This is a genomic window from Moraxella caprae DSM 19149 (assembly GCF_000426885.1).
Lineage (GTDB): Bacteria > Pseudomonadota > Gammaproteobacteria > Pseudomonadales > Moraxellaceae > Moraxella > Moraxella caprae.
This window is the reverse complement of sequence record NZ_AUGF01000018.1, coordinates 1-52,456: the sequence shown is the minus strand read 5'-3', so window position 1 is coordinate 52,456 and position 52,456 is coordinate 1. Positions and strand designations below refer to the sequence as shown.

General features: G+C 46.0%; 53 protein-coding genes, 1 tRNA gene and 3 pseudogenes. 19 read left to right on the top strand and 38 right to left on the bottom strand.

The window, feature by feature from the left end:
• From K941_RS0106805 to ccoS, 8 genes and pseudogenes are all read right to left on the bottom strand, one after another.
• On the bottom strand, nt 1-208 hold a 208-nt coding region (locus tag K941_RS0106805), incomplete at its 3' end, for a hypothetical protein (protein ID WP_029103025.1).
• A 215-nt stretch (nt 209-423) separates the two neighbouring features.
• A pseudogene (locus K941_RS15015) lies at nt 424-1,906 on the bottom strand (YifB family Mg chelatase-like AAA ATPase).
• 3 nt (nt 1,907-1,909) lie between these two features.
• Nucleotides 1,910-2,266, bottom strand: a complete 357-nt coding sequence (locus K941_RS0106795; protein ID WP_029103024.1) for a 5-carboxymethyl-2-hydroxymuconate Delta-isomerase — start codon at nt 2,264-2,266, stop codon at nt 1,910-1,912.
• 16 nt (nt 2,267-2,282) lie between these two features.
• A complete protein-coding gene (rapA, locus tag K941_RS0106790; protein ID WP_029103023.1) occupies nt 2,283-5,129 on the bottom strand; it encodes an RNA polymerase-associated protein RapA in 2,847 nt (948 codons plus the stop codon).
• Nucleotides 5,130-5,394: 265 nt separating this feature from the next.
• Nucleotides 5,395-5,982 (bottom strand): Uma2 family endonuclease, encoded by a 588-nt coding sequence (locus K941_RS0106785; protein WP_115341039.1) that lies wholly within the window; start codon nt 5,980-5,982, stop codon nt 5,395-5,397.
• An 81-nt stretch (nt 5,983-6,063) separates the two neighbouring features.
• Nucleotides 6,064-6,951 carry a LysR family transcriptional regulator gene (locus tag K941_RS0106780; RefSeq protein ID WP_029103021.1) on the bottom strand — a complete coding sequence of 296 codons (888 nt, stop codon included), beginning with the start codon at nt 6,949-6,951 and terminating at the stop codon, nt 6,064-6,066.
• 227 nt (nt 6,952-7,178) lie between these two features.
• The gene (locus tag K941_RS0106775; protein WP_029103020.1) at nt 7,179-8,015 is read right to left on the bottom strand and encodes a sulfite exporter TauE/SafE family protein; all 837 of its coding nucleotides are present in this window, start codon (nt 8,013-8,015) and stop codon (nt 7,179-7,181) included.
• The gene (gene ccoS, locus K941_RS15010) at nt 8,012-8,224 is read right to left on the bottom strand and encodes a cbb3-type cytochrome oxidase assembly protein CcoS (RefSeq protein WP_036387736.1); all 213 of its coding nucleotides are present in this window, start codon (nt 8,222-8,224) and stop codon (nt 8,012-8,014) included. Before ccoS ends, K941_RS0106775 begins: the two co-directional genes overlap by 4 nt.
• A gap of 531 nt (nt 8,225-8,755) precedes the next feature.
• Here ccoS and K941_RS15005 point away from each other — a divergent pair.
• The 5 genes and pseudogenes from K941_RS15005 (at nt 8,756) to mscL (ending at nt 15,192) form a co-directional block, all read left to right on the top strand.
• Entirely contained in the window at nt 8,756-10,186 is a 1,431-nt protein-coding gene (locus K941_RS15005) for a C13 family peptidase (RefSeq protein WP_036387734.1), read from the top strand.
• 26 nt (nt 10,187-10,212) lie between these two features.
• Nucleotides 10,213-10,947, top strand: a complete 735-nt coding sequence (locus tag K941_RS0106755; protein WP_029103019.1) for a pyridoxine 5'-phosphate synthase — start codon at nt 10,213-10,215, stop codon at nt 10,945-10,947.
• Nucleotides 10,948-11,196: 249 nt separating this feature from the next.
• The gene (locus K941_RS0106750; RefSeq protein ID WP_029103018.1) at nt 11,197-12,444 is read left to right on the top strand and encodes an OmpA family protein; all 1,248 of its coding nucleotides are present in this window, start codon (nt 11,197-11,199) and stop codon (nt 12,442-12,444) included.
• A 161-nt stretch (nt 12,445-12,605) separates the two neighbouring features.
• On the top strand, nt 12,606-14,453 hold the full coding sequence (gene typA / locus K941_RS0106745; RefSeq protein ID WP_029103017.1) for a translational GTPase TypA: 1,848 nt from the start codon (nt 12,606-12,608) through the stop codon (nt 14,451-14,453).
• A gap of 312 nt (nt 14,454-14,765) precedes the next feature.
• Nucleotides 14,766-15,192: pseudogene (gene mscL, locus K941_RS15000) on the top strand (large conductance mechanosensitive channel protein MscL).
• Between the two features lie 158 nt (nt 15,193-15,350).
• Here the strand turns inward: mscL and rlmD are convergent.
• Nucleotides 15,351-16,772 (bottom strand): 23S rRNA (uracil(1939)-C(5))-methyltransferase RlmD, encoded by a 1,422-nt coding sequence (rlmD, locus tag K941_RS14995; protein WP_051225932.1) that lies wholly within the window; start codon nt 16,770-16,772, stop codon nt 15,351-15,353.
• Nucleotides 16,773-17,003: 231 nt separating this feature from the next.
• Between rlmD and K941_RS17080 the strand changes: the two genes are divergently transcribed.
• From K941_RS17080 to K941_RS0106715, 3 genes are all read left to right on the top strand, one after another.
• Complete coding sequence (locus tag K941_RS17080; protein ID WP_156892308.1) at nt 17,004-17,153, top strand: hypothetical protein; 150 nt, start codon at nt 17,004-17,006, stop codon at nt 17,151-17,153.
• On the top strand, nt 17,150-17,701 hold the full coding sequence (locus K941_RS0106720) for a hypothetical protein (protein WP_029103016.1): 552 nt from the start codon (nt 17,150-17,152) through the stop codon (nt 17,699-17,701). The genes K941_RS17080 and K941_RS0106720 overlap by 4 nt, the downstream gene beginning before the upstream one ends.
• A gap of 36 nt (nt 17,702-17,737) precedes the next feature.
• A tRNA-Leu gene (locus K941_RS0106715) sits at nt 17,738-17,822 on the top strand.
• 538 nt (nt 17,823-18,360) lie between these two features.
• Here K941_RS0106715 and nqrF read toward each other — a convergent pair.
• The 8 genes from nqrF to K941_RS0106670 all read right to left on the bottom strand — a co-directional run bounded on the left by nqrF (nt 18,361) and on the right by K941_RS0106670 (nt 26,175).
• Nucleotides 18,361-19,593 (bottom strand): NADH:ubiquinone reductase (Na(+)-transporting) subunit F, encoded by a 1,233-nt coding sequence (gene nqrF / locus K941_RS0106705; protein ID WP_029103014.1) that lies wholly within the window; start codon nt 19,591-19,593, stop codon nt 18,361-18,363.
• Between the two features lie 9 nt (nt 19,594-19,602).
• Nucleotides 19,603-20,211, bottom strand: coding sequence for an NADH:ubiquinone reductase (Na(+)-transporting) subunit E (gene nqrE / locus K941_RS0106700; RefSeq protein ID WP_029103013.1), 609 nt, complete (start codon nt 20,209-20,211; stop codon nt 19,603-19,605).
• On the bottom strand, nt 20,211-20,870 hold the full coding sequence (locus tag K941_RS0106695) for an NADH:ubiquinone reductase (Na(+)-transporting) subunit D (protein WP_029103012.1): 660 nt from the start codon (nt 20,868-20,870) through the stop codon (nt 20,211-20,213). The genes nqrE and K941_RS0106695 overlap by 1 nt, the downstream gene beginning before the upstream one ends.
• A 2-nt stretch (nt 20,871-20,872) precedes the next feature.
• On the bottom strand, nt 20,873-21,679 hold the full coding sequence (locus K941_RS0106690) for a Na(+)-translocating NADH-quinone reductase subunit C (protein ID WP_029103011.1): 807 nt from the start codon (nt 21,677-21,679) through the stop codon (nt 20,873-20,875).
• Nucleotides 21,663-22,913: an NADH:ubiquinone reductase (Na(+)-transporting) subunit B gene (locus tag K941_RS0106685; protein ID WP_029103010.1), complete on the bottom strand. Its 1,251-nt coding sequence runs from the start codon at nt 22,911-22,913 to the stop codon at nt 21,663-21,665. Before K941_RS0106685 ends, K941_RS0106690 begins: the two co-directional genes overlap by 17 nt.
• 3 nt (nt 22,914-22,916) lie before the next feature.
• The gene (locus K941_RS0106680) at nt 22,917-24,257 is read right to left on the bottom strand and encodes a Na(+)-translocating NADH-quinone reductase subunit A (RefSeq protein ID WP_029103009.1); all 1,341 of its coding nucleotides are present in this window, start codon (nt 24,255-24,257) and stop codon (nt 22,917-22,919) included.
• A gap of 422 nt (nt 24,258-24,679) precedes the next feature.
• Nucleotides 24,680-25,126 carry a hypothetical protein gene (locus tag K941_RS0106675; RefSeq protein ID WP_029103008.1) on the bottom strand — a complete coding sequence of 149 codons (447 nt, stop codon included), beginning with the start codon at nt 25,124-25,126 and terminating at the stop codon, nt 24,680-24,682.
• An 83-nt stretch (nt 25,127-25,209) separates the two neighbouring features.
• Nucleotides 25,210-26,175, bottom strand: coding sequence for a DUF3025 domain-containing protein (locus K941_RS0106670; protein WP_228130379.1), 966 nt, complete (start codon nt 26,173-26,175; stop codon nt 25,210-25,212).
• A gap of 86 nt (nt 26,176-26,261) precedes the next feature.
• On the opposite strand from K941_RS0106670, the gene K941_RS0106665 reads away from it, so the two are divergent.
• Nucleotides 26,262-26,609 carry an outer membrane protein assembly factor BamE gene (locus K941_RS0106665; RefSeq protein WP_112742774.1) on the top strand — a complete coding sequence of 116 codons (348 nt, stop codon included), beginning with the start codon at nt 26,262-26,264 and terminating at the stop codon, nt 26,607-26,609.
• 276 nt (nt 26,610-26,885) lie between these two features.
• On the opposite strand, the gene K941_RS14990 is transcribed toward K941_RS0106665, so the two are convergent.
• The 4 genes from K941_RS14990 to K941_RS0106645 all read right to left on the bottom strand — a co-directional run bounded on the left by K941_RS14990 (nt 26,886) and on the right by K941_RS0106645 (nt 29,725).
• Nucleotides 26,886-27,233 (bottom strand): RnfH family protein, encoded by a 348-nt coding sequence (locus tag K941_RS14990; RefSeq protein WP_051225931.1) that lies wholly within the window; start codon nt 27,231-27,233, stop codon nt 26,886-26,888.
• A complete protein-coding gene (locus K941_RS0106655) occupies nt 27,221-28,366 on the bottom strand; it encodes a hypothetical protein (RefSeq protein ID WP_228130377.1) in 1,146 nt (381 codons plus the stop codon). Before K941_RS0106655 ends, K941_RS14990 begins: the two co-directional genes overlap by 13 nt.
• 73 nt (nt 28,367-28,439) lie before the next feature.
• Nucleotides 28,440-29,132, bottom strand: a complete 693-nt coding sequence (locus K941_RS0106650) for a c-type cytochrome (RefSeq protein WP_029103004.1) — start codon at nt 29,130-29,132, stop codon at nt 28,440-28,442.
• Between the two features lie 296 nt (nt 29,133-29,428).
• Nucleotides 29,429-29,725, bottom strand: coding sequence for a c-type cytochrome (locus tag K941_RS0106645; protein ID WP_029103003.1), 297 nt, complete (start codon nt 29,723-29,725; stop codon nt 29,429-29,431).
• Nucleotides 29,726-29,931: 206 nt separating this feature from the next.
• On the opposite strand from K941_RS0106645, the gene yihA reads away from it, so the two are divergent.
• Together yihA and rsmI are read left to right on the top strand one after the other, a co-directional pair.
• Nucleotides 29,932-30,621 carry a ribosome biogenesis GTP-binding protein YihA/YsxC gene (gene yihA / locus K941_RS14985; protein ID WP_084137698.1) on the top strand — a complete coding sequence of 230 codons (690 nt, stop codon included), beginning with the start codon at nt 29,932-29,934 and terminating at the stop codon, nt 30,619-30,621.
• A 95-nt stretch (nt 30,622-30,716) separates the two neighbouring features.
• A complete protein-coding gene (rsmI, locus tag K941_RS0106630; RefSeq protein WP_029103002.1) occupies nt 30,717-31,547 on the top strand; it encodes a 16S rRNA (cytidine(1402)-2'-O)-methyltransferase in 831 nt (276 codons plus the stop codon).
• A 48-nt stretch (nt 31,548-31,595) separates the two neighbouring features.
• Here rsmI and K941_RS17970 read toward each other — a convergent pair.
• A pseudogene (locus tag K941_RS17970) lies at nt 31,596-32,075 on the bottom strand (DUF711 family protein); the annotation flags it as partial.
• 82 nt (nt 32,076-32,157) lie between these two features.
• Entirely contained in the window at nt 32,158-32,961 is an 804-nt protein-coding gene (locus tag K941_RS17965; RefSeq protein ID WP_167539589.1) for a DUF711 family protein, read from the bottom strand.
• A 152-nt stretch (nt 32,962-33,113) separates the two neighbouring features.
• Between K941_RS17965 and K941_RS0106620 the strand changes: the two genes are divergently transcribed.
• Nucleotides 33,114-33,560 carry a GatB/YqeY domain-containing protein gene (locus K941_RS0106620; protein ID WP_029103001.1) on the top strand — a complete coding sequence of 149 codons (447 nt, stop codon included), beginning with the start codon at nt 33,114-33,116 and terminating at the stop codon, nt 33,558-33,560.
• A complete protein-coding gene (locus K941_RS0106615) occupies nt 33,557-34,585 on the top strand; it encodes a threonine aldolase family protein (protein WP_036387729.1) in 1,029 nt (342 codons plus the stop codon). Before K941_RS0106620 ends, K941_RS0106615 begins: the two co-directional genes overlap by 4 nt.
• 126 nt (nt 34,586-34,711) lie before the next feature.
• On the opposite strand, the gene K941_RS14970 is transcribed toward K941_RS0106615, so the two are convergent.
• From K941_RS14970 to K941_RS17075, 3 genes are read right to left on the bottom strand one after another with little or no spacing between them, the layout of a single operon-like run.
• The gene (locus K941_RS14970) at nt 34,712-36,277 is read right to left on the bottom strand and encodes a M48 family metalloprotease (RefSeq protein ID WP_051225929.1); all 1,566 of its coding nucleotides are present in this window, start codon (nt 36,275-36,277) and stop codon (nt 34,712-34,714) included.
• Between the two features lie 32 nt (nt 36,278-36,309).
• A complete protein-coding gene (locus tag K941_RS0106605; protein ID WP_029102999.1) occupies nt 36,310-36,624 on the bottom strand; it encodes a hypothetical protein in 315 nt (104 codons plus the stop codon).
• On the bottom strand, nt 36,621-36,779 hold the full coding sequence (locus K941_RS17075; RefSeq protein ID WP_156892307.1) for a hypothetical protein: 159 nt from the start codon (nt 36,777-36,779) through the stop codon (nt 36,621-36,623). The genes K941_RS0106605 and K941_RS17075 overlap by 4 nt, the downstream gene beginning before the upstream one ends.
• Nucleotides 36,780-36,947: 168 nt before the next feature.
• Between K941_RS17075 and K941_RS0106595 the strand changes: the two genes are divergently transcribed.
• Nucleotides 36,948-38,450, top strand: coding sequence for a YihY family inner membrane protein (locus tag K941_RS0106595; protein ID WP_029102998.1), 1,503 nt, complete (start codon nt 36,948-36,950; stop codon nt 38,448-38,450).
• 22 nt (nt 38,451-38,472) lie between these two features.
• Here K941_RS0106595 and K941_RS0106590 read toward each other — a convergent pair whose 3' ends face one another.
• The 6 genes from K941_RS0106590 to trhP are packed head-to-tail and all read right to left on the bottom strand — an operon-like array spanning nt 38,473 to nt 41,712.
• A complete protein-coding gene (locus K941_RS0106590; RefSeq protein ID WP_029102997.1) occupies nt 38,473-38,730 on the bottom strand; it encodes a YfhL family 4Fe-4S dicluster ferredoxin in 258 nt (85 codons plus the stop codon).
• A complete protein-coding gene (locus tag K941_RS0106585; protein WP_029102996.1) occupies nt 38,730-39,050 on the bottom strand; it encodes a DUF4298 domain-containing protein in 321 nt (106 codons plus the stop codon). Before K941_RS0106585 ends, K941_RS0106590 begins: the two co-directional genes overlap by 1 nt.
• A 57-nt stretch (nt 39,051-39,107) precedes the next feature.
• Nucleotides 39,108-39,512, bottom strand: a complete 405-nt coding sequence (locus tag K941_RS16365; RefSeq protein ID WP_019519409.1) for an FKBP-type peptidyl-prolyl cis-trans isomerase — start codon at nt 39,510-39,512, stop codon at nt 39,108-39,110.
• Nucleotides 39,513-39,528: 16 nt separating this feature from the next.
• Nucleotides 39,529-39,957, bottom strand: a complete 429-nt coding sequence (locus K941_RS0106575; protein ID WP_029102995.1) for a type II toxin-antitoxin system VapC family toxin — start codon at nt 39,955-39,957, stop codon at nt 39,529-39,531.
• 9 nt (nt 39,958-39,966) lie between these two features.
• Nucleotides 39,967-40,275 carry a hypothetical protein gene (locus K941_RS0106570; protein WP_029102994.1) on the bottom strand — a complete coding sequence of 103 codons (309 nt, stop codon included), beginning with the start codon at nt 40,273-40,275 and terminating at the stop codon, nt 39,967-39,969.
• Between the two features lie 21 nt (nt 40,276-40,296).
• Nucleotides 40,297-41,712, bottom strand: a complete 1,416-nt coding sequence (trhP, locus tag K941_RS0106565) for a prephenate-dependent tRNA uridine(34) hydroxylase TrhP (RefSeq protein ID WP_029102993.1) — start codon at nt 41,710-41,712, stop codon at nt 40,297-40,299.
• A 332-nt stretch (nt 41,713-42,044) separates the two neighbouring features.
• Here trhP and K941_RS0106555 point away from each other — a divergent pair, with 332 nt between their 5' ends.
• On the top strand, nt 42,045-43,043 hold the full coding sequence (locus K941_RS0106555) for a homoserine kinase (RefSeq protein WP_029102991.1): 999 nt from the start codon (nt 42,045-42,047) through the stop codon (nt 43,041-43,043).
• A 330-nt stretch (nt 43,044-43,373) separates the two neighbouring features.
• Here the strand turns inward: K941_RS0106555 and K941_RS0106550 are convergent, their stop codons facing one another.
• Nucleotides 43,374-44,453 (bottom strand): zinc-dependent alcohol dehydrogenase family protein, encoded by a 1,080-nt coding sequence (locus tag K941_RS0106550; RefSeq protein ID WP_029102990.1) that lies wholly within the window; start codon nt 44,451-44,453, stop codon nt 43,374-43,376.
• Nucleotides 44,454-44,893: 440 nt separating this feature from the next.
• Nucleotides 44,894-45,541 carry a UPF0149 family protein gene (locus tag K941_RS0106545; RefSeq protein WP_029102989.1) on the bottom strand — a complete coding sequence of 216 codons (648 nt, stop codon included), beginning with the start codon at nt 45,539-45,541 and terminating at the stop codon, nt 44,894-44,896.
• A 147-nt stretch (nt 45,542-45,688) separates the two neighbouring features.
• On the opposite strand from K941_RS0106545, the gene K941_RS0106540 reads away from it, so the two are divergent.
• Together K941_RS0106540 and K941_RS16800 are read left to right on the top strand one after the other, a co-directional pair.
• A complete protein-coding gene (locus K941_RS0106540) occupies nt 45,689-46,054 on the top strand; it encodes a hypothetical protein (RefSeq protein WP_029102988.1) in 366 nt (121 codons plus the stop codon).
• Between the two features lie 20 nt (nt 46,055-46,074).
• Entirely contained in the window at nt 46,075-46,671 is a 597-nt protein-coding gene (locus tag K941_RS16800; RefSeq protein ID WP_084137694.1) for a cell division protein ZapA, read from the top strand.
• 88 nt (nt 46,672-46,759) lie between these two features.
• Here K941_RS16800 and K941_RS0106530 read toward each other — a convergent pair whose 3' ends face one another.
• Entirely contained in the window at nt 46,760-47,464 is a 705-nt protein-coding gene (locus K941_RS0106530; RefSeq protein WP_029102987.1) for a YggS family pyridoxal phosphate-dependent enzyme, read from the bottom strand.
• A gap of 165 nt (nt 47,465-47,629) precedes the next feature.
• Between K941_RS0106530 and K941_RS0106525 the strand changes: the two genes are divergently transcribed.
• Together K941_RS0106525 and K941_RS0106520 are read left to right on the top strand one after the other, a co-directional pair.
• Nucleotides 47,630-48,676, top strand: a complete 1,047-nt coding sequence (locus tag K941_RS0106525) for a type IV pilus twitching motility protein PilT (RefSeq protein WP_029102986.1) — start codon at nt 47,630-47,632, stop codon at nt 48,674-48,676.
• A 9-nt stretch (nt 48,677-48,685) separates the two neighbouring features.
• Entirely contained in the window at nt 48,686-49,810 is a 1,125-nt protein-coding gene (locus K941_RS0106520; RefSeq protein WP_029102985.1) for a PilT/PilU family type 4a pilus ATPase, read from the top strand.
• 50 nt (nt 49,811-49,860) lie between these two features.
• Here the strand turns inward: K941_RS0106520 and fur are convergent, their stop codons facing one another.
• The 3 genes from fur to K941_RS0106505 form a co-directional block, all read right to left on the bottom strand.
• Nucleotides 49,861-50,307 carry a ferric iron uptake transcriptional regulator gene (gene fur, locus K941_RS0106515; protein WP_029102984.1) on the bottom strand — a complete coding sequence of 149 codons (447 nt, stop codon included), beginning with the start codon at nt 50,305-50,307 and terminating at the stop codon, nt 49,861-49,863.
• 208 nt (nt 50,308-50,515) lie between these two features.
• Entirely contained in the window at nt 50,516-51,403 is an 888-nt protein-coding gene (locus K941_RS0106510) for a class II glutamine amidotransferase (protein ID WP_029102983.1), read from the bottom strand.
• Nucleotide 51,404: 1 nt separating this feature from the next.
• Nucleotides 51,405-52,091, bottom strand: a complete 687-nt coding sequence (locus K941_RS0106505; RefSeq protein WP_029102982.1) for a hypothetical protein — start codon at nt 52,089-52,091, stop codon at nt 51,405-51,407.
• Nucleotides 52,092-52,456 lie beyond the last annotated feature (365 nt).

Sequence of the window (52,456 nt, the reverse complement as noted above, 5' to 3'; positions counted from 1 at the left end):
TGGTGGCCATCTCTTTTGTTTGCAGATTTTCCGCATCACCAAAAGCAAAAGATAGGTCAACTTGTGGGGTTGTGGTGGAAACAGTTGTTTGGGGTAATACAATTGTTTGTGTATCCACACTCGGTGTGGTATAATGAGAAGTCGTCTCTGCAAATGCAGGAGCGATGGCTACGGTAGCACTTAGTGCTAGGATTGAGAGTTTTTTCATATGTTTTCCTTATTAACGTTGTGAAAAAACCATCAGTCTATACTGATAGCCGATGACCACACTAAGGTGATGATGGTGAGAGATTATCATCTCGGTGTTGGTTATCATTTATGATAGTAACAAATACAATTGTACCTGTCAAGTACAATGATTGATTTTATCAATTATTTTTCTTCATTAACTCCATAACTATCAGTTATATCATAACATCACACCTACCGATAACTCACCGCTTCTGCCAAATGAGCCACGCCCACCGTTTCCGCTCCTGCTAGGTCGGCAATAGTACGAGCCACTCTTAATACCCGATGATAGCTACGAGCGGAGAGATTGGGCGGTGGCGAGTAGCTGTTTTTCTGCCGTGCCAAGCGGTATGTAGGTATCAATCTCGCTTGGGGTCAGTTCGCTGTTGGCTTTGCCTTGACGGTCTAGGGCAATTTGGCGAGCCTTTGCCACACGTTCACGCACGGTGGCGGACGACTCACCAGCAGGGGCATTTTGTAGGTCGTCTATCGGCATGGCAGGGACGTGGATATGCAGGTCAATGCGGTCAAGCAGGGGGCCTGAGATTTTGTCCTGATAACGGCGGATTTGCTCAGGCGTACAGCGACAACGGTTAGACGGGTCGCCATGATAGCCACATGGACATGGATTCATCGCCCCGATGAGCTGAAAATTGGCAGGATAATCCACCTGTGAGTTGGCACGGCTTATCGTGATGGTTTTGGATTCTAACGGCTGACGCATGACTTCGAGCGTTTTGCGGTCAAATTCGGGCAATTCATCAAGAAAAAGCACGCCCTGATGAGCAAGGCTAATCTCCCCCGGTTTGGGGCGTGAACCCCCACCCGACAACGCCACCGCACTCATCGTATGATGACAAGAGCGAAATGGTCGCACACCAAACTCATAAGGCACGCCTGCCACCGAATAGATGCTCGCCACTTCTAGGGCTTCATCGTCAGTCAAGGGCGGTAAAATGCTCGGCAGTCGGCTTGCCATTAAGGTTTTGCCTGAACCGGGCGAGCCTTTAAACAGCATAGAATGCCCACCTGTGGCACAAATCTCCAATGCTCTACGGGCGTGGTGTTGCCCTTTGACATCGGACAAATCAAGCGGATAAGTCGCCACTGTTTTGGCGGTCGGTATGGCGGTTGGGGTTAGCCTATCGTCCGACTTACCGCCATTGATAGCATTTAGATGGCGACACACTTGGGCGAGATTCTGCGCCCCCAGCACACAAATGTCCGCCACTTGTACCGCCTCGGACGCATTGGCACTTGGTAGCATTAGCGTCCGCCCACCGCCTTTTAGGGTGCGAGCCACCGACAGCGAGCCTGTTACCCCACGCAAATCGCCATTTAGGGCAAGCTCACCGACAAATTCAAAATGATCCAGCACCGTCTCATCAATCTGCCCACTTGCCGTCAAAATCCCAATGGCAATCGGCAAATCAAGCCTAGCTCCGTCTTTTGGCAAATCGGCAGGGGCAAGGTTAATCGTGATACGGCGATTGGGAAAATCAAAACCACTGTTGATGATGGCGGAGCGGACACGGTCTTTACTTTCACGGACAGACGCTTCGGGCAAGCCGACCATGGTCAGAGCGGGCAAGCCTTGGGAGATATGAACTTCCACCGTAACAGGCGGTGCGGTCAGACCGATGACAGAGCGGGTGTGGATTTGGGCAAAAGACATGGCTTAAACAATCGCCTTTTGATAAACGTTGGATAATTCGGTGAGATTGATCGCATATTGCACGTTTTGGTAAGTCTTACCAATCTCGCTTTGTAAGACGCTCATCACACGCCCGACCAAATCCGCCTTTATCTCATCACTGCGACCTGCCATAATCGCCAAATGTGCCACCACAAAATGCTCGCCATCATCAAATGCCAGTCCGATAAGGCTGTCTGTGGCATGATATACACGACTTTTGATGTCTTTGGACTGGGCAAATTGACCGCTTTCAAATAAGGCGGTATTTAGCTTTAATAACAAATCGGCTTCATCGGCGATTTTTAGGTTTTTGGATAATTCTAGGGTAAGATGGGGCATAAAACTTCCTTTTGGATTAATCAGGTTTGACACAAATCAGCACACGAATGCTGTCAGGCACGAGCGATAGATTTGCCAATGCCGACAGTCCCTGCTCTTTCATCTCAATGAGAGTCTTTATTTCATCATCTCGCACGTTGGGATTGATGGCTTGTAGGCGTTGCAGTCGTCCTATCTCTTTATCCAGATGGTCGGCAAATTGGCTTTGGGCGGACGCACTGATGGCGGACAGCTCATCGGTTGCCTTGGTTTTGGCTAGGGCGGTGATGTTGCCGATGACTTCATGTCTTGCCTTGATGACTTGACGGGCTTTGGCTTTGTCCAGTCTGTCAATGATGGGTAGAAGTTTATCGGGGGTTGCCACTTTGGTTAGGTCATTGCCATTTTCGGCAAGTAGCACACGGATGATTTGCCCTGACAGATAGGCAGATAGGTTTAGATGCTTAGGGGCGATGGCTTCGACTCGAAAGTGGTTTTCGATGAGCATGAGACCCTGTGGCATGGCGGATGACTTTAACAGCACCACGCTGGTGTTGCCAAACGTGCCTGACTTGATGGACTCTAACACGCCCGTCATGAGTGGGTGTTCTAGGGTCATGTATGCCATGTCTTCACGGGTCAGGGCTTGGGTGCGGTCAAAAGTTAGGGTCATACCGTCTTCGTCAAGGGGCAGTCCCGAGATGTCCTGCACTTCGGTGCTGTCAATGGGATGAATGACCCACGAATCATCACGGCTAATGCTATAATCGATGTTGAGTGCGTCCAGATAGCGGTCAAGAAATACTGGCAGTATCTGCGTGTTGTCCAGCTCATGCATGGCTTGCACGATACGTCCTGCCACGCTAGGACGGCATGAGTTATATTCTAGCAGACGGTCTCGCCCTGCTTGTAGCTCTTCTTCGAGCTGTATACGCAGGGCGGTTGCGTCCGCCACCAGTTCGGTAAAGTCATTGGGCGTGCCTTGCCCTTCTAGTAGTGGTTTTAGGTCAGCGATGAAATGCTCTTGCACCGTTTGGGCGGTAGGACTGATGTGGTTAAAGATGTTTAGAGCGTGATCATACCAATGATATAGGCGTTCTTGGGCGGTGCCAACGACAAAGGGGACATGCAGGCGGATTTGGGCGATTTGTCCGATGCGGTCAAGTCGTCCGATACGTTGCTCCAAGGTGTCAGGGTTGGCAGGCAAATCAAACAACACCAAATCTTGGGCAAATTGAAAATTACGCCCCTCCGAGCCAATCTCGCTACACAGCAGTATCTGAGCCCCATGTGTGTCAGCAAAGTAGGCAGATGCTTGGTCACGCTCCAACAGGCTCATCTGCTCGGTAAAGATGGCGGTCTTAATGCCAGCGTGCAGACGTAACACCGCTTCTAGGCTCTCAATGGTCGCCCCAGAGCGAGCGATGAGCAGGACTTTGTTGTGTTTTAAATCGTTTTTTAACAGCTCAATGAGCCACGGCACTCGGGGGTCAGCTTCTAGCCATGAGCCGTCGGGAAAGCCCTCTTCGCCCCACAACTGTTCACGCAGTTTGCCATGGGTATAAGGGGTGTTTTGCCACGCCGTCGGCAGGGGGAGCGGGTAGGCGATGCTGGTACGTCCATAAAAACCCTGCACGCTGTCTCGGGTGTTTCTAAATAGTACACGTCCTGTGCCGTGGCGGTCTAGCAGTTCGTTGATGATGTGCTGGCGGAGTTTGTCATTGGTGTTGATGTCGGCAATCTCACTGACATCAAAGCCGAGCAGTCCTGCCACTGCCGTGATTTGTTTATCGGTCAAATCTTTGCCGTCTATCAGCAAAGTTGCCACCATTGCCACGTCCGCAAAGGCGTCTTGGGAGGCAATAAAATCATCCAAATCATCAAAGCGGTGTGGGTCAAGCAGTCGCAGGCGGGCAAAATGACTCTCCACGCCAAGCTGTTCTGGCGTAGCGGTCAGCAGTAACACCCCTGCGATGTGCTGGGCAAAATCTGCCACCAACTCGTATTTGTCATTACCGCCTTGTTCGCTGTCCCAATGCAGATGATGGGCTTCATCCACCACAAGCAAATCAAAGCCCGATGCATACGCCTGCTCATATAGGTCGTGATGGTCAAGCAACAAATCAATGCTGGCGATGATGAGCTGTTCGGTGCCAAACACGTTTTCATCAGGGTTATGCTCTTTGATGGATGCTGTCCGTACTAGGTCAAAAATGGCAAAATCTAAGTTAAATCGGCGTTTTAACTCTATCATCCACTGATACTGTAAGCTGTCAGGGACAAGGATAAGCACCCGATTGGCTCGCCCTGTGATGAGCTGTTGATGAACGACAAGCCCTGCTTCTATCGTCTTGCCCAGTCCCACTTCATCCGCCAGTAGTACTCGGGGGGCTAGGCGTTTGCCGACTTCGTGGGCGATGTAGAGCTGATGGTTAATGATGTCCACTCTTGCCCCGATGAGTCCACGAAGCGGATGACGGGTGAGCATGGCGTTGAGTTTCAAGGCGTCTTGACGGACTTCATAATGCTCATTATGCTCAATGCGTCCTGCCAGCAGTCGCTCCAAGGGCTTGGCGAGCGTGATGTTTGCCGATAGGCGAGTCTCCATGAGACTTTTGCCACAGGTCAAGTGATAACGCATGACATCAGCTATCTCTTCACAGCTTGCCACCACGAACTCTTGCCCGTCTTGGTCAAAAATGGTGTCGCCACTGCCAAAGACCACCCGTGACAGTTGAGCGGACGCTTTGGCATACACTCGTTTTTCTTCGCTTTGGGGGAATAAGATGTGAACACAGCGGTCGTCCACTTCGATGACCACGCCCAATCCCAAATTACTCTCAGAATCGGACAAATAACGCTGACCAATGGCAAATACGCTCATAAAAATTTAACGCTCGGTAAAGATGTGATGAATTTATGTTTATGGGGGCAATCCCCATTTTATAAATGGCAAATTGATTATTTTAAGTGAAATGGGTGGGATTTTGCAATAAAAATTTGTTGTGGATGGCAGGGGGTAAATAGGGTAAATGATGGTTGTCCTATTTTTAGGCATGGTTTGGCAGGGTTAAGTTTGGCAGGGTTAAAGGTGGCAAGATTAAAATAGAAAGATTTTATTTGACAAGGCAAAATAAAATAAAAACTGCCTAGGATAAATCAAACACCTTATCCACATTAAACGCCAATCCATCAAAAATAACCGAATGGGCGACTTGGTTCTCGCCTTGTACATAAGGACGTTCGCCTACATAACTGCCATCTTTTAACACATAAATCAAAATCGTGCGTGCCTTGCTGTCCACTATCCAATATTCACGCACGCCTGCTTCTTGATATAGGTCAAATTTTACGCTCATCTCTTTTTTTGAGTTGCTTGGCGATAGAATTTCCACAACCAAATCAGGAGCTCCCACAAACCCTTTATCATCCAGTTTTGACAAATCACACACCACGCACAAATCAGGCTGAACCACCGTCTCAATCTCGGGGCTATCGCCTGTTAGCCGTACATCAAAAGGGGCAAAATAAACCCGACACGGCTGTTTGTCAAAATAATCACCAAGCACACGGCTTAGATTCCATGCAATGTCTTGATGAAAGCGAGTAGGGGCAGGACTCATGGCGATGATTTTGCCTTTGATGAGTTCAATTTTTTCTTTTAGTTGCCATGTCAAATAATCGGCATAAGTATAGCGATGATTAAGATTAAGCTCGGACAGGCTAGTGATGGTCATGACAGCTCCTAATGGTCGCCTAGGGGTCGGCAAGATTAGCATAACACGCCCAAAGCGTGACTGCAAGGTTTTACTGTCCGATTACGGCTTTTTAATCCCTTCAAGTAGCCCCAAAAACCCCTTCACATACGCCACATCTCTACTGCTCTCACGCACCCCTGCATACAGCTGACAATATACCCCCGCCCCGAGCGGACGTGTTACCACCCAGCCTTTTTTCTCATATTCGCTCGCCACCCAGTCGGGCAGTGCCGACACGCCCCGCTCACTTGCCACCAGCTGAATGAGCATGGCGGTAAGCTCGGTCGTGCGAATATATTTGGGGGTAACGCCATTTGGCTCTAAAAATTTGGCAATGACATCAAGCCGAGTCTGCTCCACAGGATAGGCGATGAGTGTCTCGTCCGCTAGGTCGGTAGGAGTTATCACGCTATGGCTTGCCAAGCGGTGCGTGGGCGACATCACAAGGCGACTTTCGTAGGTAAACAGTGGCTCATAATGGATACCGTCTATCGGCAAATCGCTTGCCGTGATGAGTAGGTCAATGTCGCCGTCTAGGAGCATTTGGTGTGGTTCGGGTTCAAACCCAGAGGCAAAATCCAAGTCCACATCGCTATACTCGTTACGATAGACATTTAAAATCGGCATCAGCCAATCAAAACAGCTATGACACTCGCTTGCCAGTCTTAGCTGCCCTGCTTGCCCGTGTGCCAAACGCCTTATGTCGGCTTTGGTGCGAGCGACTTGCGGCAGGATATTATCGGCAAGCTGTAAAACCAAGCGACCTGCTGGCGTAAAGGTTACAGGGCGAGTACGGCGATTGACAAGCGTAATATCATAATAGCTTTCTAGTTCTTTTAATTGATGAGAAATGGCGGATGCGGTCAAATTAAGCTCATCGGCAGTCATGGCAAGCGAACCGAGACGGTCAAGGGCGGAGAGCATTTGCAAATGGCGGATTTCTAGCATGGCGGTTTTGGGTTAAAAATTTTTCATTATTTTATCATAAAATCAAAAATTTTTCAGGTTAAAAAGGTTGGTAATGAGAATAAGTAGTGATTGATAATGGGGTGTGGTTTGTTGTACACCCAATGAATTCGATATTTGCTATAGGTTTTGGGGGTTGGCTTTGCGTGTCCATAAAAATATCCGCCCAATCATATCAAAGCCCCATGACGGGGCTTTGATGATGGCATTTAATGATGGTGGTCATGGCTGTGCTGATGCCCATGGTCATGATGATGTTCATGCCCTGCATGAGTGTCTTGGCTCATTTGATGATTGTGTTCGTGGTGCTGTTCACCGTGTGCATGACCATGATTGCTATGCCCGCCATGATGATGACCGTGCATGAGATGCATGATGGTGGGCGAGAGCATGACAGACAGCCCCGAGATGAGCATAACAGCTCCACTAAATTTACGCAGGTTAAAGGCTTTAACCTTTTGTTGTAGCCATGACAGTGCCGCCCCCGTCATGATAAGCATGGGCAACGTACCAAGCCCAAAGGCGAGCATGAACAGCACGCCCATGATGGGTTCATGCCCTGCCGCCGCCACACTCATCGCCATGACCAGTGCCCCATAGACCAGACCGCAGGGCAATAGCCCCCACAGCAGACCTGCCCCCAAAGCCTTAGGCAAGCTGTCCATGGGCAGTACCTTCTGGCGGACAGGGGCAAGGCGATTCCACAGACCCAGTCCCACTTTTTCAAGGCGATTTAAAATGGGTAGACCAAGCATGAGCAAAGAGGCAAAAATGATGGCAAGCCCAAGCACAATGCGTGGCAGGGTGTTATCGGTCATGAGCGGAGCAAGCACGCTCTCGCCAATGAGGGTGGCAATCAGCCCAAGAGCTATATAGCTTATCAAACGTCCTGCATGATAGGTTGCGATAAGCATTCCACGCTTTTGGGGGCTTAGGTTTTTCATCGAAATGCCAAAAGCAGTCACAATGCCCCCACACATGCCCATGCAGTGTGGCGACCCTAAAAAGCCCATGGCAAGGGCAGGTACTAATAGAGCGATACTCATGCGTTATCCTTGTGGTGTTGGTTATTTTGGTTTGCCTGGCGAGCGTGATTTAGGGTGTCACGGCGGGCTTGACGGTCGTCTAAGATGATTTGGTCGGGGGCGTTGTCTAAGTCTTCAAACTGGTTGGATTTGACCGCATACACAATCGCCCAAATCGCCACAACGAACAACATAAGACTTAGTGGAATGAGTAGGTAGATACTGACCATGTCATCTCTTTTATAAAAGGTGTTAAAGGTAGAAAGGTGTAAATTCACTCTTGGTTAATGGCGTATTTATTGATAAATTTGGATAAAGGGAAAATGCCCCAGTGCCAACCAATCAACACAAACCAAGATAGGGGTAATATTCTAACATATTTATCCGTTTTGGCGGTTAAGTTTTTTAAAAATCCACAAAAAATTTATGGTTTTTGAGCAAGTACACCCAACCAACTTGATATTTATCACGGGTTTGTAGGGGTGTGCTGAGCACACCCTTTGATGATATTACTATACAAGGCGTGCTCAGCACGCCCCTACGTCCACACATCATTGTATTTGTAGTAATTTTAAAGTTTCTTGGGTGTATAACTTTTTCTAAAAATAAACTCTGCTGATTTAACGAATGAACGTCAGTCATTTCGTCATTGATAAACAGTAATGCACCAAATTTTTATAAAACCACTTGCCACAACCGTAAATTTTTGCGAAAATAAGCCAATTTAACTTTTTTGTTCTACATCGATAAAGAGTCGCCATTTGTCACTAGAATCCCTAAAAATCCAATCCCTGCCAAGATTTTCCCTAAACTTTGCCGCTAACATCGTCGCTGCCTTGTGGATGTTGGTGGGGTCGGTGCGTGCCTTTAATTGGGTCAAGCCCACGTTTGGGCAGTTTGTGCTGTTTGCTCTGTTGGCGTTGGCGGTCAATATCTTATTGGCGTGGCTGACGGCAAATTTTGGTAGCGACTTTAACGAGCAAGGGCTGATTAGCTATCTGATTTGGCCGACCATCATGCTCATTGCAGGGATTTTGCTCGCCAAGCGTACGCTGAACTACTCACTGCTGTTTGTGCCTGTGATTTTGTGGTTGGTGGCAGATACGCTACTGATTTTGGTGCAAAGTGGCATGCAGTTTTTAAGCTTGCAAAACTGGCTACCAAATTGGATGTATCGCATTTTGCCTGATTTGTTCGTGGCACTGTTTGTGTGGCAGACGGCGGCACTACTGTTGATTTTCGCCAAACGCTTGCACTGGCAGTGGTGGGAGCGAGTCATCATGATGGTAGGGGCGATTGCCCTGTTGGTGGTTTGGCAAAAAAACGTGGCAGACCAACCCATTTTTAAGGTAAAAAACCAAAACCCAACCATCAGCGAGACTGCCTTTTACGCCCAGCCGATGATTTTGGCAGACCATTTGGCAAACATTGAAAAGTCGGAGACAGGCGAGACCGACTGGTACTTTATGGGTGTGGCAGGATATAGCGAGTTGGATGTCTTTACCAATGAAATAGAGCAGGCAAAACAGCTGTTTGATGTGCGTTTTGGCACAAAGGGCAAATCAATTGCACTCATCAATAACCCAAACACATGGCAGTCTGACCCCATCGCCACTAAGACCAGTATTCACGAGACTCTCCAAACCATCGGCAAGCAGATGAATGCCGATGAAGACGTGCTGTTTTTGACGTTAAGCTCACACGGGGCGGTGGATGAGAGCGGTCAGATTTTGGGGGATTTGGTGCTGGATAATCCGCCACTGGATTTGGACGACATTGACCCTGTGTGGCTCAAAGAGACACTGGACGCATCGGGTATTCGTTGGCGGGTGATTGTCGTCTCATCGTGCTACTCGGGTGCGTTTATTGAGAGTTTGGCATCACCGACCACGCTCATCATCACCGCATCGGCTGCCGATAGGGCGTCTTTTGGGTGTAGTCATAACGCCGATTTGAGTTATTTTGGGCGGGCGTTTTTTGCCGAAGGCTTGCGTGGCGATAAAAACACTTTTGATAACGCCTACGCCTACACCAAAAAGCGGGTGGGCGAGCTAGAAGCACTCTTGGGTTTTACGCCATCACAGCCACAGATGTATGTTGGCAGTCTCATGAAAACGGCACTGCCCGAGCTTGAGCAAGCGCTTTTTGACAACAGCCAAGAGCCGACCATGCCAGCAGATGGCAAGCCCTAACATATGCGACATATTAAGGAAAAACTATGAAAACTCCCCGACTTGGTGTCAATATTGACCACATTGCCACACTTCGTAACGCCCGTGGCGTGGATTATCCGTGTCCTGTCAAAGGGGCGGTGGTGTGTGAGCAGGCAGGGGCGGACGGCATTACTCTGCACCTGCGTGAAGACCGCCGTCATATCAAGGACGCTGACGTCTATGCCATGAAAAAAGCGATTGGCATTCCGATGAACCTAGAAATGGCGGTAACGGACGAGATGCTTGCCATTGCCCGTGATGTCCGCCCTCAGTGGGCGTGCCTTGTCCCCGAAAAACGCCAAGAGGTGACGACCGAAGGTGGGCTTGATGTCATCAATAATGACAAATTACCTAGCTTTATCAAAGACCTGCAAAATGTCGGTATCAAAGTATCGCTTTTTATAGACCCTGATACCGCCCAGATTGACAGAGCGATAGAGCTTGGGGTAGATGCCATTGAGATTCACACAGGGGCGTATGCCGAGCGTTGCCTTGAAAATAACCAAGACAAAATCACCCATGAGCTAGACCGTGTCAAAATGGCGGTGGCATTTGCTTTATCCAAGCACCCGAGCTTTTTGGTAAACGCAGGACATGGCTTGACGGTGGATAATGTCGCCCCCATTGCCCAAATTGACGGCATTCATGAATTAAACATCGGGCATAGTATCATTGCTGATAGCGTGTTTGTGGGGCTAGATAAAGCGGTAAAAAACATGAGACAAGCATTCTCTGATTAATCGTTATTGCCATTTATCGCTAAAAGCCCCAATTTTATTGTAAAAGTTGGCAACTTTTATGTAATAAACTGTATTTTTTATCAAAAAAAGGTTGTCAAATTCTTATTTTGCCGTTAAGCTATCTTCATCTGTCAGAAAGCTGAATTATTTTTGTAATTTGTATTGAAAAATATTTCCGCTTAATGTTAGAATAGACAGTGATAGTCTAAGTGTGTTTGACTTTACCAAAACCGTCCTTTGGAGGAATTTATGAAACTTAATAAAATTACTTTGGCATTGGTTGCCGCTGCTGCTACCGCTGCATCTGCTGGCGTAACCGTAACCCCACTAGTTGGTTATCAATACCAAGACGAAGCTCACAAAGAGCAACGCGGTGTCTTTAAAACTGATCAGCGATTAAACACTGCAAACCCTAAGGCATCTACCAACCCATCTAATGGTGGCGTCTCTCTTGAAAGCGACCTATATACTGGTTTAGCTTTAGGTGTGGAACTTACCCCATCTACTCAATTCCAAGTAGAATATGGCGTAACTGATACTGATGCAAGAGCTTCAAAAGCTTCTGCCAATGCTCATCCTAGAAACGTATTTGACGCCAAAGAAGAAATCATCTCTGGTAACTTCCTAATCGGCACTGAGCAATTCTCAGGCTACACTAACAATAAATTCAAGCCTTATGTGCTTATCGGTGCAGGTCAAGCCAAATATAAAGTAGAAAGCCGTGAACAACTTCGTGATGGCACTCCAGCTGGCACAGAAGTATCTGAGTCAAAAGACACCATCGGTAACCTAGGTCTAGGTGCTCGTTACCTAATCAACGACGCTCTAGCTCTACGTGGTGAAGCTCGTGCCGTTCACAACTTTGACAACGCATGGTGGGAAGGTCAAGCCCTAGCAGGTCTTGAAGTGACTCTAGGTGGTCGTTTGGCACCTACCGTACCTGTGGCACCTATTCATGAGCCAGTGGTTCAACCTGTACAAGTACAAGTTGTTGAAGAGCAGTTCATTGACAGCGATGGTGATGGTGTTGCTGACCATCTAGACCTATGCCCAGATACCCCACGTAACTTGCGTGTTGATGCTAATGGTTGCCCTGTAATAGACGTGGTGGGTGAAGACCTACGCATGGAACTTCGTGTATTCTTTGACCGTGACAAGTCAAACATCAAACCACAGTTCCGTGAAGAAGTTGCTAAAGTTGCTGACAAGATGCGTGAGTTCCCGAACGCAACCGCTGCCATCGAAGGTCACGCTTCTAAAGACAGCAAGCGTTCAAGCGCTAAGTACAACCAACGCCTATCTGAAGCTCGTGCGAATGCTGTGAAGTCTATGCTATCTAACGAGTTCGGTATCGCTCCTAACCGTATCTCTGCGGTAGGTTATGGCTTTGACCGTCCTGTAGCACCTAACGATACTGCTGAAAACAAAGCACTTAACCGCCGTGTTTATGCAGTTATCCAAGGTAACAAGGTAACTGAAGTGCCACAAACCAAATAATCTTCTGATTATTCAAAAACCATCCAAAGTGATTTGGGTGGTTTTTTATTTTCTAAAACTTGGCATTTTATATTATTATTGGTCAAATCCATGCTATAATAGACGGCTTTTGTGTAAGTTCTTAATTTGCACTCCATTTTTATTTAAAATTTTGAGATTTTATGTCAAACAATATCCAACATCTACGCAATATTGCCATTATTGCCCACGTTGACCACGGTAAAACAACCTTGGTTGATAAACTTTTACAACAATCAGGCGCCTTGGGTGAGCGAGCGGGCGAGATTGAACGAGTCATGGACTCAAACGCCCTAGAAAGTGAGCGTGGTATTACCATTCTTGCCAAAAACACCGCCATCAAATGGATGGACAAACGCACCAACACCGAATACCGCATTAACATCGTGGACACCCCCGGACACGCCGACTTTGGTGGTGAGGTGGAGCGTGTGTTATCTATGGTGGACTGTGTGCTACTGCTTGTAGATAGCCAAGAAGGCCCCATGCCACAGACTCGCTTTGTCACCCAAAAGGCGTTTGCCCGTGGTTTAAAGCCGATTGTGATTATCAACAAAATTGATAAACCTGCTGCCCGTGCCGATTGGGTAATCGACCAAGTGTTTGATTTGTTTGATAATCTAGGCGGTACAGACGAACAGCTTGATTTTCCCATCGTTTATGCCTCAGGCATTAACGGCATTGCAGGGCTGTCGCCCGATGAGCTTGCTCCCGACATGACACCATTGTTTGAGACCATTGTGGACATCGTTGAACCACCAAAAGTGGACGTGGACGGTGCATTCCAAATGCAAATTTCAAGCCTTGACTATAACAGCTTTGTGGGTGTGATTGGCGTGGGGCGTATTCAACGTGGCTCTATCAAGACCAACACGCCTGTGGTGGTCGTGGATAAAGACGGCAACAAGCGTAACGGTCGTATCCTAAAAATCATGGGTTATCATGGACTTGAACGTGTGGACGTGGAGTCTGCCCAAGCTGGCGACATCGTCTGCGTGACAGGTATTGACAATCTTAACATCTCGGACACCATTTGCGACCCCAAAGAAGTTGAGGCTTTGCCGGCATTGTCAGTAGATGAGCCGACCGTATCGATGACGTTCCAAGTCAATGACAGCCCATTTGCAGGGCGTGAGGGTAAATTTGTCACGTCTCGTAACATTCGTGAACGCCTAGACCGTGAGCTTATTCACAACGTTGCCTTGCGTGTTGAGGATACCGACAGCCCAGACCGCTTTAAGGTGTCGGGTCGTGGTGAGCTACATTTATCTGTCTTGATTGAGAACATGAGACGTGAGGGCTTTGAGCTTGGCGTGTCTCGCCCTGAGGTTATCATCAAAGAGATTGATGGTGTGATGTGTGAGCCGTACGAGAACGTAACTTTTGATGTAGAAGAGCAACATCAAGGGGCGGTCATGGAACAGATGGGTAACCGCAAAGGCGAACTGACCAACATGGAGGTGGATGGTAAAGGTCGTATCCGTATCGAGGCGACCGTGCCATCTCGTGGGCTTATCGGTTTTCGCTCGGAGTTCTTGACCATGACATCTGGCACGGGTATCATGACATCAAGTTTTAGCCATTATGGTGAGATGAAAGAGGGTGCGGTTGCCAAACGTCAAAATGGCGTACTGATTTCTATGGTAACGGGTACTTGCCTAGGTTATGCTTTGTTTAGCTTGCAGGAGCGTGGGCGACTGTTTGCCAAACCACAGCTTGAAGTCTATGAAGGCATGATTGTGGGTATCAACTCTCGTGGCGATGACATGGTGGTAAACCCAACCAAAGCCAAACAGCTCACCAATATCCGTGCGTCAGGCTCGGACGATGCCATTATTTTGACCCCTGCGTTGGAGTACAGCTTGGAGCAGGCACTTGAATTTATTGAAGATGATGAGCTTGTGGAAGTTACGCCAAAATCTATTCGTATCCGCAAAAAGTATCTGACCGAAAATGACCGTAAGCGTTTTGGTCGCAAAAAGGATGCTTAATTGACAAAAATGATGTCATTATTTAATTCTGGTAGTAGTCTAAAAAGTATGCCAAACTAGGTTTTCCGTTCGCCCTGAGCTATGCCTACGGGTAGGAAGACCGTTATGGGCAGACATAGCTCGCCACGAACGGTTTTCTTTGTAGCATACTTTTTAAACCAAAGCCAATATTCTAAATAGATATTTTAAAAATAAATGGTATCTTATCCGTCAATTTGTTGATTTGGGGCAAGTCTTTGCATATTGCCCCAAATTTTGTTAGAGTATGAGAATAAGAATTATTTTTTATATTCTTTAAGTGTTGAGATTATTATGAGTATTATCCAAGAATTTAAAGAATTTGCCGTAAAGGCAATGTGATGGATTTGGCAGTTGGTGTCATCATCGGTGGGGCGTTTGGTAAGATTACCACCTCACTGGTTGATGATGTGATTATGCCTGTCATCTCTGCCGTTATTGGTGATGTGGATTTAGCAACATGCTTATCCCACTTGCCGAAGTGCCAGAGGGTACAGCGATGACTTATGTCGCTCTAAAAGAGGCGGGCGTACCCGTACTTGCATATGGTAACTTCATTACCATTTTGATTAACTTTATCATTTTGGCGTTCATTGTATTTATGCTAGTCAAAGGTATGAACAAAATGCGTAGACAAGCCGAAGCAGAGCCAGAAGCTCCTGCCGAGCCATCAGAAGAAGTATTGCTACTGCGTGAGATTAGCCAAAAGCTAAGCAAATAATTAGCATGTACCACATCCAAAAACCATCATCTGATAGATGATGGGTTTGTTGTTTTAATAGACTTCTTTTCAAACCCCGATTTTTATAGATTTTTAAAAGCTTCAAACCCAGTGTTTATAAGGATTTATTTTTTAGTTTGGAAAGAGATTTAATGGATTTAGAACATCTTTTCAAACCGCACAATACTCTCAACATGCCCCGTATGACAAAACATATCCATGATCCCTGCATGAGTCGCCCGATAGCCCTGCTCGGCAAGGCGGACGCTATCTCGGGCGAGCGTGGCAGGGTCGCATGAGACATAGACGATACGGCGGGTGTTAAATCGCCCCAGATAATCCATAACCTCCCACGCCCCTGTGCGTGGCGGGTCGATGAGTAGGGCATCCACCTGTCCTACCCACGGCTTGCCTGAAAAATCTTGGGTTAGGTCTTGGGTGAAAAATTCGGTGTTGGTAAGTCTGTTGTCTTTGGTATTCATCTTAGCGCGCATGACCATATCACGACCACCCTCCACGCCAATGACTTTGCCCATATCCCCCACGCATTTGGCAAGAGCCAGCGAAAAGTTACCCAGCCCACAAAACAAATCCAGCACCCGCTCGCCTTGTTTTAAATCAAGGAGCCGACAGGCAAGATTTACCATTTGCCGATTGACGGATAAATTAACCTGCGTAAAGTCGGTAGGGCTACTTTGTAAGGTCAAATTAAATTCAGGCAAATGATAAAACAGTCCGCCTGTCGGGGGTGTGGTGTGGCTCATGGGTAGTATCGCCTTGTCGGTGCTGTCAATGCGATAAATGCTATCTACCCCTTTGGGCTGTAAATAGATTTGCCAATTTGCCAATTTGCCAAAATGGATAAGTTTGGCGGTGTCGGCTTTGTTGATTGGCTTAGTGTGGCGGACGATAAGAGCCACGCTTGGCAAGTTGCCCATTTCTTTGTCCACACTCTCGCCCACGGCAATTTCTAGGTGGGTAATGCTGTCCTTGACTTTTAGCGTTTTTAAAAGCTGTTTTAAGTCATCTAATTTATCGCCCACACGCTGATCCAAAATCGGACAAGTGTCAATGTCTGTCAAAAAATTGCTTGCCCGCTCACGAAAGCCTACAATGAGTCTGCCTGTCTTGGGCAGATAACGCACGCCCAGACGAGCTTTGGTGCGATAATGCGTTCTGTCGCCCACGATTGGCGGCAGCCACGTGGCAGGGGTAATGCCTGATTTGGTAAGGTGGTTTTGTAGGACAGACTGTTTGTGCCGAATCTGCTTGTCCACGTTAAGATGTTGCAGGGTACAACCACCACACACCCCAAAATGCGGACAAATGGGAGCGGTGCGGTGAGGGCTTGGGGTCAGAACGCCCGAGCAGTCGGCTTCATCATAGCTTTTTTTGGATTTGGTAAGATGTGCCGTTACCGTCTCGGTGGGTAGGGCGTGGCTTATGAAGACTTTTTTGCCCGATTTGTCGCCATGCGTGTCGTCATAGGTTGCGATGCCACGTCCGTCATGGGTTAGGGCGGTGATGTGTAGGGTAATGGGTGTTTGGGTTTGCTCGAATTTGGGTAACTGGTGGGTCATGATTGCCTATTTTGTTGGGTATCATAAAAAGGGCATTATATCATTATTGTGGGTGGGCATTGGTATTTTTGGTGTTTGGCATTATAATAAGTAGGGTTTATTGATATTTATACCTAACAAACTTAATATTTACCACAGGCTTTGTAGGGGCGTGTTGCACACGCCCTTGATGATACTACACATCATAAATTTGCGGTAATTTTAAAGTTCTTCATCTATATGTGAAAAATTATGTGCCAATTATGTAACATCAACCCCTTTGTCATTCATGACGCCCTAGTCGATGAGCATGACAATACCAAGCCGTCTGCTGATGAAAAAAGCGATAATGAGAATCCCGACAGCGAGCAGGTTTACCCTGTATCAGGCGGTGCGTTGTGATTTTTGCCAGTCATGAGCCGTTTTTGCAGTCTAAGGCTCAGATGCTCATCATGCCCGTTAGTACAGACGGTAACATTGCCCACCCTGTCATCGCACGGTGCAAAGGCTTGTATGCCGACAACTACGAGCATTACCAAAAAAAGGCAATCGGGGGCGAGCTGTCGCTGGGCGATGCGATGGTGTTTCGTATCTCTAAGCAGACCACGGGGCTTGGCGTGCAGATGGGTGGGGCGGAGTATGTCGGTAGTCTTGTCATCCAAAAATTCCCCGAACAGCCCATCAGTGTGCGAATGCTCACTCGCTCCCTGACTGCCCTAAAACCACACGTTTATGAACTCATGCGATATAAAGGGCTAAGGCGTGTGGCGATACTGGGGTCGGCTCTGCTTGTCAAGAACGCCACCGCCCAAGAGGGCGGTACGGTAGAATGGCTCACCGCCGAGCATATCATGAACGTGTGCCAAGACGTGTTGGGGGACGTGCCAAAACTTACCGTCGAAGTGCATTTTGGGCGAGATATACCCCTATCTTTTGCAAAAAATGCTTGAAAATGGCGATGGCTTCGGCTATAATGCACACCACTTGCGAACGTGGTGGAATTGGTAGACACGCTATCTTGAGGGGGTAGTGCTTCACGGCGTGAGGGTTCAAGTCCCTCCGTTTGCACCAAATATTCCTTTAAAAATCAAAGGCTTAGTCTGTATAATAGGGCTAAGCCTTTTTTGTAGTTAAAATTGAGTTGTAAGGCTTTATTTGCAAGGGGTTGAGTGTACTCATGCAAATGTGGCATGACAAAGGTGAATTTGCAAGCAGTGACCACACAAAGCAAGAAAATAAGATTCTTAATTTCTATAATACGACTAAACTCCATTTATCTTTAAGTCAGAAAGATGAGATTACAGGAAAAACTTTGACTTTTACGCTTTATGAGTGGTTAGAAATTTATTTGGTAGTAGTCTAAAAAGTATGCCAAATTAGGTTTTCCGTTCGCCCTGAGCCTGTCGAAGGGTAGGAAGACCGTCATGGTTCGACAGGCTCACCACGAACGGTTTTCCTTGTAGCATACTTTTTGAACCAGAGCCATTTATTTTAGACAAAGCGTAAATAACTCTTGAGTTTCTTACAGCCTTAATGAGTTGTCATTATTATTTATCATTTATCAAAAAATCCGCCCCATGCAGAGCGGATTTTTTGCCAAGGTTGGCGATTAACCACCAAAGTCATCAAGCAAGATGTTTTCATCTTCTACGCCCAAGTCTTTGAGCATTTTGATGACGGCGGCGTTCATGACAGGAGGTCCACACATGTAGAATTCACAGTCTTCTGGGGCAGGGTGGTCTTTTAGGTAGTTTTCATACAGAACGTTGTGAATAAAGCCTGTATAGCCTTCCCAGTTATCCTCAGGTTGTGGGTCGGATAGGGCGACATGCCATTCAAAGTTGTCAAACTCAGCGGCCAGACCGTCATAATCTTCCACATAGAACATTTCACGCTTACTTCTGGCACCGTACCAAAAGCTGATTTTGCGGTCGGATTTTAGGCGTTTTAGCTGGTCAAAGATGTGCGAACGCATGGGAGCCATACCTGCACCGCCCCCAATGAATACCATTTCGGCCTTGGTGTCTTTGGCAAAGAACTCACCATAAGGACCAGACACGGTAATCTTATCCCCTGGTTTTAGGCTAAATACATACGATGACATTTTACCAGGTGGGATATTGTCAGGGCCTCGTGGTGGTGGGCTTGCGATACGAATGTTAAACTTGATGATGCCCTTTTCTTCAGGGTAGTTTGCCATAGAGTAGGCACGAATCACAGGCTCATCAACCTTGGACGTATAACGCCATAGGTTAAAGTTGTCCCAGTCTTCGTGGTATTCTTTGGCAATGTCAAAGTCTTTATAATGCACTTCGTGCGGTGGGGCTTCTAGCTGTACATAGCCACCTGCACGGAAAGGTACGACTTCGCCCTCAGGGATTTTAAGGGTAAGCTCTTTAATGAACGTTGCCACGTTATCATTAGAGATAACCTCACATTCCCATTTTTTAACATCAAAAAATTCAGGGTCAATCTCGATTTTCATGTCTTGCTTGACGGCAACTTGACACGCCAAACGCATACCTTTACGAATCTCGCCTTGGGTAAAATGACCTTCTTCGGTGGGTAGGATAGAACCACCACCGTCCAATACTTTACAACGACATTGACCGCAAGTACCACCGCCACCACAGGCTGACGACAAGAAAATGCCTTCGCCTGCAAGGGTCTGCAAGAGCTTGCCACCTGCGGCGGTTGTTACGTTGTTGTCGGGATTGTCGTTAATGTTAATTGTTACCTTGCCTGAGCTGACAAGGCGTGAGCGTGCCACCAAGATGACCACCACCAAACCCATGATGATGGCGGTAAACATGATGACACCACTGATTGCTGTACCAAACATGGTTTCTCCTTATAAGCTCATACCGCCGAATGACATAAAGCCAAGCGACATCAGTCCGACAGTGATAAAGGTAATGCCAAGACCACGAAGGGGGGCGGGTACGTCTGAGTATTTGAGCTTCTCACGAAGTCCTGCCAATGCCGTAATCGCCAATGCCCAACCAAAGCCAGAACCCACGCCATAGACGATAGATTCACCAAAGTTGTAATCACGTTCTACCATAAATAGCACGCCACCCATGATCGCACAGTTTACCGTGATAAGTGGCAAGAATACGCCTAGGGCGTTGTAGAGTGCTGGCATGAATTTGTCCAAAAACATCTCTAAGATTTGGACGGTTGCCGCAATCAGAGCGATATAGCTAAGTAGTCCCAAGAAAGACAGATCGGTATTTGGCATGCCTGCCCACGCCAATGCCCCGTCTTTTAGTAGGAATTGGTAAAGCAGGTTGTTTAGCGGAACAGTAACCGCCATAACAACAACGACCGCAACGCCCAGACCGATGGCGGTTGAGACTTTTTTGGAGACAGCGATGAACGTACACATACCCAAGAAAAAGGCAAGAGCCATGTTTTCAATGAATACGGACGTGATGAATAAACTGATATAGTGTCCCATTAGTGTGCCCCTCCCTTAGAATTTGGTGCGATGACAAACTCCGCAGGTTCTTGTTGCTCAGGTTTCCAGTAACGCACAATGGCGATGAACAGAGCGATGACAAAGAACGATGACGGTGGCAACAACAGCAAGCCGTTCGGGATATACCAACCGCCGTCTGTGGCTTTTTCTAAAAGCTGAATGCCAAACCAGCTACCGTTACCGATGATTTCACGGATACTTGCCACAAAAATCAGTACGGTTGAGTAGCCCAAGCCGTTACCAATACCGTCAATAAAACTTGGGATTGGTGGGTTGCTCATTGCGTAGGCTTCGGCACGACCCATAACGATACAGTTGGTGATGATAAGACCGATGAACGCACCTAACGATTTGGCGGTGTCATAGGCGACTGCTTTTAGGATTTGTTCAACCACAATAACTAATGACGCAATCACGACCATTTGTACGATGATACGAATCGATGACGGGATATTGTTACGAATGATTGAGATAAAAAAGCTAGAAAATGCCGTAACGAGCGTGAGTGCAATACACATGACAAGGGCGTTTTGCACGCTCGTGGTAACCGCCAATGCCGAACAAATACCAAGGATTTGCAGGGCAATGGGGTTGTTATTAAAAATCGGCGTGGTTAAAATCTTTTTGGTATCCGCCATGATTATGCTCCTTTACCGCCAGCTGTGCCAGCTTTTAGGTTGTCTAAAAACGGCTGATAACCGTCTTTGCCCAGCCAAAACTGAACCATGTTATGCACGCCACGACCTGTTAGGGTAGCACCGCTAATGCCGTTGACTTCGGTAGGTTTGGCAGTACCTGCCTTGGCAACACCCATAAGCACGTTGCCGTTGTCATCATGGGCTTTTTTGTCATGCCATTGGGCACGCCAAGGCTCTTCGGTGATACGAGAACCCAGACCGGGGGTTTCTTTGTGCTGATAGAAGTTTACGCCTTTAATGGTGTTAAAGTCCTTATCAAGGGTAAGCAGTCCATAGATTTGACCCCACAGACCCGCTCCATGAAAAGGCAGAACGAGCGTCTCAATCTCACCGCTTGCGTTTTTGGCGACATAGGCTTTACCGAATTTTGGCTTACCACCAATGGCAGCAATGTCGTTTTCAAGTGGTGTGCTAAGAGCAGGGGTGCGAGCGGCTTTGGCAATGTCATAGTTTGCCACGTCTGTGATACCTGCTTGGGTAGCTTCTTCTTCGGTGGCAAATTTGCCAGTTTCTAGATTGACAAGATGAACTTCAAACTCTTTAAAGCGTTCTGCCACAACAGAATTTGACTCAGTATTTGGGTCAAATCTGCCTGCGGCGATAAGGACGTTTTTGTTAAAATCTAGGGTGCTGTTGGCAGTTTGCTTGGGTTTTAGACCCACCGCAACGGCTGACACCATGACCGAACAGACAAGGCACAGCACCAAAGCGGTTACAAGGGTTGTAACGTTACTATTTTTGGCTGACATGAGCTAGTCTCCGTGCTGTTTGACGTTTGATGTTGGCTTGTTTGACAAAGTAGTCAAATAGCGGTGCAAATAAGTTGGCAAACAAAATGGCAAGCATGATACCTTCTGGGAAAGCAGGGTTTGCCACACGAATGGCAACCGTCATAAAGCCGATGAGTAAGCCATAGCACCAGCGACCTGTGTTGGTGTGGGCAGCTGATACTGGGTCTGTTGCCATAAAGACCGCACCAAACATAAAGCCACCGATGACCAAATGCCAATGGGGGGCAAGGCTCATCATTGGGTTGGTCTCAGAACCAATCATATTAAAGATAAAGGCAGTTACCACAAGACCGATGACCGCCCCTGCAATCACACGCCAGCTGGCAATTTTGGTGTACATGAGCACCGCGCCACCGATAAGAATGGCAAGGGTTGAGACTTCGCCGATAGAGCCTTGCATGTTGCCCAAAAAGGCTTGACCCCAAGAAATGGTATTGCCATAAGCGTCCACAAAGGCATTAGACGGCACACCTGAGGCAGCTTGACCTAGAGGGGTTGCACCGCTATAACCGTCCACGTTGTTTAGACCTTTAACGGCCGTCCACACCGCATCGCCTGACATATAGGCAGGGTAGGCAAAGTACAAGAACGCACGACCTGCCAACGCGGGGTTAAGAAAGTTCTTGCCCGTACCACCAAAGACTTCTTTTGCCACGACCACACCAAAGCTGATGCCTAGGGCAACTTGCCAAAGCGGAATGTCAGGCGGTAGCGATAGGGCAAATAGGACAGACGTAACGAAAAAGCCTTCGTTTACTTCGTGTCCACGCACCACGGCAAAGATAATCTCCCACAAGATACCGACCGCAAAGGTGACGATATAAATGGGCAAAAACTGCATCGCCCCATAGACTATACAAGCAAGAATGCTATTTGGGTCATAGCCGACCATGTCTGTGATGACAGTACGCCAGCCTGTTGGGTCAATGCCAAAATGCTGTATGGCACTCAAGGCTTGAAAGCCGACATTGTACATTCCCCAAAACATGACAGGAAAAGTACAGAGCCACACGGTAATCATCATCCGTTTTAGGTCGATACCATCACGGACGTGGGAGGCGCTGTATGTTTGTGAGCTTGGCTGACGAAAAAATGTGTCAAACATCTCAAAAACAGCATAGTATTTTTCGTATTTACCGCCTTTGGCAAAGGACGGCTCCATACGGTCAAAGATATTGTGAATAAATTTCATCGTTTAGCCTTCCTGCTCAATACGGGTCAAGTTATCACGCAAAATATCGCCAAACTCATATTTACCGGGCGATACAAAGGTGCAAAGTGCCAAGTCTTCTTCGTCAAGCTCTAACGCACCAAGCTCCACCGCTTCGACGATGTCGCCTACGATGAGCGAGCGAAGTAGCTGAGTGGGTAGGTAGTCTTGGGGCATGACGGTTTCAAACGAACCGATTGGCACCATGGCACGGGGTGAGCCGTTGGTACTTGTGGTAAAGGCGTATTTTTTGCCTTTAAAAAATTGAGAAATATAAATCGGTAGCGTTGAAAAACGGTTGGCACCTAAGGTAAAAAAGTGCATGGCAGGGCGTTCACGACCTTCGACCAGCACCGAGACTTGATTGTGAAAACGTCCAAGATACGCCACCGCACCGCTTGCCTTACGACCTGACAGCACCGACCCTGAGATGATACGGTTGTCATCGCCATTTAGCTCGCCATGGGTTAAAGCGTTCAAATCCGCCCCACGAGTGGTTTTGATAAGGCGTGGGTTTTTGACGACCGTACCAGCTAGGCTAATGGTGCGTTCGGTGTGAATCTTACCTGTGGTAAAGAGCTTACCAATGGCAATCACGTCTTGATAACCGATTGTCCACACGGTTACGCCACGAGCTAAGGGGTGCAAAAAGTGAATGTGTGTGCCTGCGTTACCAGCAGGATGAACGCCGTCAAAACCGTGATATTCAACACTACCTGAAACATTGGTGGCTTTGGTTGGGGCGGTTTTGCCATGACAAACAAGCGTTTTTGGCGATAGGACAGAGATGACGGCAAGACCACTGTTAAAATCATCAATATTGGCATTGATAATATCAGCAGGGTCGGCACTTAGGGGGTTGGTGTCGGTTGCGGTAACAAAAATCGCTGACGGCGTGCTGTCAAGTTCAGGGGTACGGCTAAAAGGACGGGTGCGAAACGCTGTCCATTCGCCAGCGTCATTGAGCTGTGATATCACTTCTTCACGAGATAGCTTGGCAAGGCTGTCTTTGGCGTGGGTTTTAAAGCCAATCTCATCGCCTTGGGCAACTTTAATGACGAGGCTCTCAAACACACGTCGCTCGCCACGGTTGATGGCGATGACCTTACCTGAGACGGGGGCGGTGTATTTGACCCCCAGACGCTTTTTGTCTTCAAACACCACCTGTCCTTTGGCGACTATATCGCCTTCCTTGACGTGCATGGTCGGACGCATACCGATATAATCATAACCGATAAGGGCGACATGAGTAGGTGTGTGCTCGCTAATTTCTTTGGTTGGCTCGCCTGTGATAGGCAAGTCCAACCCCTTTTTTATGGTAATCATAAGCGGATACTCACTCTGAGTGAAATGACCATACCAGACTCCTGTTGGTACACACGAGAGCTTTAACGCTGACCTTAAACTCCTTAACAACACGTTAATGCTTGTAGTTACAGTGGCGACTGGCTACCTGTTTTGATGAACGTTTAGGGCGTGTTAATTAAAATTTAGATGAATAAGACTCGACAAATCAAAACAAATCACTGTCTATGACTGGCAACATCATCACGTTTAACACGTCCTAACAATCGTTCTCTTGCCCAAATTGGGCATGAAGATTCTATCTATTATACGCTAAACTTTGATAAATTTACAGAAATTTTTGAGAAATATTAAGGGTAAACGGTTGATTGTCATGATGATGTCAAAAAGATGTGAGACAAGATGGGGCGTGATTTTACAAATGATAATTGTTTATAAAAATATCACCCAAAACGGAAAAAAGCCCCATTGATGACAAATGCCACGCTCCACACGCAGATAAGTAACACGTGAACACCCATGACTTTTAATGTATTGGCAGAATGCATGCCACTTTCTAGCTTTTTAACCACCCGAAAACGGGCGTGCAAGGCGGTAAGTATCGTCAAGATAAGCCATGTTAATTTACCATGCACAAGGGCGGTCAGCATGCCCATGTTTTGCCCCCAAAGTGCTGGGGGTAGCAGGGTTGTTAGCATATAAAAGCCTGTTACCACTTGCACGGCAAGGGCGGTCATGCCCAAGGGTTCATAGCTTTTTTCAAAGGCTAAAAATCCTGCCACGTCATTTTGGCGGATAAAATTGGGCATTAGGCGGATAAGCAGGTATAAATGCCCACCCACCCAAATGCTGGCTCCAAATAAATGTACAATCAAGGCAATTTTATACATGGTTTTTTCCAACATGGTTATATGAGTGTGATAAATGATTGGGTTTTTATAAAGTGGTTTTATTTTAAATTTATTTTAAAAAGCTATTTTCTCCGCCCTGCTCTAAATACAAAAGGGTCATCATAAAAGGCAGGGTTGGCATTATTCCAAAAATACGGCACGCCCAATATCGGCAAGGGATTTAATTGGCGTGGGGTAATATCATCTTTTAAAAAGTTATTTAAATAATCGGATAAGTGATTATCCAACATGGCTAATTGCTCGTTGAGTGATTTTTTAAAAAATGACGAATGAACTTTGATAATCACGGTATGACTGCATAAGGATTTGTAGGGGCTGATGAGTTGCTCCAATAATGCATGACCGAATATAAAGACTTTGGCTTTTTTGTCGTTATCGTTATTATCATGATAATCCGCCCAATATTGACGGTTATCCACCAAGCACGTTTGCCAATCAAAATTTTGTAATCCTGTCGCAATTTTATGACCAATCTCATCATCGGCGACAACAAGTATCGCCCCATTTTCATCAAATACGGTAATGGTATCTCGCACACGGTTGCGAGCATTGGCGGTGTGGTTGTCGCCCATGTGGGCGAGATGTTTGGCGTTCAATAGCGATTTGGTATGGGGAAAAACTGACCACACGCACGCCCCAAACCAGTCGTGCAGGTTATCACGGGTTGGAATTTTGTGGTGTTGCCCGATGTGGGTTTCGTACGCTGTGCCGTGTTCTAGGTCGTTTTGGTGGGTAAAGGCTAGGGGGCAGTTTTGGTAATTTTTTAGGGCAATATGATTGTCAGCAAAATAGCCATTTAACCACTCAAACAGTGGCAGGGCAGGGCGGTCGGCAAATGCCTGATGAATGGGCAAATACGGGGCAAGCCAAGGGGCGGACGGGTCAATGGTGGCAAAATCGTGCAAAAAGTCGTGTGAAAAATCGGACATGATGATATTAACAGGCGGTAGAATCATCGTGAGCATAGCATATTTTGTAAGCTTTGGGTAGTCGGCTTTTGGGGGTAGGGCGTTATAAAAAACTTGCATATTTTCGCACTTGCGTTTAATATGGCGATTATTTATAAAGATGAGAGTATATGATGACCCTATCGCAAACATTTGCCCCTAAATTCATGGCGTTGGCACTGGTCGGCACATTGGCATTGTCAGGCTGTTCGGTGTTTCGTGTGTATACCATTGATTTGCCCCAAGGCACGCCCATCACGTCCGCTCAGGCATCGCAGGTGCAAGTGGGCATGACCGCTGACCAAGTGACTTATCTGCTTGGTAGCCCTGCCATGAAAGACACGCTAAATCCGAACCGCTTTGACTATCTGTACGACTACACCGCAGGCACAGACGGCAAGCGAGCGGGCAAAAAAGACATCAAAAACGCCAGTCAGTACCTGTCTATCTTTTTTGAAAATGGGCGTGTGGTGCGTATCGCAGGGCGTGAGTCACTGCCAAGAAGAAATCAGTAATTAGGGCGTGCCTGCCCTTTATAACACAATTTGTAATTTAAAAATATTTTACAAATAAATCAATTGTTTTTCATCGTCAAAAACTTGACTGATAGAAAACTCACAGCCTTTGTTTTTTCCTTGAAAAATGTGCGATTCCCCTGCTTTTTTAAACAGGCATTTTTCATTGCAAATACAAAGGGCAAGTACACCCTAGTAAGCTGGATAAAAAATCAGGCAAAGTGGAGTGCTTTGCCTGATTTTTTATGTGGTTTTTAAAATTATTATCCGTAAAAGCTATAACGGGCGATAGCCGAGCTTTTTTAGGCGAACTTTGGATTTGGATTTGCGTCGTGCCATCGGGTCGTAGGATAAGGGGCGATAAATCTCCACCCTATCACCATCTGATAGCACCGTGTCTAGGCGTTTTTTTTGGCTATATATGCCGACATACCACGCCTTGTGGCTAGGGTCGGCAGTCATGTGCGTGTCGCACCACGCCCCAAAGTCGATAAAAGTCGGCAGACTCAGCCAGCCTGCATGGGCTAGGGCTTGGTATAGGGTTGTTCCGTGGGGCAGGATAAGTTCGTGATAGTAGTGCCTGTCCGCGTCTGCATACGCCAAAGCGATGTTTATTGTAGCCATTGCCCGACCCAGCCGATGAGTGCGATGATGATGGCAAGTGGTACGCCAATACGCACCAATACTCGCCAGATGTTATAACGCCCTTCACTTTTAAAGTTAAAAGTTTTGCGTAAATGGCTGATTTTCATCACAAAGCCAGAGAACACCGCCAAGATAACGACCGCCAAGAGACTGATGACGACCAGTGCCATTAGGGCGATGTTGGCAGGTAGGGTAGATAACAGCATGGCAAGCACGATACCAGCAGATACGCCCTTGATGAGTCCAAAGCGGATTTTGAGCTGACTGATGGCATAGTACACCAAGAAACTGGCGATGAACAGCATGCCCATACTCGTCACGGCAAAGGATGTTGGCGTGACAAAGGCACTGCCGACCATCAGAGCAAACGCCCCAAACACAAGCTGAGTAAGCCAGATGGGCAATATCAATCCCGATAAGGGCTTTTTGTTGTTCTTATCCACGACTTGTCGGGTCATGTCCACGCCCAAGAACCAGTACAGACCTGTACCCACGCCCACCGAGAGTAATGCCAAAGAGACCGCCCTTGCCCACTCGCCAAGCGATACAGATGTGATGGTTGGCACACTCACACCGCTAGCTAGGCCGCCATCAAAGAGCGAGATAAGCCCACCGATGATGACGATGATGACTCCGACCCCAAGTAGACGAGTTTTGAGCAGGCTTAGGATGAGTGCCACTATCATCGCCCCTGCACTAAGCCCAATGCTTGGCACACTAAGGTTGAGCTGGGGTAGGTGCTGATGAAGTCCTGCCCCAATGCGTGCGGTCATGGTCGCACTAATGAGTAGTGAGACCAACACCGACAGCCCTGCAAAGGCTCGCCATGTCATCTTGGCATCGGCTTCACGGGTAAGCTTTTGCATGCCAAGCCACACACCGTCGCCACTGCGAGCAGATAGGGCAAGCTCGGCAAATAACACGGGCAGACCCACCACGAGCATGGCAATCACCCACAACAGCCAAAAATCTAGCTCATGAGCTATGCTCGGGGCAATCTGATGGGCAAATAAGAGTGGTAAGGCACATGCCACAAAAAACACGGTATAACGAGATAACATAGCAAGCTCTGGCTGGGCGGTTAGGGATGGATAAGGGTAAGCAAAAACCAAATAGGGGCAAAATCAAGCAACGACAAAACCCCAATCAAGGGGTTTTATCACACACAAGTCTAAATCTGACAAATCAGTGAACGGCACTGATAAATTCAGAAAGCATCTTGATGTCTTTATCAGACAGTTTGGCTGCCACGATTTGCATCATGCCTTTTTCGTCTTTTTTGGCAGAGTCGTTGGTACGAACCTGTTCTGCCATGAGACCTTCATCTTCACGACCTGCGGCACGGAACAGTTTTAGCTGAGTTGAGATATAGGTAGCATGCTGACCGCCAATGCGTGGGAACGCCGCCCAGTTATTGCCTGCCCCTTTGGGGTCATGGCACCCTGCACAAGGGATGATACCACGACTCTTGTCACCACCTAGGTAGAGTTTTTGGGCGGCGGCGTTCGTGGCTTTGTTGCCATAACCTGGTAGCCACGGGGCTTGACTGGCGTAGTAGCCTGCCACGTTAGCAAGATCTTGCTGGGTAAGTCCTGCAAGTTGTGCCTGCATGATGCCATTTTTTCTAGCACCTGTTTTAAAATCGACCAGTTGCTTGTATAGGTATTTGATGTTTTGACCGCCCAAATTTGGCTGAGCTGGGGCGACCGAGACACCATTGGCACCGTGGCAAGCGGCACAGTTGGCATCTACGATGGCTTTACCTGCTTCGATGTCAAAGGCAGGAACAGTTGGAGCGGCAGTGGCGGTCAAGGCGACAAAACCAAAGCCTGTGACGAGCAACATTTTGGCTAGCATGGCTTTGGCTGACAAATTCATGGCTTTCATAACAATTTCCTACTAACTTCGGGGTAATCCCCGTGTCTTGGGTTTTGTATCTTTTTATTTGGCTTTTAAAAGTCAAATGGGTAAATCTTGCTTATTATAGCAAGACTTCGCTAAATTTTCCTACAAAAATTGTGGTTTTGGCAACATTTTTTTGCAAAAAGATGAGATTTTAACAAAAAATTATCAAATCAAGCCATCATCATTAACTCATGATTGACAAAAGCCATAAAAATGGGGCATGTACCCAAAGATGATGTTGTTGTTTTGGGTGAATATGCCCCAGTTTTTTATTTTGCCATGTAGTCAATCAATGCCCGAAACTCATCATCGCTACATGTTTGGCACAAGCCCTTGGCAGGCATTTGGGGCATGCCTTTTTTGGTGTTTTTGACCAAGGTTTCCATGCCTTTTTGGGCTTTTAGCCTATCCCATGTGGCTTTGTCGCCTTTTTTGGGGGCGTTTAAGGCACCGCTATCGTGGCAGGTGGCACAGGTTTTTTGGTAAGTGGTGGCGACATCGGCATGGCTTACACCTGTGGTGACTAGGGCAAGACTGGCAATGGCGATTTGTAATAATTTTGACATAATAACTCCCACTAAGGGTAATTTGGGATAAATGTGAGAATGGTTGTTTCTCTTTATGCTTTTATTATGCAAGTTTTTTGCCAAGTTGCAAGGGATATTTGGTAACTATGCCGAATGCGACTTATTTACCCTTTGGGTTTTTTATCGCTATTTTATGGCTTTCATGATACACTATTTTATCATTATTAGCAGTTATATTTGACATCATGACCACCACCGACTACCAAAAAATCATCCGCCAAACCGCCTTTTCACTCTCCGCCCCCACCCTAAAACTCTGCCCGCCTGATACAGGCTTTGAAGTGGCATTTGCAGGGCGGTCAAACGCAGGTAAGTCGTCCGCCATCAACACCATCACCCACCAAAAACAGCTCGCCCGCTCGTCCAAAACCCCAGGGCGGACGCAGATGATTAACTTTTTTAATGTCGGCTCAGAACATAGTCGTATCGTGGATTTGCCCGGCTATGGCTATGCCCAAGTGCCAGAAGCGATGAAAATCAAATGGCAAAAAGAGCTTGAAAATTACCTTGTTCATCGTGAAAGTCTGACGGGGCTAATTTTGCTCACCGACATTCGCCACCCGTTGAAGTATTTTGATGAGCAAATGCTCCATTGGGCAAAGGACGGCGACTTGCCCGTTCATGTGTTACTCACCAAAGCGGATAAATTAAAACATGGGGCTCAAAAAACTGCTCTTTTGCAAACCAAAAAACAACTGCAAGCCTTAGACTTGCCATTTTCCGTTCAGCTGTTTTCGGCATTAAATAAAGAAGGGCTAGATGAATTGGCGGGTGTATTGGGAAATTGGTTACATTTGGGTAAAACTTTAAATTTAGAGAATTCAGGTGTGGATAATATGGATTTAGAAAATGATACATCGGATAATACAGAATGAAATAATGATAATTAAAAATTTGTGAATTATTGTAGGGGAAAATCACATTCGCCCAAATAAAATTAACACTCATTATTTAAATTAAAAAGGCAAAAATGACAGGCATTTTATATATCGTTGCCACCCCCATTGGCAATCTAAACGACATGACGGCAAGGGCGATTGACACCCTAAAATCTGTGGACGTAATCGCGTGCGAAGACACTCGCACCAGTGGTAAATTATTAAGTTTTTTTAACATATCCACGCCCACCACCGCCTATCATGAGCATAATGCCGACACACAGACGGCACGGCTTATCGAGCGATTACAAGGCGGTCAATCAGTTGCTCTGATTTCGGACGCTGGCACACCGCTTATCTCTGACCCTGGTTATCGACTGGTGAAGGCGTGCCATGATGAGAGCATCACCGTTGTGCCGATTGTCGGGGCGTGTGCGGTCATCGGGGCGTTGTCTGTGGCGGGTTTGCCGTCTGATAAGTTTAGTTTTGTGGGGTTTTTGCCCGCCAAACAACATGGGCGGATAGAGACTTTAAAGGCGTATCAAGCTCATACTGAGACGCTGATTTTTTATGAAGCACCGCACCGCATTACAGACTGCCTATCCGATATGGCGGACGTGTTTGGCGGTGAGCGAGAAGCCACGTTGTGCCGTGAGATTAGTAAAACCTTTGAGACAATAAAAAAATTACCGCTGGCTGATTTATTAGAATTTGTAAAGAATGACCCCAACCAACAACGTGGCGAGATTGTGCTGGTTGTGGCAGGTAATACCCAAAAAGAACAAAAAGCGGATTATGATGAATGGCTACTTGCCATTGCCAAAGAATTACCACCAAAAAAAGCAAGTGCAATTGTGGCGGATGTATTGGGTATTAAAAAAAGTGAGATTTATAACAGATTACTCATATTAACACAAAAATAATTAAGACAAAATAAAACCCAATAAAAGTGATGTTTATTGGGTTTTAGATTAAGGCAATGCCATCACCGCACAATTGCACAAATCATCACTATCAAATGTTGTCATTTGTCCTTGTGTGAGATTGGGCACGGGAAATAAACGCACCGTCAAAGGTTTATTGAGACGATATGCCATTGTGCCTGTATCACGCATGATATGTACGATTTTATCAAATGGCGTGTTACCTTCAATTGGCACAGTATCAAGTCCAATACCACAAACACTACTAAATGTCAGCAATCCATGAATATCAAAATCACTCCTTTGTGTGCCAATCGCCAATCCTGTATCCTCAGTAACAGCAAGCATAAGTCCGCTAAATCCCACCTGTGTAACCGCAATACTTTTAAATACTTTAGTTAATAATGCTGAAATCTCAACCGTACCAGATGCCCCAAAAAATGGCACGCCCAATAATTCATAAAGTTTTGTCATTGATGAGCAATTTTTTGATGGGGCAGCAGAAGTGTCAATGCCAATAAAACGATAATTAGACTTCCTGCAAAACTAGGCTTTCCGTTCGCCCCGAGCTTGTTGAGGGGTGGCGGAAAACCGTTATGGTTCGACAAGCTCACCACGAACGGTTTTCCTTATTTTTGGGTTTTGCAGGAAGTCTATTATCTGTTAATGTGGTGTTATTGACAATGTTGTTGATTGGTAAAATATGCTGACTTAGGGCTTGGTGCATGGTTTGATATGCCAATTGCATAAAATCAGCGTGGCTTAATTGTGATTTTTCGTGTTGAATGTCATTTAAGGCAGAAACCAATAAATCAGGCGTTTCAAGTCCCACTACTAACACATTGCCTAATTCGTTACGATGATAACTGGCAGGAAAATAAGGAATGAAAGAATTGCAATTAAAATTGACGGTAAAATTAAAGTTACCTTGTCCATTTGGGGTAATGTTGGCGATGTGGTTAATGGCGTGAACGCTGTTCATGATTTTTTCATTGTCCAAAAACCCATGCTCATCAACATCAATATTCACACAAGCATTGCATAAATCGCCATAATCTTTAATCAGCTCTGGTAATAAAGCGATTTCTTTGGCGGTTTTAGCCTCACCAATGGCAAATCTTAGGCGTAAAGGATTGTCTTGATTGAGTTTATTTAAAATATTTGTCAAATCAGACAAATCTTGTTTGGCAAAATCAAAATTATCCGTATTGATGTATTCACCAAATGGGTTTGTAACCAAACGAAGGGATTGTACAATATAGCCATGCTCCATTAATTGATTGGCGACTTTTTGGCAATTGAGTTTGGCGACATTTAAAATATTTTCCCAATCATTTTTATCATCAGACAAACAAATAAAAGCGGTAACCGTACGAACTTTACATAAACTTTTATCATAGATTTTTGACAGCATACCCATCATTTTCTCCTAAATGATATGATAAATTTTGGGGGTTTTTGATTATACAATATGAATATTTGTTTTGCAAGTTGCCAAATCATGATTAATTTTATCGCAAATCTAACCCAAATTTGCTAAAATACACCATTTAACAGGAGACACTCATGACCCTAAAAGTAACCCTAACCGACACCATCAAAACCGCCATGAAAGCCAAAAACATGGAGCAAGTCAAGGTTTTGCGGAACGTGCAAGCCGTCATCAAACAAGTAGAGATTGACGGACAAACAGAGCTTGACGACAAAGATGTACTGGCGATTTTACAAAAACAAATCAAACAACGCCAAGAGTCTTTGGGTATTTATACCGCCAATGGGCGTGATGATTTGGCACAAAAAGAGCAGTTTGAGATTGACGTCATCTCTGCCTTTTTGCCCGAGCAGTTGTCCGATGACAAGCTTATCGCCATCATCAATGAGACCATCAGCGAGCTTGGTGCGTCTGGCATAAAAGACATGGGGCGTGTGATGAACACTGTCAAAGACAAGACCGTAGGGCAAGCCGACCCTGCTATCATCTCAGGACTTGTCAAAAAGGCATTGACCGCATGAGTACGAATGCCCAACATAATTTTGCTTTTGCCTCTGACAACTATTCAGGCGTACATCCTGCCATCATGGATGCACTTATCAGTGCCAATAACGGACATGACAAGGCATACGTTTACGATAGCCACAGCCAAGCTCTGGCGGAGCATATCAAACAAACCTTTGGCGAGCAGGCAGTTGGTTATCCTGTTTTTAACGGCACAGGGGCAAATGTTTTGGGGTTGTCGGCGATATTACCACGATTTGGTGCGGTTATCTGCACCAATCACGCCCACATCAACAATGATGAAAGTATCGCTCCGCAGTATGTTGCAGGGATTAAGCTGTTGGTGATTGATAGTGATGATGGCAAGCTAGATCCCCAAAAAATCCGCCACTTTATTCGCCCATCCGAGCACCACCCACAGGCTCGTGCGGTCTATATTAGTCAAACCACTGAGCTTGGTACTTGTTATAGTCTTGATGAGCTTGCCAATATCCGTCAAGCTTGTGATGAGTTTGGGCTGTATCTCTACATTGACGGGGCAAGGCTGTCCAATGCGGCTGCCCACTTGGGTTGTCGTTTGGTGGACATTGCCCAGTTTGCTGATGTACTGTCGCTTGGTGGTACCAAAAATGGCATGATGATGGGCGAATGTTTGGTGTTTTTAAATCCCAAACTGGACAAGGATATTTTGCACTTACGCAAATCCAGCATGCAACTGGCATCAAAAATGCGGTTCATCTCAGCTCAATTTGTGGCGTGGTTTAAACAAGAGCTGTGGCTGTCGCTTGCCAAACATAGTAACGATATGGCAAGCTATTTATACAGCCAAATCAAAGACTTAGACGGCGTTGTCATCACCCAAAAAGTCCAGAGCAATGCTGTGTTTGCCATATTGCCGCCCGATGTGGTTACAAAATTACACGATGACTTTCATTTTTATGATTGGAATGATGAAACGGGGGAGATACGTCTGATGATGAGTTTTGACACCACCAAAGAGCAAGTGGATGAGCTTGTGGAAAAAATTAAGGCGTATTTATAAGGTTAATTTATCTATCAAAAAGCATTGCTATATTGGCAATGCTTTTTTATCACCTTTAATAAATCATACTCTTTTATCAGTCCTTATTTTTAAAAACACCAATCATAACCCAAATTACAACACAAATCACGGCTTATAGTCCTTAGCCTGCACCACCATCACCTTGCTTTGCTCCAACATGGGTAGTAGGTTTGGGTGGTGGGCTTTGGCGACTTTGGTGGCTTGGGCGTTGGATTGTAATGCTCCGTCATATTTGCCACCCAACAGCTCTACCTGAGAGCTGGCGTGTAGGGCGTGTATGGTGGCGATGTTTTTGTCCATGCGTGATTTTTCGTAGGCGTGCTGTACCCTTTGCCACGCCTGCCTATCGTGGGGTGTACGCTCGGTCAAGGGGTTTAGCAGTGCCAATGCTTTGGCAGTCTCGCCTGTACTGACATATGCGTCCGCCAAATGCAAACGCAAATCTCGGCGTTCGGGGTATATCGCTTGGCAAGATGACAGCACCGACACGGCTTGGGCGTGGTCGTTCATCTTGGTGAGTACATGGGCGTGGGTTAGGCAGACAAGTGGGTCGGATGGGTCAAAAGAAGCGTTGGTAAATAGGCGTAGGGCTTCATCAGTGCGTGCGTTGTCCGCCAGATACATGATAAGAGCAAGCCTTGCCCCGTCACTGCGTTTGGCGTGAATGGTCAGCTCATCCAGACCTGACTGTTTGGTCAGATAGCGAAGTCGCCATGTCAGCTTGTCAAAGAGACGGGCTTGCTGTTCACGGGCGACCATGCTTGGCACAGGATAGTCTTTGGCACGACTCATCGATTCGCTCAGACGCTCGGCGGTAAAGGGGTGCGACTGGATAAAGCTCGGCACAAAGGCGTTTTTGGAGGTGGTTAGAGAGAGCTGTTTATATAGGCGTTCAAAAAAGCGGGGCATGGCGGCAGCGTCATAGCCTGCCTGCACCAAAATCTGCTGACCCATTCTGTCCGCTTCTCGCTCATGCTCACGGCTGTGACTGGCTGCCGTCTCTGCGGTGGCGGTCTGTGAACCTATCATGGCAGCTGCCGCCACGTCGCCACTGACCGAGCTTGCCACTAGGGCTGCCAGCAGTCCGCCGATTTGTAGGGCGATGAGTTTTTTGCTGTTGTCTTGGCTGTGTTCGTAGTGGCGTTGGGATAAATGGGCGATTTCGTGAGCGATGACGCTTGCCACTTCATCAAGCTCGCCTGCCGATAGTATCGTGCCTGTGTTCATGCCGATGACGCCCCCCGGTACGGCAAAGGCGTTGATACTGCTGTCATTGATGATGGGCGTGGCGATGAGCGACTGGGTGCGAACTATGGCGTTCATTTGGGCAGCCATGTCATTGATGACTTGATTTGTCCATGGGTCGTCAATGAGTGGCATGGAGCTATTGATTTGGCGTAATGACCACAGGGCGATTTGGCGATTGATGTACTGCTCGTTAAAGCGAGTGCCAGTAACGATGTTCGGAGCTAGGGGCTGTGAGCGTGGTCTGTCATGCCTTGAAGTGCCAAACTGCCCCATGCTGGTGCCATGATACCCCAACTGCTCGGCGTGCCTGTCATAGATGAGCGATGTGCGAGTGATGCTCTCGGGCAGTGTGTCATGGGCAAAGGCGGTTGGGATAAGTGATAAGCCGATGAGTAGGGGTAGGTATTTTTTATAAGTTATCATGATTTTGCCTGATTATTTTCAACTATTTTTAACTATTTTCTTATTTTATTTTTGTGCATGGGCGGTAGGCGTCTTAACAGGATAAACAATAAAACATTGATGATAAGCAGTAATAACGTCTCAAAGCCAAACCCCACACTGATATACATGGGCGAATGCTCAAAGACATGAATAAACCAATACACACCTACAAAGCCCAAATAAATAAGCATGACCAAACTTGCCACAATCAGCCCATAAGGGGCGTCCGCCCGCTTGATGGCGGGGGTGAGCAGTAGGGCGGGGATGAGTTTGGCAAATTGCCATATTACGCCAAACACCATGCCAGTCCCCACGCCCCCATTCATGCCCAGATTGGCCGACCTGTACTGCCAAACGCTAGGCTGGCAAGCACAGGATAAATGATAAGGCAATACAACAGCCACACCACCCACGCTCGGCGAAGGGTGGACTGTATGGGAGTAATGGGCTTGGGTGCTTTGTCTGATGTGGGCTTTGTCATGATAATGATGGCGTGATAAATTATCCTATTATACCCAAAATTTAGCCAAAGTTATCATTGATGTTTTTTTAAAAAAATTACACAAACATAAAGCAATTTTGTGGTAATATTTGTTAAACTACGTTAAATTTTAATATTGATTTATACCGAAAAACCACCCCAAAGCTCATGATTCAACTTCTTAACAAACTGCCCTTTGCCCATCATTCTTGGTTTATGTATATTCGCCTGCTGGTGCGTCACTTTTTGGATGATAACTGCACCCAAAAAGCTGCCAGCTTGACTTATACCACGCTGTTGTCGCTTGTGCCGATTCTGACGGTGATACTCGTGGTTTTTTCAAGTGTGCCTGCCTTAGAGGAAGTGCGTGGGCAGGTACAGCAAGCCATTTATAGCAATCTTATGCCGTCATCGGGGGCGGCGATTTCTCAGCACATGGACAACTTTGCCGAAAAATCCAGCAATCTAGGGATTGTCGGGGTGGCGGGTGTTTTTGTGACGACCATCATGACGCTCATCACCATTGAGACGGCGTTTAACCAAATTTGGCGAGTCTCAGAACGCACAGGGGGCATGGCAAGCATTGTCCGTTATTGGACGATGATTACGGTCGCCCCCATCATTTTGGGCGTGGCATTTGGTGCGTCCAGTACCATCTCGGGGCTATCGTTTTTAAATCAGCAAGTGGCAGGCTATGGCATTGATTGGGAGATATGGGCAAAAATCATCTCGTTCTTGTTCACGGTTGGTGGCTTTATCGCCATGTACTGGTTCATCCCCAAGGTTAAAGTTCCCCTAAAAAATGCCGCCATTGCAGGCGTGGTCGTGGCGATACTCTTTGAGACCTTAAAGACGGTCTTTGGGACGGTCATGACCAACTTCACCAGCTATGAGGCCATCTATGGGGCGTTCGCTGCCATTCCTGTGTTTTTGATGTGGCTGTATCTGTCGTGGAACTTGATATTGCTCGGGGTGGAGATGAGCTACACGCTTACCATCTTTGACAGCAAAGAAGTGGCGGTACGTCATCCACTGCTTAGCCTGCTTGACATGCTTAATTTGATTTATAAAAAATATCAAGTGGGCGAGACAGCAAGCGAAGCTGAACTGCGGGGAGTGCTGGGACGTAAAGAGACGCCAAAATGGAATCTGTACATCGATGAGTTGGCGACCAACGAACTCATCACTCGCACCGAAAATGATGAATATACCCTACGCACGGACTTGAACACCGTGAGCTTGTGGCAGTTTTATAAAATCATGCCTTATCCTTTGCCCATCAAAGATGAGATGAGTGCCTTAAATAAAGCGGAATATGACCCATGGTGCGTGGAACTGTATCGTAACTTGGAGCGGATTGAGGGCATTGCCAAAGATGAGCTGAACATGAGTTTGGCAGAGCTGTTTAAGACCGCCCCGCTACGAGCCAAAGAGTCTGTGGTGCGGATGACTGCCCAAAATGCCGACCACAACAGCGACACAGACGGCTTTAATGCTGATGCCAAAACAGTGGTGGATGAGCATGGCAATAGTGTGGTCGTGCCAATGGGGGAGGCGAGCTTTACCGAGAGTAACATCACCAAAGCGGTCAGACTTGCCAAAAAAGGCTGGCATTGGTATGGTCGGGGCAAAAAAGCGGTTAAGGACGCCAAAAAGGGCATGGAGAGCTAAAACGGTAAAGGTAAAATGGGGGTCACCTCCCCCAAATCCGTTTATATTTTGCCATCAAATCGTCAGGATTTTCGGGTCGTTCATCGTCCTTGATAATACAGTCAATCGGGCAAACTTTATCGCAAGTTGGCTCATCATAAAAGCCCATGCACTCGGTGCATAGGTCGGGGTTGATGACGTAGGTTTTTTGCCCTTTTTGGTCATAAAAAATGGCTTCGTTGGGGCATTCTGGCTCGCAAATGTCGCAGTTGATGCAGTCGGTGGTGATTTTAAGTGCCATTATTCGCCAGCTTTGTCCAAGCGCTTGACGCAAAACCGCATAAAATCCCACAGCGTGCTGTCGTGGTCGTGTACCGCATTCCAAATAGCATCTTCGCTCATCACGCTGTACTCGCCATCGGTGGTCAAATCCACTGCCAAGCCATCTTCAATCTGCTCAAAAATCTCACGGTACTCGCCATCAAAATAAAAATGCTCCAATTTGCCCATCAGCTCGGCACTTTTTGCTAAGTCTTGTTTGGCGATTTCTAGGCGTTCGTGGACGGCAAGCCATTCTTTATAAATGGCTTGGATTTCGTTAATGCGGGTTTGAGTGGTCATAGCTGCTCCTTTTAAAAAATAATAGGCATTATCGCACATAATGTTTATGTACTAAAATTAAGGATTGATACGCAAAAGCTCAATGCGGTATTTGGCGGCTTGCCTACCGCTTTTGCCTTCTTCTTGGTAGCCTAAATGAGTGGGAATGTCAAATTCATAAGTTGCACCCACAGGCATTAAAAGCAGGCTTTCTTTTAATCCTGTGAACATTTCGCTGACAGGCAAAATCACAGGCACACCGTTTAACGTACCCTCCAATACCTCGCCTTTGGCATTATAGGAAGTAAAAAGAATTTCTACCTCATCGTGCAAGGCGGGTTTTTTGCCATGACCATCTTGGATAATGCGATAGGTGAGTCCCGATGTGGTGCTGTGGGTAGGTGTGTGAGTAAAGGCGGTAGCGGTCAAAGGACTTTGGGCTAGAATGGCACACAGTATCAAAGCAGGGTATTTGATGTTCATAAGGTCTCCTAAGTGGTTATGCTAGAAATTCAAAAGGATTGATTAACTTAACAGGCATACCGTCAAAATCTTTAACATTGCGAGTGGCAATGGTTAAATTATGGGCGATGGCGGTTGAAGCGATATAAGCGTCATTTAAAGCTTTTGGATTTGGGACATTTAAACTGGCGTAAATTTGAGCCACTTGTTCATCAACTGGCAAAATTCTATTGGCAAATTTTACCAAAACCCAGTTGTTTAGCCAATCTTCCAAAACATCTGCTTGCACAAAATCGTGATTATGGCGTTTTAGTAAAACCCCAAGTTTTAATTCTCGAATCACAATCGCACTTAAATACACTTTTGAAAAATCCAAAGTGTTTGCCCAAGCGACTACATTAGCGTTGGCTTTATTTTGTTCTATTTTTCTGATTTCAGAAATCACATTGGTGTCAAGTAAAATCATTGTACTTTCTCAATCATCAAATAAAGTTTCCAATTCGCTAAAATCTGGTGGCAAATCTTTAAATTCAGGAATGTCAAAATCCATATCGCCAATCGCCTTATATTCCATACACGCATCATATAAAGTTTTTGGTTTTGTTGGTTTTTTTGGCGATAAATCAGACAATAATTCTTGTAGCTGAACAAAAGTAGAATAATCCAATTCTAGCGTAACTTTGGCAACATCATCGCTATTTTGTTTTTTAATAAAAACACTATTGTCCTGCAAAGCGGTATATAACCGCCCTGCACTGATGTTAATATTAGGATTTAAATTCATTTAAACTCCTTATGGATTTTTTTAAGTAAAAATCGGTTCATCTACCTTTTTCATTACAAGGGCAAATTTTAACACTTCTTTGTCCATTTCTTTAAAGGGATTGTTAATTTGGCAAATCCAACCAGAGCCGAGTGCTGATTCTATTTCATTGCCTTTTTTGTCCCAAAGTTTATCAAGGGTATAAATCAAATTGCCTTGCGGGGTCATAATTTCAATTTCATCGCCTTTGCTTAATTTATTTTTGACGGTCAAAGTTAATTTGTCATCATTAATGTCCAAAACTTCCGCCACAAATTGCTGATGGTCGGTTTTTGATGAGCCGTATTCATAATTTTGATAATCCGAATGAATGTGCCGTCTTAAAAACCCTTCGGTATAGCCACGATTGGCAAGACCGTCCAAAGCGGTAATCAAGCTTGTGTCAAATGGCTTTCCTGCGACCGCATCATCAATGGCACGGCGATACACTTGGGCGGTGCGTGCCACATAATAATGCGATTTGGTACGCCCTTCAATTTTTAATGAATGCACGCCCATGTTTACCAAATCAGGCACTAACTCCACTGCACGCAAATCTTTGGAATTCATAATATAAGTGCCGTGCTCGTCTTCGTACATCGCCATAAGCTCGCCTTTGCGACCTTGCTCTTCTAACAACACTACTTCATCGGACGGCTTTTCTACATAATCATCACCCATGACGACATCGCCATTTAGATTGACGTTTTTGATCTCGCCTTGACTGGGGACAAACACTTCTGGACTGGCAGGGATGATATCGCCTGTTTCGTTTTCCACCGCCTTATAAGTGTTGTACGACCAACGGCAAGCATTGGTGCAAGTGCCTTGGTTAGCATCACGTTTGTTAATATAACCCGATAGCAAGCACCGCCCCGAATACGCCATACAGAGCGCCCCATGGACAAAGACTTCAATTTCCATATCAGGCACTTCGGCGATGATTTGCTCAATTTCTTTTAAGGATAATTCACGGCTGACAATGACACGAGACACGCCCATTTGTTTCCAAAATTTTACCGTTGCCCAGTTCACCGCATTGGCTTGCACCGACAAATGAATGACTTGGTGCGGAAAATGCTCCCTGACCATCATAATCATGCCAGCGTCCGACATGATGAGAGCGTCAGGTTTCATCTCAATGACGGGGCGAATGTCTTCAATAAAGGTTTTTAATTTGGCGTTGTGGGCTTGGATATTGACCACCACATAAAATTGTTTGCCAAGCGAATGGGCGTAGGCAATGCCCTTGGCAAGATTTTCTTCATCAAAATCATTATTACGCACTCGCAAAGAATAACGGGCTTGCCCTGCATACACAGCGTCCGCTCCATAGGCAAAAGCGTATTGCATATTTTTAAAAGTGCCAGCAGGGCAAAGAAGTTCGGCTTGTTTTTGGCTTGGCTGTTTAATTGTCATGGCTTGGCTCGTTTTGGCTAAATTTGTTAAACTTGTTATTATATCAAAATTCGCCCATCAAATTCATACTAAATTTGTAAGATTAATTTGGTGAAGTTGAGACTGGCTTTTATGAAATCAATAATAACTTCTTGCGATACTAGGCTTTGTTTTCGTCCCGAGCCATGCTTGCGGGTCGGAAAACCATTATAGGCAGGCACAGCTCACCATGAACGGTTTTCTTTAATTTTAAGTTTACAATAAGTCCAATGCTTAAAAAGTCAAAAAGTAGTCGTAAATTTTTGCAAAAAGTTTTAAAATAAAGCTTTTTATTCAACAAAAAAGGCCAACCCATGTCCGTCTATACCCACCTATCTGATGATGAATTTTTTGCGTTTTGTGGTTTGTTTGGCGTAAAATTTAAAAAAGCCATTCCGATTACCCAAGGCATCAAAAATTCCAACTGGTTTATCCAAACCGACAGCGACGTGGGCGATGAGTTTAGCTATGTGTTCACGCTATTTGAGGAGCGTGTGCCTGCTGATATTATCAAAATGGCAACCGTCATGCACGCCCTAAAAGACAAATTACCAATCGCCCCACCGCTTGTCAAGCTCACCGCCAAAGGCGATGACATCGGCACCGACTGCGTCATGCGATACGAAAACAAAGCAATCCTAGTTGTGCCAAAACTCTCAGGTTCACACCCAAAAACCACCGATGAGCCAATGTGCTTTGAGATGGGCAAGGCACTTGCCACCTTGCACAATACCCTACAAACCTTAGAGCCTGCCGAAAACTATGGCGTGCCACTGTACAACTGGACAAGGGTCAAAGAGCGTGAAACCGCCTATATGCCGACCGATGAAGCTCGCCTGATGAACGACATCTGGACAGCCTACGCCAATCTGCCCGATGATTTGCCTAAGGGTTTGTGCCATTTGGATATGTTTACTGACAATACCTTGTGGGATTTTGCAGGCGATACGGCTACACTTACGGGACTTCTTGACTTTACCGAAGTGTCGGTGGAGCATTATTTGATGGACATTGCCATTACCATTAACGATTTTTGTACCACTTGGGGCAATGCGACAGACGGCGAGAGCGTGAATTTTAACACCGACAAAATGAGTGCCTTTATAGACGGCTATGAAAGCGTTCGCCCCTTGATGGACAACGAAAAAACTGCCCTGCCTGTCATGCTTGCCTACTCTGCCACGATTTTTTGGCTACTACGCCTAAATGTGATTTATTATAACCGCGAACAAGGGCGGACGGGCGATGACATTATGGTCAAAAATCCTGATTTGATGAAACGGTTGGCGAGTTTTCATTGGAGACGAGTGTAATGTCAGCAAAACCCAAAATATGGATCGACACGCTTTACTTAAATAACATTTACTCAAACAGCGTGGGCTTGTCATAAATGACGATGAATATCTGCAAAGTCTGGGGTGTTATCGCCTAAGCGGTTGTATTTATTCGCCAAGTACAAATCAGTCAAAAGGGTCAGTAAGCTGGTTGCTGGCACTCGTTTTATGCTATTTTGGATGTAAAAATCTCAACCGTTGGGTTTGGCACAAAAGCCCAACTTGCAGGCTAACATCAACAAAGTCTTAACCCATCCATCAAAAAACCACAAGCTTTAAAGCTTGTGGTTTTTTGATGCAAGATACCAATCAATATTCAATAATCACTTTCATTGCCTTAGTCTCACTGGCGTGTTTGAAAACATCGTAGGCTTTTTCGATGTCGCTAAACTTAAAGTGGTGCGTTGCCAGTTTTTCCATCGGCAATTTGTTGCATTCGCACGCCTTAATCAACATACCTGTGGTGTTGGCGTTGACTAGCCCTGTGGTGATTTTTAGGTTTTTAATCCACAGTTTGTTCAGCTCAAAGTTCACAGGCTGACCGTGTACGCCCACGTTGGCGATGTTACCGCCTTCTTTGACGATTTTTTGGCAAATGTCCCAAGTTGCTGGATAACCAACGGCTTCCATCGCACAGTCCACGCCACGACCACCAGTAATTTCTAACACTTTGGCAACTGCGTCTTCTTTGTCAGGGTTTACGGTGTGGGTCGCACCCATTTCTTTTGCCATGGCTAGGCGGTTTTCGTCCATATCAATGACGATGATGGTAGATGGCGAGTACAGCTGACCTGTCAAAAGACAGCCCATACCCACAGGACCCGCCCCCACGATGGCAACGGTGTCCCCAGGTTTGACATCGCCGTATTGTACGCCGATTTCGTGACCTGTGGGCAGAGCGTCCGACAAAAACACCGCCACATCGGTGTTTAGGTTGTCGGGCAAAATGTATAGCGAGTTGTCGGCAAATGGGGTACGCACATATTCAGCTTGCGTGCCGTCAATCATATAACCCATAATCCAACCGCCATTTTGTTGGCAATGAGAGTACAGCTGTTTTTGGCAGTTTTCGCACGAACCGCAACGGCTAATGCACGATACAATGACACGGTCGCCTTTTTTGAAGTTTTTGACGGCAGAACCGACTTCTTCAACGATACCAATGCCTTCGTGTCCTAGGATTCGCCCGTTCCACTCGCCTGTTTTTTCACGGGCGACCGCTTCAATCTCTGGGTTTTTGCCTTTCCAAATGCCAAGGTCAGTACCACAGATGGTGGTTTTGGTCATTTTGATGATGGCGTCGGTTGGGTCAATGATGGTAGGCTTTGGACGGTCTTCAAAACGAATGTCGTTTTCGCCATAGTAGGTCATTGCTTTCATGGTGGTCATGATATACTCCTGATGAACAAATGAGTGGGCTTTTATTTAATATAACAGAAAATAACGCCCATTGCTAATAAAATTTTAATGACAAATTTCCAAATTAATCCCAATAAAAAATGATTGGCATTGATTGGCGAATTAATTGATATGTTATAATATTTTATTTTAAAAGTAGAATTAAATTTTTATAAATAAGTAATTTATTTTTAATAAAAATTTTTTTATTTAAATTTTTATTTTTTGATAAGATATTTTTATGATGAATTATTTATATGATAATTATTAAGACAATAAAAAAGGGTATTACTACCCTTCTAAAAGTATTTATCAAATTTTTGCAAAGCCAATCTTTTTATCATGCTAAATTATCACAAAACAATACAAAACTGTTATTTTTTAGCAAACTCGCCTTGAATGATTGTTGCGTTAAAAATTTAAGAGAAATATCATTGCTTTTTATCCATCGCATTAAACACAGGGGGCAGCTTCTTTTGGGCTTCGTGTTCTTTTTGGATTTCGCTGGCGGTAAGACGGTCGGGGGATAAACCTTTGATGATGGACAAATCCGTCACGTTTTTGCGTTTGCGGTTAGATAGGCTCACTGGCACCATACGGGCAAATTCAAATAAGTACAAATACTCTTCTTCATCGCCATCAAACTCATCTTCTTCATCAGGGCGGATACTGGCGATTTTGGCAAGGTCAGCCACCTGCTCACGCTCATCCGCCGTCAGAGCCACTTCTGCCACGCCAAGTCCTGTGATAAAGCCCCCTGCCCAGTCTTTTAGTGCCAAAAACCGCTCAGACAGCTCATGCTCATCATCAGGCACCAGTGGCTCATAGCCATAGGCATCATCTTTGTCTTTTAGGGCAAAACTCACGTCTTCGCCATACTCCGCCAACAGCTCCAACGCCCGCTCATCGGGCAGGGCAAAGCTAAGCTCGGTCAATATCGCCGACCATCCTGCCACGTCCGTGGGATGACAGGCGGTCATCAAAGCACTCATGAGACCATGTAGCTCGCTGATAGAGACATCTGTCCATGTGCTAAATGCTTCTGTCCAGTCATTAAATCCTGATAAATCGTCACTCATAAGGCTCTCGCTGTTGGTTAAATTGCCCTATAAATGCCGTCATTTTGGCAAAAGTCAAGGGCGTTTTGTGTTTTTAAAATCTCATGCTACAATAACATACCAATCATCGCTAACAATCGCTTATCGCCCATTATCCTAGGAACACCCATGCTAACCCAATTACAACTCTTAGAGCAGACCATCGCCGAGCTAAAAGCACGCTATAACATCACCGCCACCGAACTTGCCAATCTCAAACACAAATTGGCACATGATGACAGCCCCCGTCAAATCAGCCAGTTACAGCTTGAAATCAGCCAAAGCAAAGATGAAAATAACGCCTTGCACGCCCGTATCAAAGAGTTACTGTCCGCCCAAGATGAGCTGGACAAACGCCTAGATGAGCTAAGTCAAGACAACGAACGTCTAGCCAAACAAAACAGCGAGCTTGCCGAGAAAAACGCCCTTGCCATCAGCCGTGCCGAAGTCATCCAAACATGGCTTAGCAAAATTGATAACCAAAATCACCAATAAAAATCAACAAGGACACACTCATGAACATTCATTCTGCCATCAAATTCGGTGCCAAAAATAACATCAAAGTCAGCCCATCGCATGAGACATCTGCCCCAAGCGAGCCGAGCAAGACCGCCGAGCAAAAAACACAACAAAACCTAAATTCAAGCCAAAGTTCAAACCAAAATCCAAACCAAAACCAAAACACAGAAAATCCAGCCCTTGCCAAATCTACCACGCCCACGCCTGCTCTAAAAGCAAGCGACAGCACGCTTGACAATATTGGCAACACCACACCCAAAGCCCCGACCAAACCTGCCGATAAGGCGGACAAGCCGAGCTTTAAGGCGGTTGATTTGAGCATTGCAGGGTCATCGCACCGCATTACCTGCCCTGTCGATGAAGTGGCGCAGTTGGAGCAAGCAGGAGCATACATCAATGACAAAATCCGTGAGCTTCGCCGTGCCGTCAAAGGAAAAAACCCCAGTAACGAAGAGCTGTTGGTACTGACTTGCTTGGAGCTGTACGACCAATGCCAAATCCTAAAAAACGACCGCAGAAATCAACTGCTAGACAGCGAACGTGCCAAAGCCCTGATTGAGAAAATCACCAAAGACGCCCGTTCGGTGTTGTAAAATCCTTATAAAGTGATATTAAAAAATGGCGTGTTAAAACGCCATTTTATTTTTTATAAATTTAAAAATCTTTTAAAGACTTTTTAAATCAACCATAATCCCGCTCGCCAAATATCGCCGTCCCCACTCGCACCATGGTTGAGCCGTGGGCAACTGCCTGCTCCATGTCGCCACTCATGCCCATGGATAGCGTATCAAAGTCGGGCAAATCAAAACGCCCTTTGATGTCATCGAATATCGCTTTGGTACGGACAAATGCGTCCGTACCGTCTTTGCTTGGGATAATCATCAGCCCACGCAAGGTTAGCTTTGGCAGGCTCATCACGGTTTGTACCAACCCATCCAACTCATCAATGCGACAGCCTGATTTACTCGCTTCATCGTCGATGTTGATTTGGATAAGCACGTTTAGGGGTGGGCGGTCATCTGGGCGTTGGTCGTTTAGCCGTTCGGCGATGATGGCTCGCTCCACCGTCTGCACCCAGTCAAAATGCATGGCGATGTCACGGGTCTTGTTCCGCTGAATATGCCCGATGTAGTGCCATGTTATCGGCAGATGTGCCAGTTCGCTCATTTTTATCAAGGCTTCTTGTAAGTAATTTTCACCAAATTGGCTTTGTCCTGCCTGATACAGCGTGGCAATGTCTGATGATGGCTTGGTTTTTGAGACGGCAAGTAGTACCGCTTTGGGGTTGGCCTGATAGGTGTCATTGATGGCGTCTAAGCGTTCTTTGACTGCCGTATGCCGTTCGATGAGTGCGTTGGACGATGAATGATGGGGAGCTTGTGTCATGGTTTTTCCTTAAATCTTTGTATTTTAGCAGAAAATCCCCACAAATGGCATAAACTTTGGCATAAAATGGATTGTAATATCTGACGGGACGTGCTTTAATGGCAACGCAAAATATTGTATAATAAGCCCATAATTTATCTGGTTTATTCATTTTAAGGCAACCCCATGTCAGCTCCTAGTATTGAAGACCTACTGCGTTTTGTGGTAAAAAATAAAGCGTCCGACTTGCATTTATCGGCAGGGCTACCGCCCATGATTCGTGTGGACGGTGAAGTGGTGCGTATCAACACCCCCGAGATGGATCACTCTACTGTGCATAAGCTCATTTATGACATCATGAATGACAAACAACGTGCCGACTACGAAGAGTTTTTAGAAACTGACTTCTCGTTTGAGATCCCAGGTCTGGCTCGTTTTCGTGTGAACGCCTTTAACCAAAACCGTGGTGCTGGTGCGGTATTTCGTACCATTCCATCCAAGGTTCTGACCATGGAAGATTTGGGCATGGGTCCTGTCTTTAAAAAGGTCTCCGACTTTAAACGTGGTGTGGTACTGGTTACAGGTCCGACAGGCTCGGGCAAATCGACCACGCTCGCTGCGATGATTAACTACATTAATGAGACCCGTAAAGAGCATATCCTAACCATCGAAGACCCCATCGAGTTTGTCCACGAGTCCAAAAAATCGCTCGTCAACCAACGTGAAGTACACCGTGACACCCTAGGCTTTGATGCTGCCTTGCGTTCGGCACTGCGTGAAGACCCTGACATTATTTTGGTCGGTGAGATGCGTGACTTAGAGACCATCCGTCTTGCCCTAACCGCTGCCGAGACAGGACACTTGGTGTTTGGGACACTACACACCAACTCCGCTGCCAAGACCATTGACCGCGTGATTGACGTATTCCCTGCCGCCGAAAAAGACATGATTCGTGCGATGTTATCCGAGTCCCTGCAAGCGGTTATCTCGCAAGCCCTACTCAAAAAAGTCGGGGGCGGTCGTGTGGCAGCTCATGAAATCATGCTTGGCACGCCTGCCATTCGCAACCTTATCCGTGAAAACAAAATCGCCCAAATGTACTCTGCCATCCAAACAGGGGCAGGCGAAGGCATGATTACCCTTGACCAGACCTTAAAGAACTTGGTCTCATCTCGCACCATCACTAAAGAGACGGCACGTGTCTATGCCAAACAGCCAGAAGCGTTCTTATAAGGAAGCAACATGGATTTTGATAAACTACTACAAGTGATGATTGCCAAAAACGGCTCTGACCTTTTTATCACCGAAGGCGTTCCCCCATCACTCAAAGTCAATGGCACCATTTTGCCCATGACCAGAACGCCACTGACCGCCGAGCAGACCATGGCACTGGTAACCAGCATCATGACCGAAGCTCAGAAAAAAGAGTTCCATGAGACCAACGAGTGCCAATTTGCCATCTCTGACAAAGCCGAAGCGGCTCGTTTTCGTGTGTCGGCGATGATTCAGCGTAACAAGGCAGCGATGGTACTGCGTAAGATTGAGACACAAATCCCCACCACTGAAGATTTGAATCTACCGCCCATCCTAAAAGAGCTTGCCATGAAAAAGCGTGGCATTATCCTACTTGTGGGTGCGACAGGTACGGGTAAATCCACCACGCTGGCTGCCATGATTGGCCATCGTAACGAGAACTCTCGTGGTCATATCATTACTATCGAAGACCCGATTGAATACGTTCATCAGCACAAAGGCTGTATCGTTACTCAGCGTGAGGTGGGTATTGACACGCTCTCGTTTGAAGAAGGTCTAAAAAACACTCTACGTCAAGCCCCTGATGTCATCCTTATCGGTGAGATTCGTAACCGTGAAGTCATGAGCTATGCCATCCAGTACGCTGAGACGGGTCACTTGGTGTTTGCCACGCTCCACGCCAACAACGCCAACCAAGCCATCGACCGTATCATTCACTTCTTTGAAGCGGACAGACACGGACAGTTATTCATGGACTTGTCACTCAACTTGCGTGCCATCATCGCCCAACAGCTTATCCCAACCCCTGATGGCAAAGGTCGCCGTGCCGCCATTGAGATTTTATTGGGTACACAGCTCATCGCTGACTACATTCGCAAGGGCGAGATTCACGAGATTAAACCTGTGATGAAACGCTCTCGTGACATCGGCATGCAGACCTTTGACCAAGCGTTGTTCGACTTGTATGAATCAGGACAAATCACCTATCAAGATGCCATCAAGCATGCAGATAGCCCGAACGACCTACGTCTACAAATCAAACTCGAAAGCAAAAATGCTGTGGTCGAAGAAGAGTCTGCCAAACTCTCTATTGATATGGGCGATTATAATTGACACACCCACAAAAAAGACTGGCAATGACCAGTCTTTTTATAACGCTTGATTTAGCTTTTATTGGCAGGGTCAAGGGTCTTTTGACACTCTTCGTTGTCGCACACGCCATGCAAGACCAGCGAATGCCCTGACAGCTTGAAATTATACTTCTCGGCGATTTTCTCTTGCTCATCTTCGATGATGGCATTATGAAACTCTTCAATCTTACCACAAACATCACACACCAAATGGTCGTGGTGTTCTTCTTGGGCAATCTCAAACACCGATAGGTTATTTTCAAAATTATGACGTTCAATGATGCCTGCCTGCTCAAACTGAGTCAGCACACGGTACACCGTCGCCAAACCAACATCTTCACCTTGCTCGGCAAGTGCCTTATACACGTCTTCGGCACTCATGTGGTGGTGTTCTGCGTTCTCTAATAGCTCTAAAATCTTCATGCGGGGCAAGGTTACTTTTAGACCTGCCTTGCGTAAATCTTTATTGGTAAAAGCCATGTTCATCACCTTTTAAATCGTGGACTTGGTCGCTGATTATTGATTTTATCAATCATCACAGCTCTTTTGATTATCATTTGATAATCAGTTACAAGATAGGTGTACTTTAACACACTTTTGATAAAATTTCATCCATCAATTGAGGATTTATGGATAAAATGCCTGATTTTTGGGATTGGTTTTTTTAATGCCATCTAAAATACCAAAACTAAACACTCGCCCCCACACTTCTTGCCAAGGCAATGCCGTCTTCGATAGACAGATAGGTTTTTTTGCTGGGTGTATTCTTAAACACCACGTCGCCGTCCCTAAATACCACACATTCGTCCACGGCAATCTGTTGCCATTTTTCGTTGTTGGTGAGCGGTATGGTAACGATGACGGTAACTTTGTCTTTGGCGGTAGTCAAATCGCCAAAATTGACGCTCATCTCGCCGTCTGACAAATTAGCCTCGCCAAAAGGGGCTTTGCGAGTCAGATAAAAAAGCAGACTGCCTGCGTAGGCAAATTGCCAATTGCCATTAGAAATCAAGCAGTTAAAAAGTCCATTGGCGGACAGATAACGGCATTGTGCGGTCAAAAAGGCAAATAACGCCTCATCGGACGGACGGGATTTAAAGGTGGCTTTTAGACGGTTTAACAGATAACAAAACGCAAGCTCGCTGTCGGTCGTGCCTACGGGCGTATAATGCTCGGCATTGCCGTTGGCGTGTAGGCGTTCGGTGCGACTGATAAAGCTCGCTGTCATCTGCCCGTTGTGGGCAAATACCCACTGCTCACCCCACACTTCACGCACAAAGGGGTGTAGGTTGGATAGGTTGCTTTTTTCGCCTGTGGTCGCCCGTCTGATGTGGGCGATGACGTTCATGGCTTTTATGGGGTAATGGTTTATCAAATCCGCCACGGGCGATAGGTAGCTTGGCTTGTTGTCGTGAAATTGGCGAAGCCCGATGTTGCCCGATTCGCTTTTTTCAAAAAACGCAATGCCAAAACCGTCCTCATGGTGGTCGGTCAAGCCCCCACGCTGGCGAAAGCCTGTAAAGCTAAATCCGATGTCGGTGGGGGTGTTGCAGTTCATTCCAAGTAGTTGGCACATATTAGTTGGCTCGTTGTAATAATTTGGGTTGGATATAGGTTTTGTGATGCCAGTCGGTCATTTGCTCGGCTGTCATTTTGACCCAATGCTCGGTGTTGATGGTTTTGTCTTTTTCAAAATCTTTTAAAAGATTTAGGGTGTCTTTGAGTGTTTGCTTTGCCAATAAATAAAAAGCGTTATTTGGCATATTTAATACAACATCATAATTGTCAGGCATATCATTTTTATAAATGGCTAATGATGATTGATTGATATAATCAATGCGTTTTAGGGCAAATAAATAATCCCCCAAATGCTCTAATTTTGCGATGTCGTTTTGATGATAAATAGGGATTTCATTAACCCTTAGATTGTATAATAATTCGTATATTTGTGTTTGTAAAAGTTTGCCTGTTTGTTTATCCAAAATAAATCGTCTGTTACGTTTGTCAGTTGCGATAATATGTTTATCAGTGGTGTATTGAACGCAAGCGATATTAAACTGAACATCAGCTTCTAAATGCGGGTCTAACACTTTGTCATTTTCCAATGACTTAGTATGCCAAAGTATTTGCTTATTTTCAATTGGCTTTGGGTGGATTGTGTTTGTTTGATTGTGCGTGGAGTAAGACGCTTCCACAAAATTGCCATGACTTCTATAACGGATGTTATTTTCATCAATGGCAGGGCAATTGGCAATTTTAGCCATGCTTGACTGGGGTGTTGACCATAAGCATGAAAATAATACCAAGACGGATAAGTGTTTAGTAGATTTCATCAAATATAATTTCCATACAGCTGGTTGAATAGACTTCCTGCAAAACCCAAAAATAAGGAAAACCGTTCGTGGTGAGCTTGTCGAACCATAACGGTTTTCCGCCACCCCTCAACAAGCTCGGGGCGAACGGAAAGCCTAGTTTTGCAGGAAGTCTAATGATGATTTATCAATCAATAAATTTACCAAAACTGCATTTAATATTGGCTTGGGTATGATGGTTTTCAAATAGTTGGTATATGATTTTCTCTTTTTGTAATCTTGCGTGACAAATTATGCAAGTTTACACTATGGTGAAG

Bases quoted from the DNA above. Each gene is read 5' to 3' on its own strand.
- K941_RS0106795 (WP_029103024.1), bottom strand. From the start codon at position 2,266: ATGCCCCATCTTACCCTAGAATTATCCAAAAACCTAAAAATCGCCGAT.
- rapA (WP_029103023.1), bottom strand. From the start codon at position 5,129: ATGAGCGTATTTGCCATTGGTCAGCGTTATTTGTCCGATTCTGAGAGT.
- K941_RS0106785 (WP_115341039.1), bottom strand. From the start codon at position 5,982: ATGACCATCACTAGCCTGTCCGAGCTTAATCTTAATCATCGCTATACT.
- K941_RS0106780 (WP_029103021.1), bottom strand. From the start codon at position 6,951: ATGCTAGAAATCCGCCATTTGCAAATGCTCTCCGCCCTTGACCGTCTC.
- K941_RS0106775 (WP_029103020.1), bottom strand. From the start codon at position 8,015: ATGAGTATCGCTCTATTAGTACCTGCCCTTGCCATGGGCTTTTTAGGG.
- ccoS (WP_036387736.1), bottom strand. From the start codon at position 8,224: ATGGTCAGTATCTACCTACTCATTCCACTAAGTCTTATGTTGTTCGTT.
- K941_RS0106755 (WP_029103019.1), top strand. From the start codon at position 10,213: ATGAAAACTCCCCGACTTGGTGTCAATATTGACCACATTGCCACACTT.
- K941_RS0106750 (WP_029103018.1), top strand. From the start codon at position 11,197: ATGAAACTTAATAAAATTACTTTGGCATTGGTTGCCGCTGCTGCTACC.
- typA (WP_029103017.1), top strand. From the start codon at position 12,606: ATGTCAAACAATATCCAACATCTACGCAATATTGCCATTATTGCCCAC.
- rlmD (WP_051225932.1), bottom strand. From the start codon at position 16,772: ATGACCCACCAGTTACCCAAATTCGAGCAAACCCAAACACCCATTACC.
- K941_RS17080 (WP_156892308.1), top strand. From the start codon at position 17,004: ATGTGCCAATTATGTAACATCAACCCCTTTGTCATTCATGACGCCCTA.
- nqrF (WP_029103014.1), bottom strand. From the start codon at position 19,593: ATGTTTGGTACAGCAATCAGTGGTGTCATCATGTTTACCGCCATCATC.
- nqrE (WP_029103013.1), bottom strand. From the start codon at position 20,211: ATGGGACACTATATCAGTTTATTCATCACGTCCGTATTCATTGAAAAC.
- K941_RS0106695 (WP_029103012.1), bottom strand. From the start codon at position 20,870: ATGGCGGATACCAAAAAGATTTTAACCACGCCGATTTTTAATAACAAC.
- K941_RS0106690 (WP_029103011.1), bottom strand. From the start codon at position 21,679: ATGTCAGCCAAAAATAGTAACGTTACAACCCTTGTAACCGCTTTGGTG.
- K941_RS0106685 (WP_029103010.1), bottom strand. From the start codon at position 22,913: ATGAAATTTATTCACAATATCTTTGACCGTATGGAGCCGTCCTTTGCC.
- K941_RS0106680 (WP_029103009.1), bottom strand. From the start codon at position 24,257: ATGATTACCATAAAAAAGGGGTTGGACTTGCCTATCACAGGCGAGCCA.
- K941_RS0106675 (WP_029103008.1), bottom strand. From the start codon at position 25,126: ATGTATAAAATTGCCTTGATTGTACATTTATTTGGAGCCAGCATTTGG.
- K941_RS0106670 (WP_228130379.1), bottom strand. From the start codon at position 26,175: ATGCAAGTTTTTTATAACGCCCTACCCCCAAAAGCCGACTACCCAAAG.
- K941_RS0106665 (WP_112742774.1), top strand. From the start codon at position 26,262: ATGGCGTTGGCACTGGTCGGCACATTGGCATTGTCAGGCTGTTCGGTG.
- K941_RS14990 (WP_051225931.1), bottom strand. From the start codon at position 27,233: ATGGCTACAATAAACATCGCTTTGGCGTATGCAGACGCGGACAGGCAC.
- K941_RS0106650 (WP_029103004.1), bottom strand. From the start codon at position 29,132: ATGAATTTGTCAGCCAAAGCCATGCTAGCCAAAATGTTGCTCGTCACA.
- K941_RS0106645 (WP_029103003.1), bottom strand. From the start codon at position 29,725: ATGTCAAAATTATTACAAATCGCCATTGCCAGTCTTGCCCTAGTCACC.
- yihA (WP_084137698.1), top strand. From the start codon at position 29,932: ATGACCACCACCGACTACCAAAAAATCATCCGCCAAACCGCCTTTTCA.
- rsmI (WP_029103002.1), top strand. From the start codon at position 30,717: ATGACAGGCATTTTATATATCGTTGCCACCCCCATTGGCAATCTAAAC.
- K941_RS17965 (WP_167539589.1), bottom strand. From the start codon at position 32,961: ATGCTGTCAAAAATCTATGATAAAAGTTTATGTAAAGTTCGTACGGTT.
- K941_RS0106620 (WP_029103001.1), top strand. From the start codon at position 33,114: ATGACCCTAAAAGTAACCCTAACCGACACCATCAAAACCGCCATGAAA.
- K941_RS0106615 (WP_036387729.1), top strand. From the start codon at position 33,557: ATGAGTACGAATGCCCAACATAATTTTGCTTTTGCCTCTGACAACTAT.
- K941_RS14970 (WP_051225929.1), bottom strand. From the start codon at position 36,277: ATGATAACTTATAAAAAATACCTACCCCTACTCATCGGCTTATCACTT.
- K941_RS0106605 (WP_029102999.1), bottom strand. From the start codon at position 36,624: ATGAATGGGGGCGTGGGGACTGGCATGGTGTTTGGCGTAATATGGCAA.
- K941_RS17075 (WP_156892307.1), bottom strand. From the start codon at position 36,779: ATGACAAAGCCCACATCAGACAAAGCACCCAAGCCCATTACTCCCATA.
- K941_RS0106595 (WP_029102998.1), top strand. From the start codon at position 36,948: ATGATTCAACTTCTTAACAAACTGCCCTTTGCCCATCATTCTTGGTTT.
- K941_RS0106590 (WP_029102997.1), bottom strand. From the start codon at position 38,730: ATGGCACTTAAAATCACCACCGACTGCATCAACTGCGACATTTGCGAG.
- K941_RS0106585 (WP_029102996.1), bottom strand. From the start codon at position 39,050: ATGACCACTCAAACCCGCATTAACGAAATCCAAGCCATTTATAAAGAA.
- K941_RS16365 (WP_019519409.1), bottom strand. From the start codon at position 39,512: ATGAACATCAAATACCCTGCTTTGATACTGTGTGCCATTCTAGCCCAA.
- K941_RS0106575 (WP_029102995.1), bottom strand. From the start codon at position 39,957: ATGATTTTACTTGACACCAATGTGATTTCTGAAATCAGAAAAATAGAA.
- K941_RS0106570 (WP_029102994.1), bottom strand. From the start codon at position 40,275: ATGAATTTAAATCCTAATATTAACATCAGTGCAGGGCGGTTATATACC.
- trhP (WP_029102993.1), bottom strand. From the start codon at position 41,712: ATGACAATTAAACAGCCAAGCCAAAAACAAGCCGAACTTCTTTGCCCT.
- K941_RS0106555 (WP_029102991.1), top strand. From the start codon at position 42,045: ATGTCCGTCTATACCCACCTATCTGATGATGAATTTTTTGCGTTTTGT.
- K941_RS0106550 (WP_029102990.1), bottom strand. From the start codon at position 44,453: ATGACCACCATGAAAGCAATGACCTACTATGGCGAAAACGACATTCGT.
- K941_RS0106545 (WP_029102989.1), bottom strand. From the start codon at position 45,541: ATGAGTGACGATTTATCAGGATTTAATGACTGGACAGAAGCATTTAGC.
- K941_RS0106540 (WP_029102988.1), top strand. From the start codon at position 45,689: ATGCTAACCCAATTACAACTCTTAGAGCAGACCATCGCCGAGCTAAAA.
- K941_RS16800 (WP_084137694.1), top strand. From the start codon at position 46,075: ATGAACATTCATTCTGCCATCAAATTCGGTGCCAAAAATAACATCAAA.
- K941_RS0106530 (WP_029102987.1), bottom strand. From the start codon at position 47,464: ATGACACAAGCTCCCCATCATTCATCGTCCAACGCACTCATCGAACGG.
- K941_RS0106525 (WP_029102986.1), top strand. From the start codon at position 47,630: ATGTCAGCTCCTAGTATTGAAGACCTACTGCGTTTTGTGGTAAAAAAT.
- K941_RS0106520 (WP_029102985.1), top strand. From the start codon at position 48,686: ATGGATTTTGATAAACTACTACAAGTGATGATTGCCAAAAACGGCTCT.
- fur (WP_029102984.1), bottom strand. From the start codon at position 50,307: ATGGCTTTTACCAATAAAGATTTACGCAAGGCAGGTCTAAAAGTAACC.
- K941_RS0106510 (WP_029102983.1), bottom strand. From the start codon at position 51,403: ATGTGCCAACTACTTGGAATGAACTGCAACACCCCCACCGACATCGGA.
- K941_RS0106505 (WP_029102982.1), bottom strand. From the start codon at position 52,091: ATGGCTAAAATTGCCAATTGCCCTGCCATTGATGAAAATAACATCCGT.